53 protein-coding genes, 1 other RNA gene and 1 riboswitch (2 of these 55 only partly in view) are annotated in these 57,671 nt (G+C 48.2%); of the genes, 23 read left to right on the top strand and 31 right to left on the bottom strand.

Features of this window, described 5'->3' with window-relative positions; translation table 11 throughout:
* The 10 genes from dnaX to rpoE form a co-directional block, all read right to left on the bottom strand.
* Nucleotides 1–1,631, bottom strand: partial view of a DNA polymerase III subunit gamma/tau gene (dnaX, locus tag GCU39_RS23470; protein ID WP_152395680.1) — the 5' portion only. It extends 145 nt beyond the left edge of the window; only the first 1,631 of its 1,776 coding nucleotides appear in the window; its start codon is at nt 1,629–1,631; the stop codon falls past the left edge of the window.
* A gap of 162 nt (nt 1,632–1,793) precedes the next feature.
* Nucleotides 1,794–3,284, bottom strand: a complete 1,491-nt coding sequence (locus tag GCU39_RS23475; RefSeq protein WP_321575605.1) for an ATP-binding protein — start codon at nt 3,282–3,284, stop codon at nt 1,794–1,796.
* 144 nt (nt 3,285–3,428) lie between these two features.
* An RNA gene (gene ffs, locus GCU39_RS23480) (signal recognition particle sRNA large type) lies at nt 3,429–3,696 on the bottom strand.
* Between the two features lie 137 nt (nt 3,697–3,833).
* Complete coding sequence (gene rpmE / locus GCU39_RS23485; protein WP_152395681.1) at nt 3,834–4,031, bottom strand: 50S ribosomal protein L31; 198 nt, start codon at nt 4,029–4,031, stop codon at nt 3,834–3,836.
* A 129-nt stretch (nt 4,032–4,160) separates the two neighbouring features.
* Nucleotides 4,161–5,429 (bottom strand): radical SAM family protein, encoded by a 1,269-nt coding sequence (locus GCU39_RS23490; RefSeq protein ID WP_152395682.1) that lies wholly within the window; start codon nt 5,427–5,429, stop codon nt 4,161–4,163.
* Nucleotides 5,430–5,459: 30 nt separating this feature from the next.
* On the bottom strand, nt 5,460–6,809 hold the full coding sequence (gene rho / locus GCU39_RS23495; RefSeq protein WP_152395683.1) for a transcription termination factor Rho: 1,350 nt from the start codon (nt 6,807–6,809) through the stop codon (nt 5,460–5,462).
* Between the two features lie 110 nt (nt 6,810–6,919).
* A complete protein-coding gene (locus GCU39_RS23500) occupies nt 6,920–8,185 on the bottom strand; it encodes a UDP-N-acetylglucosamine 1-carboxyvinyltransferase (protein WP_152395684.1) in 1,266 nt (421 codons plus the stop codon).
* A 297-nt stretch (nt 8,186–8,482) separates the two neighbouring features.
* Nucleotides 8,483–8,863 carry a response regulator gene (locus tag GCU39_RS23505; RefSeq protein ID WP_321575606.1) on the bottom strand — a complete coding sequence of 127 codons (381 nt, stop codon included), beginning with the start codon at nt 8,861–8,863 and terminating at the stop codon, nt 8,483–8,485.
* A gap of 130 nt (nt 8,864–8,993) precedes the next feature.
* Nucleotides 8,994–10,595: a CTP synthase gene (locus GCU39_RS23510; protein ID WP_152395686.1), complete on the bottom strand. Its 1,602-nt coding sequence runs from the start codon at nt 10,593–10,595 to the stop codon at nt 8,994–8,996.
* A gap of 404 nt (nt 10,596–10,999) precedes the next feature.
* Entirely contained in the window at nt 11,000–11,569 is a 570-nt protein-coding gene (rpoE, locus tag GCU39_RS23515; protein ID WP_152395687.1) for a DNA-directed RNA polymerase subunit delta, read from the bottom strand.
* A 248-nt stretch (nt 11,570–11,817) separates the two neighbouring features.
* On the opposite strand from rpoE, the gene GCU39_RS31640 reads away from it, so the two are divergent.
* The 3 genes from GCU39_RS31640 to GCU39_RS23525 all read left to right on the top strand — a co-directional run bounded on the left by GCU39_RS31640 (nt 11,818) and on the right by GCU39_RS23525 (nt 13,785).
* On the top strand, nt 11,818–12,069 hold the full coding sequence (locus tag GCU39_RS31640) for a hypothetical protein (RefSeq protein ID WP_193726597.1): 252 nt from the start codon (nt 11,818–11,820) through the stop codon (nt 12,067–12,069).
* Nucleotides 12,063–12,296, top strand: a complete 234-nt coding sequence (locus GCU39_RS23520) for a hypothetical protein (RefSeq protein WP_152395688.1) — start codon at nt 12,063–12,065, stop codon at nt 12,294–12,296. Before GCU39_RS31640 ends, GCU39_RS23520 begins: the two co-directional genes overlap by 7 nt.
* A gap of 349 nt (nt 12,297–12,645) precedes the next feature.
* Entirely contained in the window at nt 12,646–13,785 is a 1,140-nt protein-coding gene (locus GCU39_RS23525) for a S8 family peptidase (protein WP_152395689.1), read from the top strand.
* Nucleotides 13,786–13,901: 116 nt separating this feature from the next.
* Here GCU39_RS23525 and argS read toward each other — a convergent pair whose 3' ends face one another.
* From argS to speE, 5 genes are all read right to left on the bottom strand, one after another.
* Nucleotides 13,902–15,587 carry an arginine--tRNA ligase gene (gene argS, locus GCU39_RS23530; protein WP_152395690.1) on the bottom strand — a complete coding sequence of 562 codons (1,686 nt, stop codon included), beginning with the start codon at nt 15,585–15,587 and terminating at the stop codon, nt 13,902–13,904.
* Nucleotides 15,574–16,020, bottom strand: a complete 447-nt coding sequence (locus GCU39_RS23535) for a YwiB family protein (protein WP_152395691.1) — start codon at nt 16,018–16,020, stop codon at nt 15,574–15,576. Before GCU39_RS23535 ends, argS begins: the two co-directional genes overlap by 14 nt.
* 157 nt (nt 16,021–16,177) lie before the next feature.
* Complete coding sequence (locus tag GCU39_RS23540) at nt 16,178–17,392, bottom strand: GGDEF domain-containing protein (RefSeq protein WP_152395692.1); 1,215 nt, start codon at nt 17,390–17,392, stop codon at nt 16,178–16,180.
* 108 nt (nt 17,393–17,500) lie between these two features.
* A complete protein-coding gene (gene speB, locus GCU39_RS23545) occupies nt 17,501–18,370 on the bottom strand; it encodes an agmatinase (protein WP_152395693.1) in 870 nt (289 codons plus the stop codon).
* A 16-nt stretch (nt 18,371–18,386) separates the two neighbouring features.
* Nucleotides 18,387–19,214 (bottom strand): polyamine aminopropyltransferase, encoded by an 828-nt coding sequence (gene speE / locus GCU39_RS23550; protein WP_152395694.1) that lies wholly within the window; start codon nt 19,212–19,214, stop codon nt 18,387–18,389.
* Nucleotides 19,215–19,527: 313 nt separating this feature from the next.
* Here speE and GCU39_RS23555 point away from each other — a divergent pair, with 313 nt between their 5' ends.
* The gene (locus GCU39_RS23555) at nt 19,528–21,618 is read left to right on the top strand and encodes a transglycosylase domain-containing protein (RefSeq protein ID WP_227793311.1); all 2,091 of its coding nucleotides are present in this window, start codon (nt 19,528–19,530) and stop codon (nt 21,616–21,618) included.
* Between the two features lie 94 nt (nt 21,619–21,712).
* Here GCU39_RS23555 and GCU39_RS23560 read toward each other — a convergent pair whose 3' ends face one another.
* A complete protein-coding gene (locus tag GCU39_RS23560) occupies nt 21,713–22,213 on the bottom strand; it encodes a YwhD family protein (RefSeq protein WP_152395695.1) in 501 nt (166 codons plus the stop codon).
* A 102-nt stretch (nt 22,214–22,315) separates the two neighbouring features.
* On the opposite strand from GCU39_RS23560, the gene GCU39_RS23565 reads away from it, so the two are divergent.
* The 5 genes from GCU39_RS23565 to gdhA all read left to right on the top strand — a co-directional run bounded on the left by GCU39_RS23565 (nt 22,316) and on the right by gdhA (nt 28,817).
* Nucleotides 22,316–24,304, top strand: a complete 1,989-nt coding sequence (locus tag GCU39_RS23565; protein WP_152395696.1) for a M1 family metallopeptidase — start codon at nt 22,316–22,318, stop codon at nt 24,302–24,304.
* Nucleotides 24,305–24,316: 12 nt separating this feature from the next.
* Nucleotides 24,317–25,120: a carbamoyl transferase gene (locus tag GCU39_RS23570; RefSeq protein ID WP_152395697.1), complete on the top strand. Its 804-nt coding sequence runs from the start codon at nt 24,317–24,319 to the stop codon at nt 25,118–25,120.
* Between the two features lie 253 nt (nt 25,121–25,373).
* A riboswitch (cyclic di-AMP (ydaO/yuaA leader) is annotated at nt 25,374–25,510 on the top strand.
* A gap of 5 nt (nt 25,511–25,515) precedes the next feature.
* Nucleotides 25,516–26,016, top strand: a complete 501-nt coding sequence (locus GCU39_RS23575; RefSeq protein ID WP_152395698.1) for a C40 family peptidase — start codon at nt 25,516–25,518, stop codon at nt 26,014–26,016.
* A 194-nt stretch (nt 26,017–26,210) separates the two neighbouring features.
* Complete coding sequence (locus tag GCU39_RS23580; RefSeq protein ID WP_152395699.1) at nt 26,211–27,188, top strand: diaminopimelate dehydrogenase; 978 nt, start codon at nt 26,211–26,213, stop codon at nt 27,186–27,188.
* A 255-nt stretch (nt 27,189–27,443) separates the two neighbouring features.
* A complete protein-coding gene (gdhA, locus tag GCU39_RS23585; RefSeq protein WP_152397402.1) occupies nt 27,444–28,817 on the top strand; it encodes an NADP-specific glutamate dehydrogenase in 1,374 nt (457 codons plus the stop codon).
* Nucleotides 28,818–28,893: 76 nt separating this feature from the next.
* Here gdhA and GCU39_RS23590 read toward each other — a convergent pair whose 3' ends face one another.
* On the bottom strand, nt 28,894–30,588 hold the full coding sequence (locus GCU39_RS23590; RefSeq protein WP_152395700.1) for a PucR family transcriptional regulator: 1,695 nt from the start codon (nt 30,586–30,588) through the stop codon (nt 28,894–28,896).
* Between the two features lie 201 nt (nt 30,589–30,789).
* Here GCU39_RS23590 and GCU39_RS23595 point away from each other — a divergent pair, with 201 nt between their 5' ends.
* From GCU39_RS23595 to arcC, 6 genes are all read left to right on the top strand, one after another.
* Complete coding sequence (locus GCU39_RS23595) at nt 30,790–31,398, top strand: ankyrin repeat domain-containing protein (RefSeq protein ID WP_152395701.1); 609 nt, start codon at nt 30,790–30,792, stop codon at nt 31,396–31,398.
* A gap of 85 nt (nt 31,399–31,483) precedes the next feature.
* The gene (locus tag GCU39_RS23600) at nt 31,484–32,389 is read left to right on the top strand and encodes an oxamate carbamoyltransferase subunit AllH family protein (RefSeq protein ID WP_152395702.1); all 906 of its coding nucleotides are present in this window, start codon (nt 31,484–31,486) and stop codon (nt 32,387–32,389) included.
* Nucleotides 32,371–33,915, top strand: a complete 1,545-nt coding sequence (gene fdrA / locus GCU39_RS23605; RefSeq protein ID WP_152395703.1) for an acyl-CoA synthetase FdrA — start codon at nt 32,371–32,373, stop codon at nt 33,913–33,915. Before GCU39_RS23600 ends, fdrA begins: the two co-directional genes overlap by 19 nt.
* A 6-nt stretch (nt 33,916–33,921) precedes the next feature.
* Nucleotides 33,922–35,346, top strand: a complete 1,425-nt coding sequence (locus tag GCU39_RS23610) for a YlbE family protein (protein WP_152395704.1) — start codon at nt 33,922–33,924, stop codon at nt 35,344–35,346.
* Between the two features lie 64 nt (nt 35,347–35,410).
* Nucleotides 35,411–36,889 (top strand): cytosine permease, encoded by a 1,479-nt coding sequence (locus GCU39_RS23615; protein ID WP_152395705.1) that lies wholly within the window; start codon nt 35,411–35,413, stop codon nt 36,887–36,889.
* Nucleotides 36,890–36,908: 19 nt separating this feature from the next.
* On the top strand, nt 36,909–37,859 hold the full coding sequence (gene arcC, locus GCU39_RS23620) for a carbamate kinase (RefSeq protein ID WP_152395706.1): 951 nt from the start codon (nt 36,909–36,911) through the stop codon (nt 37,857–37,859).
* Between the two features lie 135 nt (nt 37,860–37,994).
* Here the strand turns inward: arcC and murI are convergent, their stop codons facing one another.
* The gene (murI, locus tag GCU39_RS23625; protein ID WP_152395707.1) at nt 37,995–38,789 is read right to left on the bottom strand and encodes a glutamate racemase; all 795 of its coding nucleotides are present in this window, start codon (nt 38,787–38,789) and stop codon (nt 37,995–37,997) included.
* 167 nt (nt 38,790–38,956) lie between these two features.
* Between murI and GCU39_RS23630 the strand changes: the two genes are divergently transcribed.
* From GCU39_RS23630 to GCU39_RS23640, 3 genes are all read left to right on the top strand, one after another.
* Nucleotides 38,957–39,727, top strand: a complete 771-nt coding sequence (locus GCU39_RS23630) for an exodeoxyribonuclease III (protein WP_152395708.1) — start codon at nt 38,957–38,959, stop codon at nt 39,725–39,727.
* A gap of 22 nt (nt 39,728–39,749) precedes the next feature.
* Nucleotides 39,750–40,367, top strand: a complete 618-nt coding sequence (locus tag GCU39_RS23635) for a DUF2306 domain-containing protein (protein WP_152397403.1) — start codon at nt 39,750–39,752, stop codon at nt 40,365–40,367.
* A 183-nt stretch (nt 40,368–40,550) separates the two neighbouring features.
* Complete coding sequence (locus tag GCU39_RS23640; protein ID WP_152395709.1) at nt 40,551–42,074, top strand: flavocytochrome c; 1,524 nt, start codon at nt 40,551–40,553, stop codon at nt 42,072–42,074.
* A gap of 76 nt (nt 42,075–42,150) precedes the next feature.
* On the opposite strand, the gene GCU39_RS23645 is transcribed toward GCU39_RS23640, so the two are convergent.
* Entirely contained in the window at nt 42,151–42,738 is a 588-nt protein-coding gene (locus GCU39_RS23645) for a sugar O-acetyltransferase (RefSeq protein WP_152395710.1), read from the bottom strand.
* Between the two features lie 107 nt (nt 42,739–42,845).
* Here GCU39_RS23645 and GCU39_RS23650 point away from each other — a divergent pair, with 107 nt between their 5' ends.
* Nucleotides 42,846–43,610, top strand: a complete 765-nt coding sequence (locus tag GCU39_RS23650) for an SDR family oxidoreductase (RefSeq protein ID WP_152395711.1) — start codon at nt 42,846–42,848, stop codon at nt 43,608–43,610.
* A gap of 54 nt (nt 43,611–43,664) precedes the next feature.
* Here GCU39_RS23650 and GCU39_RS23655 read toward each other — a convergent pair whose 3' ends face one another.
* The 5 genes from GCU39_RS23655 to GCU39_RS23675 all read right to left on the bottom strand — a co-directional run bounded on the left by GCU39_RS23655 (nt 43,665) and on the right by GCU39_RS23675 (nt 49,228).
* Nucleotides 43,665–44,663 (bottom strand): ABC transporter substrate-binding protein, encoded by a 999-nt coding sequence (locus GCU39_RS23655; protein WP_227793312.1) that lies wholly within the window; start codon nt 44,661–44,663, stop codon nt 43,665–43,667.
* A 95-nt stretch (nt 44,664–44,758) separates the two neighbouring features.
* Nucleotides 44,759–46,381: an ABC transporter substrate-binding protein gene (locus GCU39_RS23660; RefSeq protein ID WP_152395712.1), complete on the bottom strand. Its 1,623-nt coding sequence runs from the start codon at nt 46,379–46,381 to the stop codon at nt 44,759–44,761.
* A 175-nt stretch (nt 46,382–46,556) separates the two neighbouring features.
* A complete protein-coding gene (locus tag GCU39_RS23665) occupies nt 46,557–46,892 on the bottom strand; it encodes an HAD hydrolase family protein (protein WP_227793313.1) in 336 nt (111 codons plus the stop codon).
* Between the two features lie 58 nt (nt 46,893–46,950).
* Nucleotides 46,951–47,919 carry an iron-hydroxamate ABC transporter substrate-binding protein gene (locus tag GCU39_RS23670; protein WP_152395713.1) on the bottom strand — a complete coding sequence of 323 codons (969 nt, stop codon included), beginning with the start codon at nt 47,917–47,919 and terminating at the stop codon, nt 46,951–46,953.
* 181 nt (nt 47,920–48,100) lie between these two features.
* Complete coding sequence (locus tag GCU39_RS23675; RefSeq protein WP_193726599.1) at nt 48,101–49,228, bottom strand: discoidin domain-containing protein; 1,128 nt, start codon at nt 49,226–49,228, stop codon at nt 48,101–48,103.
* A 305-nt stretch (nt 49,229–49,533) separates the two neighbouring features.
* Between GCU39_RS23675 and GCU39_RS23680 the strand changes: the two genes are divergently transcribed.
* Nucleotides 49,534–50,511 carry a helix-turn-helix transcriptional regulator gene (locus tag GCU39_RS23680; RefSeq protein WP_152395715.1) on the top strand — a complete coding sequence of 326 codons (978 nt, stop codon included), beginning with the start codon at nt 49,534–49,536 and terminating at the stop codon, nt 50,509–50,511.
* Between the two features lie 16 nt (nt 50,512–50,527).
* A complete protein-coding gene (locus tag GCU39_RS23685; protein ID WP_152395716.1) occupies nt 50,528–50,830 on the top strand; it encodes a putative quinol monooxygenase in 303 nt (100 codons plus the stop codon).
* Between the two features lie 72 nt (nt 50,831–50,902).
* Here GCU39_RS23685 and GCU39_RS23690 read toward each other — a convergent pair whose 3' ends face one another.
* From GCU39_RS23690 to GCU39_RS23720, 7 genes are all read right to left on the bottom strand, one after another.
* Nucleotides 50,903–51,286 (bottom strand): nuclear transport factor 2 family protein, encoded by a 384-nt coding sequence (locus GCU39_RS23690; RefSeq protein WP_152395717.1) that lies wholly within the window; start codon nt 51,284–51,286, stop codon nt 50,903–50,905.
* A 173-nt stretch (nt 51,287–51,459) separates the two neighbouring features.
* The gene (locus GCU39_RS23695) at nt 51,460–51,894 is read right to left on the bottom strand and encodes a VOC family protein (protein WP_152395718.1); all 435 of its coding nucleotides are present in this window, start codon (nt 51,892–51,894) and stop codon (nt 51,460–51,462) included.
* A gap of 166 nt (nt 51,895–52,060) precedes the next feature.
* Nucleotides 52,061–52,516 (bottom strand): GNAT family N-acetyltransferase, encoded by a 456-nt coding sequence (locus tag GCU39_RS23700; protein WP_152395719.1) that lies wholly within the window; start codon nt 52,514–52,516, stop codon nt 52,061–52,063.
* 92 nt (nt 52,517–52,608) lie between these two features.
* Nucleotides 52,609–53,193, bottom strand: a complete 585-nt coding sequence (locus GCU39_RS23705; protein ID WP_152395720.1) for a TetR/AcrR family transcriptional regulator — start codon at nt 53,191–53,193, stop codon at nt 52,609–52,611.
* Entirely contained in the window at nt 53,181–53,828 is a 648-nt protein-coding gene (locus tag GCU39_RS23710; RefSeq protein WP_227793661.1) for an alpha/beta hydrolase, read from the bottom strand. Before GCU39_RS23710 ends, GCU39_RS23705 begins: the two co-directional genes overlap by 13 nt.
* Before the next feature lie 315 nt (nt 53,829–54,143).
* On the bottom strand, nt 54,144–55,649 hold the full coding sequence (locus GCU39_RS23715) for an alpha/beta hydrolase family protein (protein WP_152395722.1): 1,506 nt from the start codon (nt 55,647–55,649) through the stop codon (nt 54,144–54,146).
* Nucleotides 55,650–55,867: 218 nt separating this feature from the next.
* Complete coding sequence (locus tag GCU39_RS23720; RefSeq protein ID WP_152395723.1) at nt 55,868–56,728, bottom strand: sulfurtransferase; 861 nt, start codon at nt 56,726–56,728, stop codon at nt 55,868–55,870.
* Between the two features lie 61 nt (nt 56,729–56,789).
* Between GCU39_RS23720 and GCU39_RS23725 the strand changes: the two genes are divergently transcribed.
* Together GCU39_RS23725 and GCU39_RS23730 are read left to right on the top strand one after the other, a co-directional pair.
* Nucleotides 56,790–57,296 carry a GNAT family N-acetyltransferase gene (locus GCU39_RS23725; RefSeq protein ID WP_152395724.1) on the top strand — a complete coding sequence of 169 codons (507 nt, stop codon included), beginning with the start codon at nt 56,790–56,792 and terminating at the stop codon, nt 57,294–57,296.
* A gap of 115 nt (nt 57,297–57,411) precedes the next feature.
* Nucleotides 57,412–57,671: the 5' portion of a c-type cytochrome gene (locus tag GCU39_RS23730; protein WP_152395725.1), read on the top strand. 100 nt of this gene lie beyond the right edge of the window; only the first 260 of its 360 coding nucleotides appear in the window; it begins with the start codon at nt 57,412–57,414; its stop codon lies off the right edge, out of view.

Below are 57,671 nucleotides of genomic sequence, written 5' to 3' on the forward strand. Positions count from 1 at the left end.
TCGGTGACAACGGAATTCCAGTCCTTCAGCATCATCGTAATTAACTTATACGGTGCGCCGAGCACTTCCTTCATCACACGCTCAATCACGTCGCGGTTGGCCTGTCTTTCTGTTGTCTCCCGATGGATCGTATTTTTAAAACCTACGAGTACAGCATCCTCGGTCGCAGAAACAGGCTCCCCATCCATGAACCAAGCATGTATGGTGACCTTCTCTTCTTTGACTCGTTGCAACACTCGACCCCACTGAGACCGAATCTGCACGAACGAGGCCGTGTCCTTCCCGGCAATGTACAGATCCATCTTGGGTGGTATCTTCGCAACAATCGATGTGCGATTCGCTGAACTCGCTCCCCCTCGTCCCGAATTGCCTCGGGAAGAAGAGCTCTCAGCATTCGTCGCAGCGGCACCTGCACCTGACTGCAACAGTTGCTCCACTCGTTTCTCGAGCGTTGCGACTTGTTGTTCTAACTGCTTGATTAATGCGACATCCGCAGTACTCATGGACGCAGCCGCCGATGATTTCACACCACCCGCAGGTGCTCCATCATGCATGGTGCAAATTTTAAGCATCGCCACTTCGAATAGTGTCTGCGGATTCGTGGCATATTTCATTTCCACTTGGTATTGATTCAAGATTTCGATCGTTCGAAATAGCTGCTCCGCTTGGAACGCTTCGGCAGTTACTCGGATCCGTTCTGAGTCCATCAAGCGTTCAGTCATACCATCTGCATGCGGGACCATCTTGACCATCAATAAATCGCGAAAATAATAAATAAGATTCTCTACACACTTGTCAGCACTCTTCCCATCTTGCATGAACCCCTCAATCGCCGTCAAGATATATGCAATATCATGTCGACGTATAGCTTCTGCCAGATCAGCAAATTGGTCGGAAGGAATACCGCCTGTAATATCCATCACTTGTTGGTAGGTAATCTGCCCATCCGTAAAAGATGCCGCCTGATCAAGCAAGCTTAGCGCGTCACGCATCCCGCCATCCGACAGCCTAGCAATATAAGATAGAGCATCTTCCTCAGCAGAGACACCTTCGCGCTCACATATCTTCTGCAAATGTTCGACTTGTTCCTGCAAAGATACACGACGAAAATCGAATCGCTGGCAGCGCGACAAAATTGTCGCTGGCAGTCGATGCGGCTCAGTCGTCGCTAGAATAAACATGACATGTGCCGGAGGTTCCTCTAGCGTCTTTAGCAGCGCATTAAACGCTTCTGTTGTTAGCATATGGACTTCATCGATAATATAAACCTTGCACCGCACTTCGGTAGGAGCATATTTGACCTTTTCCCTCAGGTCTCGAATTTCATCTACCCCACGATTCGATGCAGCATCGATTTCCACTACATCCATAACAGATCCAGCTGTAATGCGGATACAAGCATCACAGGTGTTACAAGGCTCTACATTCGGTCCATGCTCACAGTTGATCGCCTTCGCCAATATTTTTGCAGTACTCGTCTTACCTGTCCCGCGTGGGCCGCTGAACAAATAGGCATGGGAATACCGCTGTTCGCGCAGCGCGTTCTGAAGTGTCTGAATAATATGTTTCTGTCCCACCATGTCTTGGAACGACTGCGGTCGCCAAGCACGATATAACGCTATATGAGCCATCGCAGTTACCTCTTTCAACATGTCGCTGTACATTAGCTATATTACCACAACATTATCAATGTTTTCGAATACTTCGTCCTCAATAGGAGGATTGATCACATTATACTACATCAACTTCCGCAAAAAAATAGCCCTTCTCCTTGGAAAGGGCACCGTTTCATGCTAAGCTTCTAATTTTCTCGGTACAGTCTCGCCATGATAGGGAATAGACACGGTAAATGTCGTTCCGAATCCTTTGGAGGAGACACGAATAACGCCGCCGATATCATGGATGATACGTTGACAGATCGATAGTCCGAGTCCAGTGCCTTCTTGTTTGGTTGTAAAAAATGGATCGAAGATTTTGTCGATCATAAACGCCGGAATCCCTGGACCTGTATCATGAATCTCAATGCATATGCGTTGCGCCGAATCCGTCCGAACGGAGATGGATAGCAATCCGCCGTCCACCATCGCTTCGATCCCATTCTTACATATATTGAGAAATACCTGCTTCAAAAGTTCGCGGTCGGCAACAATCTGCGGTACGGGACCTGTGTCATCGAAGACGACGGCTACATCGTACAGAATGGCTTCATTACTAACGATTGGCAGCATTTCATTGATGATGGTATAGACATCAACAATGTCATACGACACGTGCTTAGGCTTGCTGAGTAGTAAAAACTCACTCACTAAATCATTAATTCGGTTCAGCTCATTCAGCATGATCTCCGTATACCCATGCTCCTTCTCCAAGCCTTTATCCTGCATCGTCTTCTTGAACATCTGCAGGAATCCCTTGATCGAAGTAAGTGGATTGCGAATCTCATGTGCTGTCCCCGCGGCGATCTGCCCAATCATCGCAAGACGATCACTTCGATTCACTTGCTCCTCTAAGGATCTAAGATTCGATACATCCTTGAAAATTACATAAGCTCCAACGATGTCGCCTTCCTCATCCCTTAGCACGTTCGAATCCATAAGTAGCTCGTACCGGTCCTGATTATTCATCCAAGACATCGCGTGATTACGTACAATGACGCCATCTAAGATGGCACGTTGAACCAATTGATGCTCTAACGGCATGCCATAAAAAATATCATGCATCGGTTTGTTCATGACATCTTCGCTCTGAATCCCTAGAATTCGGCATGCCATGTCGCTAATCTCGACCAGATTAAAATTGCGGTCCATAATAATAACGCCGAGGTTCACATCACGTATGAATGCGCCTGAAAACTGCTGCAGAAGACTTAATTCGCGCATATTCCGTGTATGACTCATAATAATCGAGTGCATGGACTCTCCGTCCAATTGCACGGACAGAATGGTCATATCCGCCTTGATGACATCGCCATTCTTCGCTTCGGCATGGATCCTGAAATACGATTGATGCTTATGCATCTGTTCATGAAAGCGAGTTACAAGCTCCCCGATCGAATAGGATTCTACAAAAAATGTCTGTACGGACTGGCCCAATACATCTTCAATGTCATAACCCAGAACCTTGGCAAAAAGTCCATTACAGCACCTTACCACGCCACCCTGATCAACAAGGAGAGCCAACATATGAGGGAGTCTGTCCACGTAATACTTATAGGTTTCCCTAGTAAAGTCTAACCCTGGCGCAATGAACTCTGACATCATACATTCACCCCGATACTTTAACATGACATATTAACCCTTTGTTTGTTTATATTCGGTTCGAATTACATTTTTCCTTCTTTTGTCAAAAAGAACCCCAAAACAACCCAAAAAACAAAAAAACACCATTCGTAACTTACGTTACGCTGGTGTTCTATTCGTTAAGGTGTACCGTGCACCTGTCTCCGATCGTTGCGATCCGAGTGGCACCCTTACATAACAACTCAGGTCAGGCTGCCCTCCGGCACATGGAACCTCCTACTTATGGCTGCTTCCTTCCGGACCTGACCAGGTTCATAGACATCCATTGCGGAGGACCCGACCGTCAACATCGCATGTAAAGACCAAACCTCACATCGACAAGACCTCGGACAGGAATTCAACCTCGCTGTAGCGGATTGCGAGTTACAGGGCACCGCTGCCTCCCCATCTAGCACGGTAAAAACAAGTATAGCTCATATCCGAATAAATCGCAACCTTTGCGAAAATTTAGCAAATACCGACGCTTGTTAAATAACAAAAAAACTCCCTGACTCAGAAAAGAGCCAGGGAGGTTCTTGATAAAACGACTGGAAATTAGATGCCGTATTTCTTTTTGAATTTATCGACACGACCACCAGCATCCACAAATTTCTGCTTGCCAGTGAAGTGCGGGTGACAGTTGGAACAAATCTCAACGCGAAGGTTTGGCTTCACGGAACCTGTTTCAAATTCATTACCGCATGCGCAAGTAACTGTGGTGATGTGATACGTCGGCTGAATCGCTTGTTTCATCGAATTCACCTCTTTCCGCCCTGGGCTCTTTGCGACCCCAGAGTATATTGACACAATAGAAGCATTATAGCATGTTGTCACATGGACTGCAATACAAAAAGAACTGGACGCATCGTCCTTATATTGGGCTTAATTCGCGGCCTGTTTGCGACGATATTGCACGGGTGGAACATGTGTATACGAACCAATCACGACGTCTGGAAGCTCTGCTTGGTAAATCTCAAGCATTTGCTTCATCCCGAGAATTTCACCTTGCGCCGGAGGAATTAATTCCAAATAACTCTCCGGGTCGATGTTCAAATTTCGCATCTGAATAAGACGCAAATTCGTACGACGAGCGAATTCGATCATCGCTTCGACTTCTTCTTCCCGATCCGTCACGCCTGGGAAAATCAAATAGTTAATCGATGTGTATACCCCTTGGTCTGAGGCGTACTTCAAAGATTTCTCGACATTCTTCAACGTATAGCCGCGCGGTTTGTAATATGCATTATAGTGATCGTCAAGCGCACTAATCGTACTCACGCGCATGAGATCCAGACCCGCATCAACAATGGCGCGAATATGGTCTGTTAGTCCAGCATTCGTATTAATGTTAATATAGCCCATCTGTGTCTGCTGTCTAACTTCCTTTATCGCTTCGACAATAATCTTCGCTTGTGTCGAAGGTTCCCCTTCGCACCCTTGTCCAAAGCTAATGATGGACTCCGGTGTTGTCAGGTGCGTCAGCATGACCTGCGAGACTTCTTCCACCGTTGGTTTGAAGTTCATCCGCGTCTGCGGCGCAGGGAATCCACTATCGTCCGGTTGCTCCGAGATACATCCATAACATCCTGCATTACAAGAGAAGGATACAGGAACGCCTCCTTCCCAACGGTTCAAGAACGTGTTCGAAGAGGTCAAGCATTCATACCCTAATGCACAATTGGATAAATGCTGGTATAACCGGTTCTCCGGATACTTCGTCGTAAGTCGATCCACTTGGATTTTCAGCTCATCACGGTCACAATTCATCGGATTCCACTGTTCTGGATCATCCGTCTTATGCGCCGTAACATAGAAGGCCCCGTCTTTCCAGACGACGGCCGAATAACCGAATAGCGGCAGCTTCTCTTCCTTATTCGTCTTCACGTAACTCGGAATACATAGACGGGTAAATCCTTGCGGTAGAAGTGCGCCCACGGCATTCACATTCTCTTGCAACGCGACCATCTCACCCGTATCCGGATCGAGCCCGATCGGACGCGTAAACGGCAGGCTAACGAGCGTAGCGCCATCCGGCAGCGGAATTAACTCATCCTCTAATATCTCAACGATCATGTCCGCACTACGCGCTAATGCGTGCAATTCGGGGTGATCATATACATTGCCTTGCTCATCTGCGTACACCAAATACATCGTGCTGCACTCCTATCTATTCAAACGAAATCACATCGATCTCCCACTACCGCTACCTACCGATGAGGAGGCAGTCGATGCTGTCCGAGCTGTTCGACGTGGCGCCGATGAACTGGACGAGCTGCTGCCCGCGGTTGGATTCAAATCCAAAGTAGCGAGGAATTCTTCATTCGTCTTCGTTTTACCGATTTTTCTCAAGAAATTATCTACAAACTCCATCGACTCGTTCATGTTCTTACGGATAGCCCATACTTTGTCGAGCGCATCCTTCGTCATGAGCATTTCCTCACGGCGTGTGCCTGAACGGCGAATATCAATGGCAGGGAAAATACGTCTCTCAGCCAATTTACGGTCCAAATGAAGCTCCATATTGCCTGTACTTTTAAATTCTTCATAAATGATATCATCCATACGTGAACCGGTCTCTACAAGCGCTGTAGCAATAATGGTCAAGCTTCCGCCTTCTTCCACATTACGAGCAGATCCGAAGAACCGCTTCGGTTTGTGGAAAGCAGCTGGGTCGATACCACCGCTAAGCGTACGGCCAGATGGCGGCACAACAAGATTATAAGCGCGCGCAAGACGCGTAATACTATCCATGAGGATGACGACATTTTTCTTATGCTCAACCAGACGCAGTGCGCGTTCTAACACAAGTTCCGACACTTTAATATGATTCTCAGGCAATTCGTCGAACGTCGATGCGACCACTTCACCTTTTACCGAACGCTGCATATCCGTAACTTCCTCTGGACGCTCATCAATCAACAGAACAAACAGTTCGATTTCGGGATAATTAGTAGAAATACTGTTGGCAATTTCTTTGAGGAGAAGTGTTTTACCTACTTTGGGAGGAGCTACGATCAAGCCACGTTGTCCAAGTCCTACAGGTGCCAAAATATCCATAATTCGAGTCGAGAGATGCGTTGGGGATGATTCAAGAACAACCTTCTCTTGCGGATAAAGTGGGGTTAACGCTGGAAAATGTAGTCTTTCTGCCGCCGTATCAGGACTCTCACCATTAACCGCATTCACTTGAAGCAGTCCGAAATAACGTTCGTTCTCCTTCGGCGGTCGACACTTACCGGATACTAAATCGCCCGTCCTTAGATCAAATTTGCGAATTTGTGAGGCGGAGATATAAATATCCTCCGCACTCGGCAAATAGTTAATCGGACGAAGGAAACCGAACCCTTCCGGTAAAATCTCGAGCACGCCTTGCATAAACATAAGTCCGCCCTTTTCAGCTTGTGCTCGCAAAATCGCAAAAATTAATTCTTTCTTCTTCATTTGCCCGTAATAAGGAATCTGGTACTGCTTCGCTAACTTATATAACTCCGTTAGCTTCATTTCTTCCAAATCAGAAATTTGAAGATCCATTCATTTAACCACCTATTCCATTAATAAGTCCGATATTAAAGTAGACTAGCTTATAAACTCTTAAATTGAAACAAAATCTATCTTATTAGTATTCCCGAGAAAGCAGCTGCTTATTCAGCAGGAACGAGCGTCTCGCGCCAGACTTCGGCCCCCAAATTTCGAAGATTCTCTACGAGATTGTCATAACCCCGATCGATGTATTCTACACCGGTAATCTCCGTCACACCCTCTTCAACCGTCAGCGCGGCAATCACGAGGGATGCACCTGCACGCAAATCGGTCGCCGTTACTTTGGCTGCATTCAGCTTGCTTCCTTCAATGATAGCCGAACGCCCTTCGACGCGGATTCTCGCACCCATCCGGAGCAGCTCAGGGACATTCTTATATCGATTGCTATATACGTAATCAGTCAACATGCTGACGCCGCTCGCTTGAGTGAGCAAGCTGATCATCGGTGATTGTAAATCCGTCGCAAGCCCCGGATAGACAAGGGCCTTCACGTCAATATTCGTGTAGTTCGACCCGCCAGTGACGCGAATGGATTCATCCATCTCCTCAATACCTACACCCATCTCTTGCAGCTTGGCTGTCAGTGCTTCCATATGCTTCGGAATCACGTTGTCGATTAACACATTGCCTCGTGTTGCCGCCGCTGCGATCATATAGGTCCCTGCTTGAATGCGATCGGGAATGATGGAGTGTCTGCATCCACGCATCGTCGGAACGCCTTCGATTCGGATTGTCTCCGTTCCCGCACCTTTGATCTTCGCACCCATTGCATTGAGCAATGTCGCTACATCAATAATTTCAGGCTCTTTGGCCGCATTCTCAATGACAGTAATGCCTTTGGCGCGCGATGCAGCCAGCATGATATTAATGGTTGCCCCCACACTCGCTACGTCTAGATAAATCTTCGCACCGCGAAGCTCTTTGGCGTATATATGAATCGAGCCATAATCGTTCGTCACCGTCGCACCTAGCGCCTCAAAACCTTTAATGTGCTGATCGATCGGGCGCGGCTCAAAGTTACATCCGCCAGGCATACCGATCGTTGCTTCACCAAACCGTCCCAACATGGCACCCATGAGATAATAGGAAGCACGCAATTTCTTAACCGGACCATTCGGCATAGGAATGGATTTCAACTCCGATGGGTCAATAGCCACTTGATTGCCTGAGAGTCTAACCTTCGCTCCAAGCCCTTCTAGAATTTCGGCATAGGTCGCTACATCGCTAATCAACGGCAAATTATCTAAAACAACTTCTGTCTCACCTAAAATTGCAGCAGGAATAAGCGCGACTGCACTATTCTTAGCCCCGCTTATTTGTACTGTTCCACGCAGCGGACGTCCGCCGCTTATCATTAACTTCTCCATAGAGTCAGAAATCCTCCTATGTATGTTCCAATTCATAGAAATGAGAGAAAAAAAGCTATAAACAAGAAGAAACGACTTCATCGTCCATCGAGGAGGATTAGCGTTTCTGCGAAATGTATAAGGAAGGACATCATTAAATGATGATTTTTTCACACGTATCTATGCCAGAGCATATCTCATAAATGATCGTTATCTCAATAAGAAATGATTTACTATTACCCGAGTATTATACCACAAACAGGAACGAAATAGTAAACATGCTTCCACACCAAATAAAAACAGGACCAAGCGGTCCTGTTAAGAAGCATGTATTCCGTCCCGAAGCTGCATATTTACTGCGATTCGGATCTCATCAATATCGAACGGTTTGGTGAAATGCATCAGCGCTCCGAGATCTGTCGCCTCTTTGACCATGTCTAATTCACCATAAGCTGTCATCATGATCACTTTAAGGAACGGTTTGATCTGCTTAATATGTTTCAAGATTTCAAGACCGTCCATTCCCGGAATCTTCATATCAAGCAATACCATATCCGGCTCTTCCTTGCTAACAATTTCTAGCGCGAGCTTCCCGTTCGCTGCCTGAAAGGTCTGATAGCCTTCGCTGCCGAAAACCTCCATGAGCAATACGCGGATCCCATTCTGATCATCAACAATTAATACCTTCTTCTTCTCCAAACGATTCCCTCCCAAGAGCAACCAGGCGAATATATGGATCATGGATACGGTCCTCTGAACTTGATACCCGTAACTATATTCGCGGAATATGTCCGAATTCCTTCCTACTCTTGGAAAAAACGTAAAAATATTAGCGTTGTACCTTCAGCGCTGCCTTCACAAACTCACGGAATAATGGCTGCGGACGGTTCGGACGTGAGATGAATTCCGGATGGAATTGCACCGCTAAGAACCAAGGATGGCTTGGCAGTTCCACGATCTCAACCAGACGTCCATCTGGCGAAGTACCCGAGATAACCAGACCTGCACGCTCGATCGCTTCACGGTACTCATTGTTGAACTCATACCGGTGGCGATGTCTCTCATACACCAACTCGTCGTTATAGCACTGATGTGCAAGGGTATTATCTTGCAATTTACAAGGGTATAATCCAAGGCGCATCGTGCCGCCCATATCTTCAATGTCTTTCTGTTCCGGAAGCAAGTCGATAACCGGATAATCCGTTGTCGGATTGATCTCCGAGCTGTTCGCGCCTTGCAATCCTGCCAGGTTACGAGCTACTTCGATCACAGCAACCTGCATCCCTAAGCAGATTCCGAAGAACGGAATTTGTTGTTCACGTGCATAACGGATCGCCGAGATTTTGCCTTCGATACCACGATCGCCAAATCCACCCGGAACCAAAATCCCTTGCACACCGCTCAGGTACTCGTCTACATTGCTCTCTGTCAATTCTTCTGCGTTCACCCAACGGATCTTCACATCGGAATTCGCATCGAAACCAGCGTGAGACAAGGATTCTACAATACTGAGGTATGCATCATGAAGCGCGACATATTTACCAACAATGGCAATTTCAACATTATGTTGAAGCTGCTTCACGCGTTCAACCAACTTCTCCCAATCCGTCATATCCGGAGGCGTAGTCGTTAATTTCAAATGATTCACAACGATATCGTCCAGACCTTCGTTGCGAAGGTTAAGAGGTACTTCATACAATGTTGACGCATCGCGGCACTCAACAACCGCATTCGCATCGATATCGCAGAACAACGCAATTTTACGTTTCGTATCTTCGGAAAGCTCATACTCTGTACGGCATACGATCACGTTCGGTTGAATACCGATACTGCGCAATTCTTTGACGCTATGTTGTGTTGGCTTGGTTTTAATCTCACCCGCAGCCTTAATATATGGAATCAATGTACAGTGGATGTACATCACGTTATCACGGCCAATATCGCTCTTGATTTGACGAATCGCTTCAAGGAACGGCAAACTCTCGATATCCCCCACAGTACCGCCGATCTCTGTAATAACTACATCAGATCCAGCTTCACGGCCAGCACGGAATACGCGGTCTTTAATTTCATTCGTAATGTGCGGAATAACTTGAACTGTTCCGCCTAAGTATTCCCCACGACGCTCTTTGGAAATAACGGAAGAATACACTTTACCTGTTGTCACATTGCTGTTCTTCGACAAGTTAATATCGATGAAACGCTCATAGTGTCCAAGGTCTAGATCTGTCTCTGCGCCGTCATCCGTAACGAATACCTCACCATGCTGATAAGGGCTCATGGTTCCTGGATCCACGTTGATGTACGGATCAAATTTCTGAATTGTTACTTTTAACCCTCTGTTCTTAAGCAATCTGCCAAGAGATGCCGCGGTAATCCCTTTTCCTAAAGAAGATACAACCCCGCCCGTCACGAAAATATATTTTGTCACAATCCATACCCTCCTAAACATTTAAAACAGAGCCTAAGCTCTGTCTGACACTGCTACAAAAAAAGAAAAATCCCCTGCGAATCGTTAGTATTAGACTAACCTAATTCACCAAAAAACTTGATAAAAAAAACAAAAAAGTGACTCCCGTAGCCACGGGGCACTTTTCATTCAATCATATATAAATTGCAAAATAAATCTTAAGCCCGAAAAATAGTTTACTCTGTCCCAAGTCCCATGTCAAGTGACGTCACAGACTTTCTAAGAAGTGGATCTTTCGTTCCAAAATCCCCGTTCTTCGTTGCCCAATTTGGAGTCATACAATGGGGTGACAAAAGAAGAGGCCCGCTGTACAGCGAGCCCACTTGTCCGCGAAGACACAAAATTCAATCTACAGCTGTAGACTGTTATTTGTCATCCTCTTCATCTTCTTCGAAGTCGTCAAATTCATCTTCTTCGTCACTGTCTTCCTCGGATTCCTCTTCACCAACGAGTTCCTCGTCATCCATGACAGCTTCATCATCCACTTCGGCGTCTTCTTCTTCATCACCGTACATCTCATCTTGATCTTCATCAATACGATCGAAGTCTTCTTCGTCCGAAGCATATGAATCTTCTTCGTCCGCAAACAGTTCATCGTCATCCATCATGTCATCGTCATCATCATTGATGATACGCGGACGTTTGGAGTTCGTTACTGGATCTTCCGAACGTTCGATTGGGTACCAACGCTTCAGGCCCCATAGATTCGTTCCAACGCATGCAAACCGACCATCGATGTTAATCTCCGTGTACAGTTGCGCGATAACTTCCTTGATCTCATCTTCCGATAGACCTCTTAATTTAGCAACTTCATTCATCAGATCCCGGTAATAAAATGGGTTGTTCGCAGCTTTTAAGATTTCAAAAGCAAGATCCACCATCGGAATCTCGTGCACTTTCTCAGGATCAATTTTTAATTGAAACGGGGTGCTCATTGAAGGACACTTCCTCTCTCACAATGTTCACAACATATAAACATTCTTCTATAACATATCCATATCAAACATAAGTAAAACCTATTTAGGATAAAAATGCAAGCTTGGCGAGGGGAGGAGTTTCTGGGAGGAAAAAGATTGAGAGATGAACGATAGATGAACGGCGGAAGAAGAAGGGCAGATGACAAGGGGGGATGCATGAGGGAAGATGCAATGAGGGAAGATGAACGAGGGCTGCTGGACTGGGGGTGTCGGCTTTCGTCGCTGTTGTCTCCCGGAAAACTTGGATTGGACGAGGCGGTCGATGTTTTCCGGGAGACAAAGGCGAACGTTGCACTCTGCAGCCGACACCCCTCATTCCATTCGCTGCGTTCATCTCCCTCTGGCGCCCCCTCGCCTTCGCTTGTGGGGCGGCGCAAGGAGATGCTCATGCGCTTCGCGCGCATGAGCGCTCTGGGGAAGGGCCTCGCTGGACTGGCTTGACGCCATCCCAATGGTGAGGAACAGATTAAACTACAGCGGTGCGATACAAGAAGGTCCTCCCGTGCTCAGGGAGGACCTTCTTGTGGTGCTGATATGTACTGTCGATTATGGGTCGGTTAGATCCATCGCGCAGTTTCAAGCTTTTTTGGGGTTAAAGGTTGTAAAAGTTAAACCGAAGGTAAAAAATGAGCTTTCAGCACCGAGAAAATTGAGTGAAGGCGAAGAAGGAGGATACGGAGTGTAGGCGAAACCTACATGAGTACCGGACTTCGAGTCTGAACTCAAGGTTCGATGCCGAAATACCTCCAGTCAATCATCGTGATCAAAATCCGATTATTTACTGTCGTTGAAGAGGATTGCGAAGGGGGGGTGCCCTTCGCAGTGACTGTATCCGCCTGAAGAAACAAGGGGTTTCTCCACAGGCCTTGTATCTCATAAAGAACCCTGTTAGGCTCTCCCTTCATACTATGTCCCCGGGAACGCTTTGACACGAAAGATGGCCTATTTCTTTTAAAAAAGGCATGTTACCCAGTCCCTCTTTTCTAGCCAATCATACAATACTGCAACATGGTTAGTCAGGAGGGGACTCCAAATTGGACTACTCAACATTTCTACAACTGCTGCACGACGAAATTGCACGGGGGGGCGGCTCCCAGAAGAAACAAATCATCCGCTTTGTCCATGTCCGCGACTTCAGAAAATGCCTGACACTTTTCAAGAAAATGAAATCCTCTCTTGCCATGCTGAGCGCGGTTCAACCGTCAAGAATTATTCAGGCGATGATCTGTCCTGCCATCTCAGAATCGAAACTGAGCCTGTTCAAAAACGACATCTTCATCGAAGAAGATATGCGAGTCATGAAAGTCCACGCAACCGCACACAAAAGCGTGCAGTGGGATCATGGCATCCCTTGGGGCGTCCAGCATATCCGCGCCCCGCAAACTTGGTCTACCACTACAGGGCACCGCATCCGCATCGGTGTCATTGATACCGGCGTCGATTATCGGCACCCGGATCTTCGTCATTCCGTCATGCGTGGCATTAACCTGCTCAACCGCAACATGCTGCCGCATGACGATAACGGCCATGGTACCCACATCGCCGGAACGATCGCTGCCGCCAACCAACTGAAAGGGATCATTGGGGTGGCGCCTCGTGCATTAATTCATCCCGTCAAAGCCTTCGATCACAACGGTTCAGCCTATGTGTCCGATATCATTCTCGGGATTGATTGGTGTGTTCGAAATCGAATGCATGTCATCAACATGAGCTTCGGTATGAAATCCAGCAGTAAAGCGCTGCTGAATGCGGTCGTCAATGCCTACAACGCAGGCGTCGTGATCGTTGCCTCCTCTGGCAACGACGCCAAACGCAAAACAGTCGATTATCCTGCGCGGTATCCGCAGACGATCGCGGTAGGCGCCACGAATCGGCAGCACCGTGTCGCCAAATTCAGCAATCGCGGCCAATATATCGATATCTACGCGCCTGGCGACAAGATCGTCTCCTCGTGGCTCCGCGGGAATTACAATGAGATGAGCGGCACCTCGATGGCGACATCGCATGTCAGCGGCGCGATTGCGCTCCTGCTCGCGCAGAGACCAGGTCTCTCGCCGAGCGAGATCAAGGCGCTGCTGCGCCGCTCGGCGACAACCATTCGCGGGCGCCGTCCGCACAGCAAGGCGCCCGGCGAAGTCGACGCGCTGCGCCTGCTGCGCGAGGCGGAGCGCTAGACGCGAAGCAGCCCCACCGCAAGCGAACGTTCTCGCTTGCGGTGGGGCTGCTCGTGCTGCTCGCGCACGCGGCCACAGGCCGTGCGCGTTACAGCTGCGCCAGAGCGCGCATGTGCCTACATGCGCTCCGGCGCGGACACGCCAACGAGGCGAAGCGCGTTGGCAATAACCGTGCGCACCGCGCCCAGCAGGGCAAGGCGCGCTTGCGTAACAGACGCGTCTTCGACGATGACGCGTTCTGCTTTGTAATAACTGTGGAACAGCGAAGCCAGTTCATACACGTAACGAATGATCCGGTGCGGTGCATACCCTTGCGCTGCTACCGCGATCTCTTCTGGAAGCTCGCCCATCTTGCGCAGCAAATCATATTCATGCTCTGCTGTAAGCTTCGTAAGGTCTACTTCAGACAACGGCAACACGGCAATCCCCTGCTCTTCCGCTTGACGGAAAATACTGCACACGCGTGCATAAGCGTATTGTACATAGAATACCGGATTTTCGTTCGAAGTCGAAATCGCGAGATCCATGTCGAAGTCCAGATGCGAATCCATCGAGCGCATCGTGAAGAAGTAACGGATCGCGTCTACGCCAACTTCATCCATCAAATCTTCCATCGTCACGGCTTTACCCGTACGCTTCGACATCTTCACCTTCTCGCCATTCTGGAACAAGCTAACCATCTGAGCAATCAATACCGTCAGCTTCGCAGGATCGTTACCTAGCGCTTCCATCGCTGCTTTGACGCGTGGAATATAACCATGGTGGTCCGCTCCCCAAATGTTGATCATTTGGTCATATCCACGAGCATATTTATTCCGGTGATAAGCAATATCCGGTGTCAAATACGTATACGTACCGTCGTTTTTCACCAAGACGCGGTCTTTATCATCGCCGTATGGCGTTGTACGAAGCCAAGTTGCACCCTCTTCTTCGAACACTTGGCCTTTTTCTTTCAATTCCTCTAGCGACTCAATTACAGCACCGGTCTCATACAGGGAAGTCTCACTGAACCACTCATCGAAATGGACTTTGAAGCGACCTAAGTCGCGTTTGATCTTATTCAATTCCTTCTCAAGTCCGTACGCACGGAAAAATTTCGTACGCTCCTCATCGGATAACGACAACAAGCTGTCGCCTTTCTCCGCAACCAACTCTTTTGCAAATCCTTTGATATCCTCGCCGTAGTAGCCATCCTCAGGCATTTCGGCATCCACGCCAAGCTCCTGCTTGTAACGAACTTCAATCGATTTGCAGAGATTCACGACTTGGTTCCCTGCATCATTGATATAGTACTCGCGCGTGACGTTATAGCCAGCGAAATCAAGCACATTGCATAACGCATCACCTACAGCCGCGCCGCGTGCATGGCCAAGGTGCAAGCTGCCTGTTGGGTTCGCACTGACGAACTCCACCTGTACCTTCTTGCCTGCTCCTGCGTTGACACGACCGAAGCCGTCACCTTGCGCCGCAACTTCGGCAATGACCGGGTACAAATAATTTTTGTTCAGACGGAAGTTAATGAACCCTGGTCCTGCAATCTCCGCACTCTCGATGGATGCGGTGTTCTTATCCAGATTCGCGATAATCGCTTCAGCGATTTGACGCGGGTTCTTCTTCGCAATTTTCGTTAATTGCATGGCAGCATTCGTCGCAAGATCCCCATGGGTCTTGTCCTTCGGCACTTCGATGACGAAGGCTGGCAGTTCTTCTCTCGTTACGAGACCTGCAACGATAACCGCTTCACCAACCGCGTGCTTCACGGCATTATTTAACTTTTCCAATACACTTTCATTCTGACTCATGATCCGGATCCTCCTGTATCGTTAAACTCACTTTGAATTGTCCTGTGCTCTCTTCATGGGCGAACAGTTCATATTCCCACTCCACCGTTCCTGCAACGTCCTGCATGTCGATGCTCAGACGTGAAGTCATTTGCGATAATTGCAATTGAACGAATGGCGAACGATAGAACCCTGGCAACCTATTCCCCATCTGAAAAGATTGCTCCGACTGCACGGCCCCGTGCCTGATCAGCTTAATCGTATCGCCGCCAAGCTTCAAGGTCGTCATCGTCTTCGCAGCCTCGCCTGTAAGCGGCGTATCCGTCAGGATCTCCTCATAGCGAATATAGACATAGCTATCTTTATCAATCCGCTCACCTCGGAACTCCTGGATCGTCTGCTCTTGCTCTTGATCGCTTACGATACGTATGCGCACACGATGTTTCTTCGGCATGACCCACGCTCTCCTGTCACGATGAATTCTATCTCACTACTATACCCAGTTCGTCCCATGAATTCAAACAGTTCCTGACGATTCTGAGCAAAATAACCCAATGCCATAGAAACAAAAACCGCCGAAAGGCTCTCTGCCTCACAGCGGTTCGAATGATTCAATTCCAGCCCATGCGCCGAGGGCGATGGCCAGCGTCCCTAGCCTGCATCACCGTAACGCGATTCCGCCCAGCTGTCTTCGCGGCATACAGCGCTTGATCTGCTTCATCCATCACTTCGTGCATATCTTCAATCGTGTGCACACGATCCCGATTACAGCTTGCAAGCCCGAAGGACACGGTAATGAACGCACTTTGCTGCGTAGGCAGCGAGAAGAGGTGACCCGCGACGGCTTCCCGAATCTGATTCGCGAGCTTCTCCGACTCCTCGAGCCCACCCGACAAGATCAGGCAGAACTCCTCGCCTCCCATTCGTGCGAGAATATCCTTCTTCGGACAATATTCGGTCAGCAGCTGCGAGAATTGCCTCAGCACTTCATCGCCAGCGGCATGTCCATACGTATCGTTGATGGACTTGAAGTGGTCGATATCCGCGATCATAACCGTATAATCCTGGCTCGTATTCTGCATGCGCTTCACCAGCCGCGCAATCTTCATATGCAGCGATCGCAGATTGTCCAATTTGGTCAGATAATCCTGCATGGCATTGCGCTGAAAATAAACATACATCTCCAATGATCGAATGACATAATGCATGATGAAATACACCACAATCGCTACAACCAGCATTGACCCCATGAACAGCAGCAGCTCCTCGAGCCCCATGCCCTTTAGCATAAAGAACCCGGATTGCAGCAGAATCGTCGTTGTACTGATTAACGCCCACCGCCATTTGCGATCCAAATCAAGCCGCAACCCGATCCATGTAATCGCGAAGACAAACAGGTCAATGCAGGTTAACTCTTCCGCGATGCGGAGGTTCGGATCTACCAGCCAGCGAACCACCGTGATGCATGCCAGTGTGGTCCACCCTGCGACAGCTCCCCCTCCGTACAGAGAGATAAAAATAAAATAAGTTCGAAGCCCGATCGTCAACGCGTCGATAAAATGGAAATCATCGAAATCCGTAGTCGTAAGAACACTGAGCAGCACCGTAACGCTGGCTAGCACCCCGCCAATGAATCCGAATAAGACGCGATAGCGCCTCGGGGGACGCGAGATGTACACCGCCGATATTTTTTTGAATAATAGACTATATATCACAATAAAAGCTGCGAGCAGTAAAATGAAGTTAAGCACAATGCTTGCTGAGTTCACAAGAATGAATTTCCTCACTGGATCAATGTCCACGATTGGAAAATCGACTACGTACACGTGTCACCCTCCTCTAAGATGTGATCTCAGTATACCGTATGGAGAATGATGGTGTAATACAAGAAGGCCAGGTAATAGTTGTAAATTCACTATCCCTGGCCTTTATCCTTATTTTACGAAACCGAGCAGCATTTCACGAATGACTTTGGCTGCAACGATCTGTGTCTGTTCTGTTGGATCATAGGCTGGAGCGACCTCCACCAAATCACAACCTACGACATTTACGTTAGAGCGAGCGATGGCATGCACAGCATCCAGCAATTCCTTGGACGTGATGCCTCCTGCTTCTGCTGTACCTGTTCCTGGCGCAGCCGAAGGATCGAGCACGTCGATATCAATTGTTACATAGACAGGACGTCCTGCAAGCTCTGGCAATACTTTTTTGAGCGGCTCAAGCACTTCGAACGGGTGGAAATTGATGTTCTCGCGTGCATATTGGAACTCTTCACGGGACCCGGAACGGATACCGAATTGGTAAATGTTCTTACCGCCGATCAGACCTGCTGCTTTGCGAAGCGGTGTCGAGTGCGACAATGGCTCGCCTTCGTAGGATTCGCGAAGGTCAGCGTGCGCATCGAAATGGATGATCGCAAGGTCTGGATATTTCTTGAAGACTTCTTGGAAAATCGGCCAAGAAACCAAGTGCTCTCCACCCATGCCAATCGGGAATTTGTCGTCAGCAAGTAACTTTCCAACATACTCACCAATGATATCTAAGCTGCGCGCTGCATTACCGAAAGGCAAGAGCAAGTCGCCAGCATCAAAATACGTCATGTCTGTAATGCTCTTATCGAGATAAGGGCTATATTCTTCTAATCCAATCGATACTTCACGAATACGGGCCGGGCCAAAGCGCGAACCTGGGCGGAAACTAACGGTGAAATCCATTGGCATGCCGTAAATGACAGCCTTTGAGTTCTCGTAATCATCCGAACTGCAAATAAATACATTACCGGAGTAAGCTTGATCTAGACGCATCGCTTCTGTCTCCTCCTTATTTGCACAGGTCTTCTACAAATTTCGGCAATGCAAACGCCGCTTTGTGTAAGCGTGGGCTGTAGTATTTGGTGTCGATTTCTGGAATTTGTGTCTCATCCACTTCAAGCGGATCGTATTTCTTGCTTCCCATCGTAAATGTCCACAGACCGCTTGGGTATGTCGGCACGTTCGCAGCAAAAACGCGAACAATTGGGAAAATTTCTTTCACATCTTTGTTGACCTTCTGGATCAAATCAGCTTTGAACCAAGGGTTGTCCGTCTGAGCAACGAAGATTCCATCTTCCTTGAGCGCTTCGAAAATACCTTGGTAGAATCCGCGCTCGAACAATGGCGCTGCAGGGCCTACCGGCTCTGTGGAGTCAACCATAACTACATCATATTTATCCTTCGCTTCATGGATGTGCATGAAACCGTCGCCTACGATAACTTCTACGCGAGGATTGTCCAGTTCTCCGGCGATCTCCGGCAAATATTTTTTCGAATATTCAATGACTTTACCGTCGATCTCAACCAAAACAGCTTTCTCCACTTGCGGGTGCTTCAATACTTCACGAATCACGCCACCGTCTCCGCCGCCAACAACTAGCACATGCTTCGGATTCGGATGCGTATACAACGCCGGATGAGCGACCATCTCATGATAGACAAACTCGTCTTTAATCGTTGTCATGACCATGCCGTCCAAGACAAGCATGCGTCCGAATTCTTCCGTATCGATCATCGCCAAGTCTTGAAAATCCGTTTTTTCTGTTACAAACGTTTGTTTCACTTTCGCTGTAATCCCGTAGGATTCCGTTTGTTTCTCCGTGTACCACAATTCCATCGTAGTTAGCCTTCTTTCTTCTCGTAGATTAATCGTTTAGGGACGATTACGTATCACGCTCTTTCCCATGTTTTTTTGAAATATAAGAAAGGATTCTTATACTTCGCGAAGAAACGCTCCTCCCTGACGGGTTGAAATCGCTTCTTCTTAGGACAAGAAGTATTATAATAAAACTTACCAAAAAAGCAACAGTAACCTCGCCAGAATCTAAAATTTAATATTTCGGACACGAATGAATACGACTTTCTAACTTTTTCCATACTAAGGATTAGGTGGAATTCACCCAAGATTGGAACAAGAAAGGATGGAAGGTATGTCGCGACATCAGGCGAGAAAATCACAGTCCCGTGCGGCCCATGCCAAATCAAAGCCATCGCGTCCGATTCGTCTATTGAAACGTCTCGGAGCGGCTGCATTATTCCTATTCCTGCTCCTCCTCATTGGCATCGGTGGCTTGCTCATCTATCTGCGCGCCGATTCCCTACCAGTCTCCTCAATGGGACTCGCCTCCAAGCTTGTGGATCGCGAAGGGCAAATCATCGGTTATTTTCAACCCCAGACTGGAATATCCCGGCGTCCGGTTGGTCCCTCCGATATTGCGTCAGATCTCGTCCACGCCACGTTATCTGTCGAAGATCGTAATTTCTATCATCATATTGGATTCGACATCAAGGGGATGGCTCGCGCGCTGCTTGTCAATATTGAGCATTTGGAGACGAAACAAGGCGCCAGCACATTAACACAGCAATTAGCCCGCAATTTGTATTTGAGTCATGAGCGCACATGGACGCGTAAAGCGAAGGAAGCCATGTACACGATTCAGCTCGAAATGAACTTTAGTAAAGATGAGATTCTGAATCAATATTTGAACAATATCTATTATGGACATGGCGCGTACGGAATTGAACCCGCAGCAGAGCTGTATTATGGCAAGCCTGCCAAGCTACTTACGCTCGCGGAGAGTGCGATGCTCGCCGGCATTCCGAAGGGACCTAAATATTATTCCCCATTTCGCGATATGAAAAATGCCAAAGATCGGCAGCGCACGGTTCTCCTCGCCATGGTCGATTGCGGATACATTACGAAGCAGCAGGCAGACGCAGCATATCATGAGATGCTGAAATTCAAGCCGCTGGAGACGCCGCAAGAAGGCGAGATTGCGCCTTATTTTCGAGATTATATCCGTAATGTCGTAACTGATAAACTTGGATTCGAAGAGTCGCTGCTGGCCGAGGGAGGCATTACGGTCTATACCACGCTCGATCTGCATGCGCAGCAAGCGGCAGAACAAGCCATCGCGAAGCAAATCCCGGCGGATTCGGATCTACAAGCCGCTCTAGTCTCCATTGATCCGCGCAGCGGCTATGTCAAAGCGATGGTCGGCGGAACACGCTATAAGACCAATCAATACAATCGTGTATTCGCGAATACACGGCAGCCTGGCTCGGCCTTTAAGCCGATTATGTATCTGGCCGCGCTTGAAACCAATCAAATGACCAGCATGTCCCGGTTCAAGAGCGAGCCGACGCTGTTCCATTACGATGAGAATCGTAAAACGTACGAGCCGAGCAATTACGGCGGCAAATATTTCGGTGAAATTGATATGCGTCGGGCGATTGCCGTATCTGACAACATCTATGCCGTCAATACGATTATGAAGATCGATCCGCTCAATGTCGTCGAAATGGCAAGGAAGATGGGTATTGATAGTGCGCTGAAGCCTCTACCGTCACTCGCACTCGGCACTTTCCCAGTTAGTCCGTTCGAGATGGCTTCCGCTTACGCGGTCATTAGTAATCAAGGCGAACGGGTTGAACCCATCGCCGTCCTGCGAATTACCGATGCCAAAGGAAATTCCATCTATGAAGCGCCTGCTCCTCAGCGCACGCAGGTCACGGATGCCGCGCATACGTATGTCTTAACGAATCTGCTCGAGAGTGTCTTCGACAGCGGAGGAACTGGAAATCGGGTCTCGTCGCTGATGAAGCGCCCCGTTGCGGGCAAGACGGGTACAACGGATACGGATGCATGGCTCGTTGGTTATACGCCTGAGCTCTCCACTGCGGTCTGGGTTGGTTATGATCGCGGGAAAATGATTCATGCCGTTGATGCCCATAAAGCAGCCCCGATCTTCGCGCAATTCACAGAAGAAGCGCTGCGTAATGTGCCGCCGAAGATCTTCCCGATCCCTGAAGGCATCGTCAACGTGTATATCGACCCGCAGACAGGCCAGCTTGCGACCACCGCATGTCCGGACAAGCGGCTGGAAGCCTTCGTTGCAGGCACGGAACCAACTGAATCCTGCAGCGCGCATCACGGAGAAGAGACGAAGCAAGAAGGAACAGAGTCTTCACCGCAGCACCGCTCCTGGTGGCAGGACGTCAAACGTTGGTGGACAGGGTAAAATAACCGCCTGATGTAGCATTCGGCGGTTCAAGAATATAAAAAGAGACAGCAAAATCCATTTCGGATTGCTGTCTCTTCTTCTATATATAGCCTTAAGCCAATGCTTCCTTCACGCTCTCGCTGGTACGTTCCCACCATTCTTGGTTATGCTGCATCAGTAGGTCGCGAAGGAGCTTCTTCTCCTCTGCATCGAGCCCTTCCAGCATCACACGGCGTTTCAGCGCATAGTCCAGCTTGTTCACATGCTCCGCAAGGATCTTCCACCCGCGCTTGATCTCCGGGTCAACAGACATTTCGCATGCCGTCATTCCGCCGTATAGCTGACCTTCCTCATTGCGGTCCACCGCAACCCAGACAATCCAGCATTTGCGACCATTCGGCACCTCATCCCGATTCGGGAGAAATTTAATTCCGCGCTCGATCTTACTCTTCGCGTGCATCGCACCAATATCAATATAAGCTTCTCCTTGATCGATAATGACCGGGGAGACGTTATTCAAGTCGATTGAACCTGCGCCAAATCCCTTATGTTCCTTCTTGCTAACAACGTTCAGGGCTAGCTGTTTCTTCGGTTTTTGCTCTTCAGAACTCATCCGCATTATACCTCCAAGTGATTTAATTTTATTTTAGCTAATATTATTGAAATTGCAAACATATACATGCTGTACATGCTTGTCAACGGGAGGTAAACGTGTATGACCCCACGCCTAACAAAACGCATTCTAACGATCTCGCTCATCGTTTGTCTGCTCGGCTATGCCATCTGGTTCAGCAGAAACCAGGCAGATCATCTCACCACCATGTCGAAGCTTCCAGAACAGCGTACGGCCGCAAGCGAACCGGCAGAACCGAAGCAGACCATCGAGGCGCCGACCTCGAAAGTGTATAGCAAACGCATCGTTGAATATCACACGAATGTGAAGCTCGAAGATTCCCAGGTCGGCAAGACGCTGCAGGGCAGCCAATCCGTCACGTGGACCAACCCCGGCAAAAATATCGTAAATGAGCTGTATTTCCACCTCTATCCCAATGCATTTTCGTCCAAGCAATCGACCTTTATTCAAGAATCTGGCGGAAAACTGCGCGGGGATGTCATGAAGGAAGGCAGCTACGGGTCCATGGAAATCACCGACATGCAAACCGAAGAAGGTATGTCGCTCATGAAACGCATGCAGTATGTACAGCCGGATGACAACAATCCGAATGATCGCACTTTAATGAAGGTTCGGCTCTCTCAGCCGGTCAAGCCCGGCCAGTCCATTACGCTTAATATGAAGTTCAATGTCAAAATGCCGGACGTCTTCGCACGCATGGGTGTCGCAGGCAACTTCGTCATGGCGGGACAATGGTTCCCGAAGCTGGCCGTGTATGAACCCGCAGGTACGCGCGGGCGAACGACCGAAGGATGGAATATCCATCAATACCACGGGAACTCCGAATTCTACTCCGACTTCGGTACCTACAACGTGCGCATCCAAGTCCCTGAAGCCTATAAAGTGGCAGCCTCCGGCTTCCCAACCAAAAGCGCAACCACCCAAGCCGGATACAAAACTTATCAATTTTATGCCGAAGATGTGCATGACTTCGCATGGGCCGCATCGCCGGACTTCATCTATGCTGAACAGCCTTTCTCTGCGCCGAACGTTCCTGGCGTACGAATCAAGCTCTACCTTGATCCGGCGCATAAGGATCTGCAAGAGCGGTACTTCCACGCCGCTAAGGTGTCACTTGCTCGCTATAGCGAATGGTACGGAGAATACCCTTATTCTACACTCTCGATCGTCGTACCGCCTAAAGAAGGCAATGGGGCTGGCGGAATGGAGTACCCAACCCTTATTACGGCATTCGGGGCGATGGATGATAACCCAGGGTATGATCTAGAGCGTACTGTCGTTCATGAAATCGGACATCAATATTTCTACGGCATGCTTGCGAGCAATGAATTTGAAGAAGCTTGGCTGGACGAAGGGTTCACCTCCTACGCTGAGGACCGCGTCATGGAGACGGAGTACGGTATTGTACCGAATCTGCCGATCGAGTCGAGCTATATGACCAGCCCAGCTCCACTGTCTCTCTACGCATGGAAATACAAAGACTCCGACCAATATGCCGAAAATGTGTACACGCGCGGTAAACTGGTGCTCGTTGCCTTGGAAAAGCAAGTGGGAGCCAAGACGATGGCTAAAATTATGAAGACCTACACGAATAAATGGGCCTTCCGCCACCCGACGACGTCGGATTTCCAGCGTGTCGTCGAGCAAGTCACGAAGAAGAATTGGACTGAGTTTTTCAATCAATACGTCTATAAAGGATTCATGACGGATTATGCCGTGGAGAGCATTACAGCGGAGAAGATAGAATCTAAAGGGGCGACGGCCTATGAGTCCAAAGTCATTCTCCGCAAAAAAGGCGGCGATTACCCGCAAGTTCCTGTCGTGTTCATGTTCAAGGACGGTACGTCCGTGAAGCGGATGTGGGACGGCGCATCGGCAACGATTCAGTATACACTCACCCATAAGACACCGCTGGATTGGGTGATGATCGACCCGCAAGATACGATGGTGCTTGAGAATAAACGCATCAATAACTACATGAAGGCCCAGATTGATGAAGCCGTCAAAACGCGAATTAACTTCAGTACAGCAAAACTGATCGAGAGTATCTTGAACGCACTCGGATGGTGAGGTGAACCCGGCATGAAATATATCAAAGAAAGCTTTAGTATTGTTAGGCATCATTTCTATATTGTTATTATTCTATTCTTGTACCAGCTGATCTGGGGCTTCTTCCTCTATCGATTTATCGACGCCATCGTGGTCCCCCTTCTAGAACGCTACCCGGATCCTCACCCTACTGAGACGAGTATGCAGATGTTCTTAATCGAGAGCCAGTTCCAACTCATGAAGACCGATATCATCGATTATTACCTGTGGATGCTGGCTGGCTTATTCCTCATACGCATGATCATCACACCGTTCATCAACGCCGGACTCTACTATTCTATTCACCATCAAGATGATAAAGGACTCTTATTCTTCAAAGGCATGAAATACGCGTGGAAACCGGCCTGTCTGTTCTATTGGCTGGAGAACCTGTTGATCCTCGCCCCAGCGTACTGGATCGTTCCTTACTTCTATCAGGAATGGAAGTTCTACAACCTGGAGCAACTAGGGGTTGCCTTCCTACCGATCATCTTCGGATGGATTGTATTCGCATGGATCATGCATCAATTGTTCTTATTCATGCAGTTTGGTCAGGTGAGCAAGACGGGGATCTTCCGCGGACTGCTCCTCTCCCTCAAAAACCTGCCTATGATTCTAGGCATCACCCTTCTACTGCTCGCATTCCTGCTTGTGATCAGCAGTATTTTTACAGCTGCCGCTTGGATCTGGACAGGGCTCATCGCTATTATTCTGCATCAGACCTACCATCTCGTCCGCTCTATCGTCAAAGTGTGGGGCATTGCAGCACAATATCAACTGTGGCAAAGCAAATGTTAAAATATCCCCACAAAGTGATGTGCCCAAAAAATAGAAACACGATACTCGTCCAATAAAATAAAGAAGTAACGAATAAACCCGATTTTCGCCTAGCGAAGGTCGGGTTATTCGTTGTTTTTCGCAAAAAATGGAGTAAAAACGTAAAAAAAGGTTTGTCAAAGAGAGTAGCGTCTGTTAGAATAGCAATTAGTTAAGATTTTGTAATAAGTTTGTAATCAATTTTGTCATTATTGTGATTCGTATCCGGTGCACCAAATTATTGAAGCCGAGTTCCTGCGCACCAGGAAACGGGGGAACCATCTTTGGGTGAATTGATCTTGCAAGTAAGGGATCATAGGGAGCCTTCAACCGAACCCTTAGCTAACCTCGTAGGCGTTGGAAGGAGTATTACCCTCTTGAAAAAGTTATTTAAATCTATGATCGTCACACTTGCATTAACGATGACAGTCTCTGTTGGTAGCGCTTTCGCCGCAGACTCCAAACTTGACAAAGAAGTTAACGAAGTTATTGGCACTCGCTATCAAAGCGGTGGCACATCGACAAGTGGATTTGATTGCTCCGGATTTACGATGTACATCTTCAAGCAGTTCGACATCAAACTTCCGCACCAATCGAGATCACAGTACAAAATGGGCCAAAAAGTTGCAAAATCAGATCTTCAATCCGGAGATCTCGTATTCTTCAACACAACCGGTAAAGGCATCTCGCATGTCGGTATCTATGTAGGCGACAATAAATTTGCACATGCATCCAGTAAAAAAGGGATTACAATTTCCAGCTTAAGTGATTCGTATTATGTGAAACGTTATGTTGGTGCAACAAGAGTGACGAATTCGGACATTTTTGATGAAACCAATGACAATGACGGCAATCAAGATCACGATGATGTAGAATAATAAGAAGGAGCCCGCGAAGTCCATCCACTGGACACATTCGCGGGTTTCTTTTTACCAAAGCCGTATTAATAAAAGTAAGAACCACGATAGAGGTTTTTTCTCACGAATAACGTTTACATTTAATGTAATATTTCTATATACTTTAAAGGGTGGACAAGCAGAATATTGGAATACCCTAGAGGAGGACTTTATCAATGCAAAAGATTAAAGTAGGTATTGTTGGTTATGGTAACTTGGGGAAAGGCGTGGAGAAAGCCATTCGCCAGAACCAAGACTTGGAGCTCGTAGCGGTATTCACTCGCAGACAGCCAGACCAAATCGCTACAGCAGGTATCAAATTCGAGCATATCTCAGCTGCAGAGCAATATAAAGGTATCATTGACGTGATGATTCTGTGCGGAGGTTCCGCGACAGACCTTCCAGAGCAGACGCCAGTGATCGCCAAAATGTTCAATACGATCGACAGCTTCGACACGCATGCGAAGATTCCCGAATTTTTCAATACCGTGGATGCAGCTGCGAAAGAAGGTGGCAACCTCAGCGTAATTTCGACAGGCTGGGATCCGGGATTATTCTCGCTTAATCGACTGCTTGCGGAGTCTATCCTGCCAGAAGGCAAAGACTATACGTTCTGGGGCAAAGGCGTTAGCCAAGGCCACTCTGATGCGATCCGTCGTGTGCCAGGCGTAAAAGCTGGCGTACAGTACACTGTTCCAGTTGAAGAAGTGATCGACCGCATTCGTTCGGGTGAGACACCAGAGCTCGCTACACGTGAGAAACATTTGCGTGAGTGCTATGTAGTCGCTGAAGAAGGCGCAAACCAAGATCAAATTCGTGAGACGATCGTAAATATGCCGAACTATTTCTCTGATTATGACACAACCGTGACATTCATCTCCGAGGAACAGCTTCAGGCTGAGCATCAAGGCATGCCGCATGGCGGATTCGTTATTCGCAGCGGTGTAACAGGTGAGAACACGAAGCAAATTATCGAGTTCGGATTGAAGCTTGAGAGCAACCCTGAGTTCACGGCAAGCGTGCTCGTAGCTTACGCGAGAGCAGCTCACCGCCTTAGCCAAGAAGGAGCAACTGGTGCGAAGACGGTATTCGATATTCCACTCGGCTACTTGTCCCCGAAATCGGCTGAAGAACTTCGTCGCGAATTGCTGTAATCCTTATATTTTGCGCAAACCTGGTCATCTTAACGATGATCAGGTTTTTTGGTTTTCCCTTGGGAACGTTTACATCATTTGTGCAACAACAATGTAAACGTTTTTACCATTTATCGCTTTAGTGCGATAGCGCTATTTAATCGCTTTGTTAAATAATTTCTATTGGAGAAATGCTTCCATTTTGTATAGTATAAAATGCAAATCATCGTACACAAAGTGTAAATCAAACTTTTATAAAGGAGTGTTTGAACAGTGATCACGGCCATCCCAGAACAAAATCAAGCGGCAGCAAAAGAATATGTACAATCGGTATATGAATTGGTAATCAAACGCAATCCGCACGAGAGCGAGTTCCACCAAGCAGTCAAAGAAATCCTCGATTCCCTCGTGCCTGTATTCGCAAAGCATCCTAAATACAAGGAGCACGGCATTCTTGAGCGCATCGTTGAGCCTGAGCGGATGGTATCGTTCCGCGTGCCTTGGGTAGATGACAACGGCAAAGTTCAAGTCAACCGCGGATTCCGTGTGCAGTTCAACAGCGCGATCGGACCTTACAAGGGCGGTCTTCGCTTCCACCCATCCGTTAATGCCAGCATCATCAAGTTCCTCGGATTCGAGCAAATCTTGAAGAACTCCCTGACCGGACAACCTATTGGCGGCGGTAAAGGCGGATCCGACTTCGATCCGAAGGGCAAATCCGACAACGAAATTATGCGCTTTACGCAAAGCTTCATGACCGAATTGTCGAAATATATCGGACCGGACGTTGACGTTCCTGCGGGAGACATCGGCGTTGGCGGAAGAGAAATCGGTTATATGTTCGGACAATACAAGCGCCTGCGTGGCGGTTACGAAGCTGGCGTATTGACAGGCAAAGGTATCATCTATGGCGGAAGCTTAGCAAGAACAGAAGCAACAGGCTATGGCTGCGTATACTTCGCGAACGAAATGCTGACAGCAAAAGGCTTAAGCTTCGAAGGCAGCACGGTTGTTGTCTCCGGATCGGGTAACGTGTCGATCTATGCGATCGAGAAAGCTCACCAGCTTGGCGCGAAAGTTGTCGCATGCAGCGACTCGAACGGTTATGTGTACGATCCGAACGGAATTAACCTCGATACGGTGAAGCGTCTTAAAGAAGTTGAACGCAAACGGATTAAAGAATATGTAACAGAGCATCCAGGCGCTGTCTACACGGAAGGATGCGATGGCATCTGGTCCATCCCTTGCGATATCGCGCTTCCTTGCGCAACACAGAACGAGATCAATGAAGAGTCCGCGAAATTGCTTGTTGCGAACGGCGTAAAAGCAATTAGCGAAGGCGCGAATATGCCATCGACACTCGAAGCGATCGACGTGTTCTTGAACAATCAAGTATTGTTCGGACCTGCGAAAGCGGCAAATGCTGGCGGCGTAGCCGTATCAGCTCTTGAGATGGCGCAAAACGGCATGCGTCTGCAATGGACGTTCGAAGAAGTGGATGCGAAGCTTCACAGCATCATGAAGAACATCTACCAGAACAGCGTACGTGCAGCAGAAGAATACGGCTATGCAGGCAACCTCGTTGTCGGTGCGAATATCGCTGGATTCTTGCGCGTAGCTGATGCAATGATCGCACAAGGCGTTGTATAATATCGCGAGATCATCGAACGAATCAACATAGAACAAGAGCCGGGCATACCGCATTAGCGGTAGTCCGGCTCTCTTTTTATACTTTATTCAACAATCGGAAGATTTTCAGAGCAAGCTGAATTTGCAGCAGCTCCTCCGAGTTCTTCAAATCCGTTCCGAGCATTTCTTTGATCTTATCGATGCGATAGATAAAGGTATTGCGGTGAATGAACATCGCTTTGGCTGCTTCACTCACATTATGATTGTGGATGAAGTAATTCTCCAACGTGATCATAAAGCTTGTCCCATGCGTATGATCATGGTCATAGAGCTTGCCGAGCCGCTTCAGGAAGAAATCCTCGAGCTCCATCTCCTTAATATTCGAATCCAAGAAATGGTAAACGGAATAGTCTTCGAAGTGTGATACTTCGCCTTGGCTGCCGAATTTCTGCATCAGCCGAATCGCCTCATGCGCTTCTGAGAAGCTCTTATGCAGCGAGCTGATCGACTTATATTGTCTACCGATACCAATGGTGAAGGTTGTCTTCTTGATCTGATGCCGCAGCTTCTCATGCAGCTCAATCGCATAATTCTTCGTCTCGGAGATGGTAACGTTCGGCCGGAATTCACTCTGACCAACCATGATAATAATCCGTTGGTTTCGGAAGAAGCAGGTAATCTCCCCATTCGCCTCACTCGAATATTCATATACCAGTTCCACGCATTTTTTCGCCAGATTATCCATTTCATATTTACGGGCAACGATATCCTCGAACCGTTCGAGCTCCATCGGTTCGATGTTGATCACAATGCAATAATACATATAACTCGAGTTCAAACCATGCAAATCGCATAACGTCTGGATGGTATCCGATGAGGTAATCTTCCCCGTGAGCAAATCGTCGAAAAAATCTTGGCGGATCTGCAGCTTCACTTCCTCAATTTCCTTAGCCTTAATCCGTTCCAGCGCCATAATGGTCGAGGACTGCTCCAAGACGATATAGTCGAATTCCGTCAGCTCCCGTACCGTCTGCCAGACGACAATGTAGCCATAAATATAATGGTTAACAGCAACCGGCAGGATTCGGCACTTGATCTCCTGTCCCTTCGTATGATAGATCCGCTTCACCGACTTCTTCATCTCGCTAATATTGCTTGGAATCGAATCGCGGAAATCCCTCGTGAACACAGGCCGGTTCGGTACGAGATGCAGACTTCCTTCGAGTGGAACTGGATTCTCTTCCAACTCAGCATAGTGCAGCAGATTCCAATCCCGATCCAAGAACACAATGGGATTATGGATCGTCTCCGCAAGCTCCATCGCAATCCGCTCAATCCCCCCGCCCTCCAGCGCAATACGAAACAATATATTATGCATATCCAACGTTCGTCGATTCAACAGGTCATATCTGCCTGATGCCTTCTCGTTGATGATTGCGATCACTTTGGATAACGGATACGTGAACGGCATCTCAAGCAGCGGCAATCCGTACTTGTTCGCCATATCAATCATATTCTGCGGCAGCTTGTCGAAATACCGCTTCATCTTAATGCAGAGCCCCGCGCAGTTGATCTCCGCAAGCTCACGAATAATCCGATTCTGGAGCTCTTCATTACCCTTAAAAATATACCCCGTCGATAAGAGCAATTCATTCGAAGATAACCAGTCAAATGCATCCGGATTTTCCATAATATTGACAATCGATATCACATTATTGATTCCCTGCTCACCAGCAACGACCTTAATGCCTTCGATTGATTTGATGTGGAGTAAATCTTTTACTGTAAGCATTTTCCTCACCCCTTTATTTTTGCCAGTTCGATGGTATGTTTGTGCACCCTGCACAATGAACTTGGACTTTTTTTAGTGTTGTTAACCAATGCTCAATTCATGTATCCGCTTTACAATAATCGTGTCAGATGAAGGTTGTGTAACGTTTCACATCCTCAGATGATGTTCTGCAACGACAATTCACGATGTGGAGGTATTCAGATGTCAGACAACAACTTGGTACAACAATTTCTTGAAGCAGCAGCTCAAGGGGATGTCGCAACTTTGAAGAAATGCCTAGAACAAGGTATCGACATCAATGTAAGAAACAAGCAAAAAAGAACAGCGGTTCTGATTGCGGCAATGAACGATCATTTGAAGGCCGTATCCTTCCTGGTCGAAGCTGGAGCAAATGTGGATTTGCAAGATGAGACTTGCTTCAACCCATTCTTGTTCGGCTGCATTAACGGGAAGCTCGAGCTCGTTAAGCTCATGATCAAAGCGAATACGAACATCGAATTATTGACTCGCTTCGGTGGCGTCGGCATTACCCCTGCCAGTGAGAAAGGCCATGTTGAAGTCGTTCGCGAGCTCCTCACAACGACAGACATCAATGTGAATCATACGAATATTTGCGGTTGGACACCTCTGATCGAAGCAATCATCTTGAATGATGGTGGAGAAAAACAGCAGACCATTATTAAGCTCTTAATCGAACATGGCGCAAATGTGCACATGGTTGATAAGTACGGTGTTACACCACTTGAGCTGGCAAGAAAGAAAGGTTTCGTCGAAATTGAGCAAATCTTGTTAGCAGCAGGCGCGAAGTAACATCATCACGATGCGGTGACCATCATCCAGCCGCCTGTGCTTGGACCGCAATCACCTTAGATTTACAGGAAGGGAAGTGCTAACCATGCACGAGCATCATGCACGATCTGGTGATCTGGACTGGATGAATCAACTGCAACATACGAAATTTCATGGTTATGTGCATAGTGTATTCGACAGAACGATAAATGTCGAATCCATCAAAAATGGCGAATTATATACCTTTGCATGCCAGCACTTGGATAATGCACCCAATACAATGCTAATCGACATTGATCGATTCAGCGAACTTGCGATAGAAGTTAACGACATTGTATATGCTGACCAGCGAATTGTACACATTGGAGACCAATTGTCGATCGCCATGGATCAAGTTACAACGTGGGAATGTCAGCTTCCTCGTTTCCCAAGCGATATCGAATCTGTAATCAACAATCTCGTCATAACAAAAGACATGGCCTTGCAACGCGGGAAATGCGGTGGCATGAAACCTGATTTAACAAGCGGCAGCCTATTTGAACAAGAGACATCGAGGTTGCTCAGCGTTCGTTCCCTGATGCTTCAAGAAGCACTGCTTCACCACCAAGTCTCGGACGCATGTCGTCATGCGGCTGGGATCATCGGCCTTGGGCCAGGGTTAACCCCTTCGGGAGATGACTTTCTCGTTGGCCTACTCTCTACATTTCACATGGAGAATAGCCCAGGCCGCATCTATCAAGGATTCGGCGAGAAAATCGTGGACGTCGCAAGAACATTGACCAATGAGATTAGTTATATGGCACTCAAGCAAGCATCCAAGGGTCGAGTGAGGGAATCTATCACCCGTTTGCTTCATTCCATTACATGCGGTAAACAAGAAGAGTTGATTCTCTCTTTAGATAAGGTATTAACAATCGGATCTTCATCGGGCACTGATATCGTCTACGGGATGATCAGCGGACTCGAGATCAACATTCAAGCAGGAGGTACAGTATGTCTACCAAAGTTGTAATTAAACAAAGCACGTATTTCGATTCTGTGTCCTTGATGTCCCTATCCACCAAAGCGAACCAAATAGAAGGTGTAGAGCAAGCGGTGATCGCGATGGGTACGGAAATGAATAAAGAGGTTCTACGCAATGTTGGACTACTCACACCTGAACTGGAAGAAGCCAAGACAAGCGATCTGATGATCGTCGTCAAAGCGGCTACTGATGAGCTTTGTGAAAGCGCATTCTTGCAAATTGAAGAGCTCTTCAAGAACAAGGGCGCAGCGAAAGGTACAAGCGACATCAAGTATCCAACGATCGATTCCGCAGCGAAAAGCATTCCAGACGCGAACCTAGCTGTAATCTCCGTGAACGGTGCATATGCAGCGAGAGAAGCTAGAAAAGCACTCGATAACGATCTGAACGTCATGCTCTTCAGCGACAACGTAAGCATCGAAGATGAGATCGCATTAAAACAATATGCACATGAAAAAGGCTTGCTCCTGATGGGCCCTGACTGCGGAACAGCAATTATCGGGGGCGTCGCGCTCTGCTTCGGTAACTCGGTTAGACGCGGCAACATCGGTATCGTTGGCGCATCCGGCACAGGCAGCCAAGAAGTCAGCGTTCGTATTCATGATTTCGGCGGCGGCATTACGCAGCTGATCGGTACAGGCGGGCGTGACCTGAGCGAGCAAGTCGGCGGCATCATGATGCTCGATGGCATGAAAGCGCTGGACGAAGATGAAGCGACGAAAGTGATCGTCTTGATCTCCAAACCGCCAGCACCAAGCGTTGAGAAAAAAGTGCTCGACCAAATCAAGCAATGCAAGAAGCCTGTCGTGGTCTACTTCATCGGCGGCACCGAAGAATCGGTGGTTGCTGCAGGCGGACATTTCGCGAAGACATCCAAGGAAGCAGCGCTTAAAGCGGTTGTCCTTGCTGGTGCAGATGAGAGCACGATCAACAAGCGCGCACTCAACATTCCACTTGTTGAAGAAGTACGTGCGAAACTTACTCCAGAGCAAAAATATATTCGCGGATTGTTCTGTGGCGGTACACTGTGTGACGAATCCATGTATATCGCAATGGAGAAATTCGACAATGTATACAGCAACATTCAGAAGAACCCTGACTACAAGCTGAAGGATCTGCATGTGAGCAAAGAGCACACCTTCCTCGATCTCGGTGACGATGACTTCACGAACGGCAAGCCGCACCCGATGATCGACCCTTCGACACGGATCGCGCGTTTCTTGCAAGAAGCGAAGGACCCTGAGGTTGGCGTAATCGTCATGGACTTCATTCTTGGCTTCGGCTCCCACGAAGATCCGGTTGGCGTGATGCTTCCTGCGATCATCGAAGCGAAGGAACTCGCTGCGAAGGAAGGCAGACATCTTGAAATTCTCGGCTATGTGCTCGGCACAGACCTCGACAGTCCGAAAATTGAAGACCAAGTGAACAAGTTGATGGAAGCTGGCGTAACGATCGCAAGCAGCAGCACGAATGCAGGTCTGCTATCCAGAGAATTTGTCGTGAAAGGGGCTTAATGAACCATGAGCAAAATTAATGAACTTTTTAATAGCAAATTAAATGTCATCAACGTGGGTATCGAATTTTTCAAGGATGATATCTTGAAGCAAAATGCAACGGCAACACACCTCGAGTGGAAACCGCCGGGTGGCGGCAAGCCGGAATTGATCAAAGCGCTCGACAAGCTCGAGGATCCAGCATTGATTGAGAAAATCGAAGCAGCGAACAAACTTGCGGTTGAGCGTATTGTGAACTCCCAGCCGATCTTAATCGGCTTCGACCAAGCGATCAATTGCGTACCAGGCATGACGAAGACAACCATCTTGCACTCCGGTCCTCCAATTACGTGGGATCGCATGAACGGTGCCATGAGAGGCGCGGTAACAGGCGCGATCGTATTCGAAGGCTTAGCGAAGGATCTGGAAGAAGCTGCGGAAGTGGCTGCATCCGGCAAAATTACTTTCGCACCATGTCATGAGCACAACTGTGTAGGATCCATGGCCGGCGTCACTTCCGCATCCATGTTCATGCACATCGTTGAGAATAAAACGTACGGCAATATCGCTTACACGAACCTCAGTGAGCAAATGTCCAAAATCCTTCGCATGGGCGCGAATGACGAGACGGTTATCGCTCGTCTGAACTGGATGCGCGACGTACTCGGACCGATGCTTCGTGACGCAATGAAATTGTCGAATGGTATCGATCTTCGTCTTATGCTGGCGCAAGCGCTTCATATGGGCGACGAGTGCCACAACCGTAACAATGCGGGTACAAGCTTATTAATCCAAGCCCTGACACCATTCATTCTAGAGACGAACTTCACGACAGAGCAAAAACGCGAAGTCTTCGATTTCGTAGCAAGCAGCGACTACTTCTCCGGACCGACCTGGATGGCGCTCTGCAAATGTGCGCTTGATGCAGCGCATGGTATTGAGAACAGCACCATTGTTACAACCATGGCGCGCAACGGGGTTGAATTCGGGATTCGCGTCAGCGGTATGCCGGGCAACACGTGGTTCACAGGCCCAGCTCAGAAAGTTATCGGACCGATGTTCGCAGGCTACAAGCCAGAGGATTCCGGCCTTGATATCGGTGACAGCGCGATTACAGAGACGTACGGGATTGGTGGATTCGCGATGGCAGCGGCGCCAGCGATTGTCGCTCTTGTCGGCGGTACGGTAGAAGAAGCGCTTGGCTTCTCGACGAAAATGAAGGAAATTACGACAACAGAAAATCCGAACGTGACGATTCCTCTGCTGAACTTCAGCGGGATTGCAACGGGGATCGATGTTCGCAATGTTATTCAGACAGGTATTCTTCCCGTCATCAACACCGCGATTGCACATAAGGAGCCAGGTATTGGCATGATTGGTGCGGGCATTACGTACCCACCAACGGAAGCGTTCGAGAAAGCACTGCTCGCTTTAAGTGACAAAATCAGCTAACTCCTTATCTTGTAACAAGCCGCAGTAGATCTTTGTCAACTTAATAAGAGATAGGAGAATTACGATGGAACAGGTCAACAATCGTAGCATTGAAGAGTTCAAATCTTACGGGTATGCAGAGGATATTCTACCGAAATCCACTGAGAAGCGTGATTGGAGCACTTTCAACTACATTACAGTTTGGATGGGCGCTGTGCATAACTTGATGTCGTACATGACCGTTGCGGGATTTTTCGTACTCGGTTTGTCTGTCCCGCAAGTACTGTGGGCGGTCATGACAGCGGCAATTATCGTATCGATCGGTTATGTGTTGAATGGCTACGCAGGATCCAAATACGGCATTGGATATTCGATGTTACTACGAAGCTCCTTTGGCGTAAAAGGTTCGGTTATTCCTGCATTATGCCGCGGGCTAATAGCAGGGGTCGTATTCTTCGGAACGAAGACGATTATTGGTGCACAATCCTTTAACGTCATCTTCACGAAAATCTTCCCAGGCTATATGGACATGGTTCCCGGTTTTAATTTCCTAGGACTCGATTTCCCGACGATAGTATCCTATATCATTTTGTGGGTCATCACGGTGGGATTATTCCTAGGCGGCATGAAAATTCTTAGTTTGTTCAGTAAATGGTCTTCACCAATCATTTATATCTTTATCGTAGGCGCCGCTATCTGGGCGATCAGCGTGGCTGGCGGATTCGGACCGATCTTCGACTACACGCCAAGCAATCCAACATCTAGCCCGCTTATCTTCATCGCTTGCGTCAGTGCCCTTGTATCGAACTGGGGGGGTCCAATCGTGAACATCGCGGACCTTACGCAGCGCGCGAAGACAGACAAAGCACCAATGATCGGTCTGCCGCTCGGCATGATCGCATCGTATATCTTATTTGGCATCACTTGTGTAGGACTGCTTGTAGGTACACAAATCGCATTCGGCATCAAAGGATTCAATATCGTTGCGGCGATCGACCAAATCGGCAATCCGTTCATCGTGATCGTGTTATTGCTCACCTTGAATATTGCTTCGACAAGTTATGTTGTATTCGGCAACCTGCTTCCTTCCGGCTTACAAATGACTGCGCTTCTACCAAAAGTGTTCAATGTGAAGACAGCGGCGATTCTAACAGCCATCATCGGAACAGCGATCTTGCCTTGGAAGCTCGTCAACGGCACGCAAGCACTCTATTTATTCTATAGCTTCATCGGTTCGATGTATGGTCCGATTACGGGCATCATGCTCGCAAGCTTCTTCCTTGAACGGAAGAGAACGCTGAACCTGTCTGCGATCTACCTGAAGCAAGGCGATAACGGCGAGTATAAGAGCGGATACAATGTCATTGCTTGTACCATATTTATCATCAGCTTCTTGATCGTATTATCCGGCGCATTCTTCAAAGATGTTGCCTTCCTTGCTGCAATCAGCAAATCGGCATTCCTGAGCGGACTCATTATCTCAGGCGTGCTCTACGCGATATTCTATCGATTCAACAAACAGACGACTGTCTTAGATCGTGAGACAGGAGTGAAAGCATCTTAATTTTCTAGGAGGAATCCCCATGAGTAAACTCGTGATTGTAGCCATCGGTGGCAATTCATTAGTACGTGATAACGGCCGCGATTCAATTCAAGATCAATATGAAGCGGTTCGCGAGACCGTCGTCAATATCGCAGATATGGTTCAGGAAGGTTATAAGGTTGTCGTGACCCACGGGAACGGCCCTCAGGTTGGATTTGCCATGCAGCGTGTCGAGATTGCTAGCGAAGTAAGCGGCATGCCAACGATTCCACTCGTGAACTGTGTCGCAGATACTCAAGGGGGGATTGGCTACCAAATCCAGCAAGCATTAACCAACGAATTCGCCAAACGCGGCATCAATAAAAAAGTAGCGAGCGTCATTACGCAAGTGGAAGTCAGCAAGGATGATCCGAACTTCCAGAACCCAACGAAGCCGGTTGGCTCCTTCTTCACCCTAGAGCAGGCTGAGGCGATGAAGAAAGATCATCCGGACTGGGTGATGATCGAAGATTCAGGCCGGGGTTATCGCCGCGTTGTACCTTCGCCGAAGCCGATCGATATCGTGGAGAAGGACGCGATCAAGTCTCTGATCGATGCCGATTACGTGGTTATCGCTGTTGGCGGCGGCGGCATCCCTGTCGTTCGGACAGGCGACAACACGTACGACGGCGTTGATGCGGTCATCGACAAGGACTTCGCAACAAGCCTGCTCGCAGAGCAAGTGAATGCAGAGACGCTCATCATCACAACCGGCGTATCCCGCGTGTGCATCAACTTCGGCAAACCGAACCAGAAGGCACTGGAGAAGATTACGGTTGAGGAGACGAAGCAATACGTCGCGGAGAACCACTTCGCTCCTGGCAGCATGCTGCCGAAGATCGAAGCCAGCCTTAGCTTCCTAGAGCATAATGGATCTCGTGTTATTATTACGAATCCAGAGAGCTTAAAGAATGCCATCAATGAGCAAGCAGGAACGCATATTGTGAAGTAGAAAGAATCAGCCAAATTGATCAAAAGAACCCTTCAAGCCCCGCTTGGAGGGTTCTTCGCATATTTTCACACGAATAGGCCGGAAGCTCACAACGGTGAACAACCGACCTATACCTATACCAATCGATCCAAATCTCTACACAACGTGCTGCGTTACATATCCATCCTCACGAATTAATGCGAGCGCAGTCTCCAGTTTATCCAAATAGACGGGATCATTGCCTGAACACATGAAGCGGACGCTCCCCTTCCCGCTGCCTACCGGAATGCCATAACGATTCAGCAGTGCGGACAGCCGCTTAATCGTCCCTGCATTGCCATCGATCATCTCGATATGTGGCGGCAGGACGTCCCTTAGGATGGCTTTGTAATAAGGATAATGCGTACAGCCAAGCACAATCATACCATAATCATCTAAGTTATAGGCTGCTAGCTTCGACCGGAAATAATCACCCATCAATTTACGATCGAACTGCATCGCCTCACAATATTCCACAAGCTCCGGCAGCGGAAGAGAATCGACGATTCCCCCCTCATCCACGCGATGAACAAGCGAATAATATTTCGGTTGTTGCAGCGTTAATGGTGTAGCGAAGACGAGCACCCGCTTCCCTGTCGCATGATTCATCTCCACGGCTGGCTTCACCGCGGGCTCCATACCGACGATCGGAAAAGAGTATCGTTCTCTAAGCTCGTTAATCGCAATACTCGTCGCTGTATTACATGCGATAACCAGTGCATCGATGCCCACACTTACCATCTGTTCTACGCCCTCTAGAATGAATGATCTTACGTCATTCTCCGGCTTCGTTCCGTAAGGGACATGTAGGGTATCTGCCATGAAGAGATAGTTCTCTGTTGGCAGCCGGCGCAGTGATTCAGCTAATACCGTAAGGCCGCCGACCCCCGAATCGAAAAACCCGATTGTCATGTGTCATCAATTCCTATCGTAAAAATTTATAGTTATGTGGTGGTATTCCTAGCTAATTCTAGAATATCGCGGGTCGCCGATGATCGCAAGTTGATTCTTCGAACGGCAGTCCCTTCTATGGTACACTAGAGAAAATAAACTATAGCAATTATACAAGGAGATTTGTCATGGTCAAGTTCGTATCTTGGAATGTTAACGGCCTCCGTGCCTGTGTGAACAAAGGATTCTATGATTACTTCAAAGACATCGATGCAGATATATTTTGTGTGCAGGAAACGAAACTGCAGGAAGGTCAGATTGAACTCGAAATCGGCGAGGAATATATGCAATTCTGGAACTATGCTGAGAAGAAAGGCTATTCGGGGACTGCCATCTTTACCCGGCTGAAGCCATTATCTGTCCGTTATGGGATAGAGGAAGATTACGAGCCCGAAGGACGTATTATCACGCTCGAATTCGAAGACTTCTACTTCATCACCGTCTATACGCCAAATGCCAAACGCGACCTCTCCCGTCTGGACGAGCGCATGACATGGGAAGATCGATTCCGGGGTTATCTGCAAGAGCTGGACAAGCATAAACCAGTCATTGTCTGTGGAGACTTGAATGTCGCCCATCAAGAGATCGACCTGAAGCATCCGAAGCCCAACTTAGGCAACGCCGGCTTCACCCTCGAGGAACGGGATAAAATGACAACACTACTCGGCTCCGGATTCACGGATACATTCCGCCATCTCTATCCGGATCAGACAGACATCTACTCATGGTGGTCCTACATGCCGAAGGTGCGTGAGCGGAACGTGGGCTGGCGGATTGACTATTTCCTCGTCTCGTCGCAATTGAACGATGCGATTTCGGACGCAAAAATCGATTGCCACATCATGGGCAGCGACCATTGCCCCGTCATTTTGGAGATGAATCTAGCATCCCAATCCTAAAGGCTCGATACGTTTGAAGACGATTCGAAAAAGACGGTTATATAGGGGGATGTTCGGCGTGGCTGTCGTGTACATCCTCTACGTCACCTTTATGAACTTCATCCATGATCCACAGGCAGCTGCATTTCTCAGCCATAAGGTAGGACTGAAGCGCACGGTCAACACCTCGATTTGGCTGCCTGTGATGATGGTCCACATCGTTGCTGCTTGCATTGCTATGCTCGCAGGGGCCGTGAATTTCTCGAACCTTATTCTGACACGGTATCGTTCCTTCCACCGCGCGAACGGTTATCTCTATGTCATAGCCGTTATTCTCGTCGACATCACATCCGGCTATATGGCCCCCTATGCGACTGGCGGGAAAATGAACAGCATGGCATTTAACTTCATCAATTTCATTTGGCTTATCATGACCATCGCTGCCGTTGTATTCATTAAGCGGAAGCAGCTAGCGAAGCATCGCAAATGGATGATTCGAAGCTATGTATTCTGCTATACCAACCTTTTCATTCATCTCATCAGCTTCCTTGCGAGCAAAGGTGTAGGACTACCTTATGTGACGAGCTATACGATAGGTGTCTACGGCGCAATTGTGATTAACATCCTACTCGCGGAATGGATCATTCGCCGCGTCATATGAAGAATCAGGAGAGAGGGGGACGGTTCACCTCCGTCCTCCTTCCATCATTCATATTCCTCCCTCCATATCTTGGAAATGAATAAAAATCCATAAGATTGTGAAATTAATCACAATATTTCGACAGATGATATATTAAAATTGGAGCGAACCAAAAAGAAAGATAGAAAAGTGGAGGGGTACATCATGAAAAAGAAAGTATCAGCTATGCTTGTTCTCGTTCTCTCTTTCGCGCTCATCATCACAGGATGCGGTAACGGAAGCCAGAGTCAAAGCCAGGACAACCCGAAAAAAGAAGAGACAAAAGAAACAGAAGCCGTATCTGGAGCTACGCAAGCTGGCTATACGCCAGTTGATCAGCTTAAAGATAAATATGACATTATCATTGTCGGGGCAGGTGGCGCAGGGATGTCCGCTGCACTTGAAGCCAAAGCAAAAGGCATGAACCCTGTAATCTTCGAAAAAATGCCGATTGCCGGAGGAAATACGCTGAAATCATCTTCAGGTATGAATGCTTCCGAGACGAAGTTCCAAAAAGAACAAGGCATCAAAGACAGCAATGATCTATTCTATGAAGAAACGCTAAAAGGCGGTCATGATACGAACGACAAAGATATGCTTCGTTTCTTCGTTGATAATTCCGCAAGCGCAATCGATTGGCTCGACTCCATCGGCATTCGATTGAATAATATCACGATTACAGGCGGTATGAACGAGAAACGTACCCACCGTCCGGAAGACGGCTCGGCCGTAGGGCAATTTCTTGTAAGTGGACTCCTAAAAAATGTTCAGGAGAAAGAAATTCCACTATTCGTTAAAGCCGATGTTAAAGAAATTACAGAAAAAGACGGCAAAGTGAACGGCGTCAAAGTCGTGATCGATGGGAATGAGGAAAAAGAAATCGCAGCGAACGCTGTTGTTGTGACAACTGGCGGTTTTGGCGCGAACATGGATATGATCAGCGATGTTCGCTCCGACTTGAAAGGTCTTGTCACGACGAACCAAATCGGCAGTACAGGCGATGGCATTAAGATGATTGAGAAGCTCGGCGGCGTGACCGTGGATATGGATCAAATTCAAGTTCACCCTACGGTACAGCAAGAGAAGTCTTATCTTATCGGGGAAGCGGTCCGCGGTGAGGGTGCGATTCTCGTATCCAGTGAGGGCAAGCGATTCACCAATGAGCTGGATACACGCGACAATGTAACTGCTGCTATCAATAAACTTCCAGAGAAATCAGCTTATCTTGTATTTGATTCCGGTGTGAAATCCCGTGCCAAAGCCATTCAGCAATATGAAAAAATGGGCTTTGTCATTCAAGGAGAATCGGTCGAAGCTCTGGCCAATGCAATCAACGTTCCTGGAGATCAGTTAAAAACGACGGTAGATACATGGAACAGTGCGGTTAAGAATAAAAAGGATGCCGAGTTCGGCAGAACGACAGGAATGGACAACGACTTGTCTGGCGCACCTTATTACGCAATCAAGATCGCTCCAGGGATCCATTACACCATGGGCGGTGTCAAAATCAACACAAATACGGAAGTACTCAATAAAGACGGAAAAGCGATTCCAGGTCTGTTCGCAGCAGGTGAGCTGACAGGCGGTCTGCACGGCCAGAATCGGATTGGCGGTAACTCCGTTGCGGAGATCATCATTTTTGGTCGCCAAGCAGGCATCAAATCGGCTGAATTCGTAAAAGCACCTTAAAAGTGACGCCATTACTGGGTGTACACCTCACAAAGACCCTCATCATAGAGGGTCTTTGTGCTATCTGTATGCAATATTAGTCCCGATGGTACTTCCTCTTATCCTCATCTGTAATGAGCCTGATCACACGACATGGATTGCCCGCAGCAATAACGCCTGACGGGATATCCTTCGTCACGACGCTTCCTGCGCCAATCACACTATTGTCTCCAATGGTTACGCCCGGCAGGATGCTGACCCCTCCGCCAATCCATACGTTGTTGCCTACCGTAATCGGATACGCGATTTCTAGCCCCTCATTCCGCTGTTCGACATCGAGCGGATGCCCAGCCGTATAGAAGCCGCAATTCGGCGCGATGAACACATTGTCACCGAAGGTGATTTTGGCACAGTCCAACATGATGCAATTGTGATTCGCATAGAAATTCTTCCCGATCTCGATATTATAGCCGTAGTCGCAGTAAAAAGGCTGTTCGATGTGGAACGTCTCCGCTGTCTTGCCGAGCAGCTTCTTCAGGACTGCCGCCCGCTCCTCCAGCTTCTGCGGATGCAACTGATTATGCTCGTAACATAATCCTTTCGCATATGTTCGCTCATCGATGAGCTCCTGATCGTAGTTCGCGTTATACAGATAGCCTAGTGCCGCTTTTTCTTTCTCTGTCATGAGGTCCACTCCTTCTCCTATTCATATTCTAGTGAATGAGAGCGCAACATTTCAATAATACCTCTATGATACAACTAAAATATCAAAATGATGGAGGGATTGAGCAAATGAACACACTACAGGGAAAAGTCGCGCTGGTAACAGGAGCTAGTCGGGGAATCGGTAGAGGAATCGCGTTACGATTGTCACAAGAAGGTGCATTGGTAGCGGTACATTATGGGACCAACCGGGACGCTGCGGAAGAAGTCGTTCGTGAGATTCAGGATAGCGGAGGTGCCGCGTTGACTGTCGGCGCCAACCTGTCCACGCTAGATGGCATCCATCAACTATTCACTAGCCTGGATGAACAACTCATCGAACACACAGGCTACCATCGATTCGATATTCTGGTGAACAACGCAGGGTGGGGGCATGCTGCGACCATCGAGCATGTGAAGGAAGAATCCTATGATGCCATCATGAACACCAATGTTAAGGCACCACTATTTATCATTCAGCAAGCCTTATCTCGACTACGAGACGGAGGGCGTATTATCAATATGGCTTCGATGGCAACACGGTATGCTCTGCCCCACCTGCTAGAGTACAGCATCTCGAAAGGCGCTGTGAACACGCTCACCCTCGTGTTGGCTCAGCAGCTTGGAAACCGTCAGATCACCGTAAATGCTATCTCGCCAGGGTTTATCGATACGGATATGAATGCAGAAACCTTGGCTACGCAAGAAGGCCAGCAGTTCGCCGCTGGACTCTCAGCCTTCGGCCGATGGGGGCAGCCTGGTGATGTCGCTGATATTGCTGCTTTCCTCGCTTCGGATGACAGTCGGTGGATCACAGGTCAGATTATCGATGCGAGCGGCGGTTCGCGGCTATAATCCTATAGCGAAAAAGCCACCGATTCTTGAACCTGGTGGCTTCTTCTATTTTTACTACTTGCTCTGCTGTCCCGACAGCCACGCCGTCAACTCTTCGGTCTGAGCCATGACGGCAAGCGGATCGTAATACCATGAACGTTCCTCTGGCCATACGTACATCTTATTATTTTTGACAGCGGGAATGTTCTTCCAGATCGGATCCTTCTGGAAGTCCTCTAATGTGCGATGATTGGACGTCATGATGATATAATCGCCGGCATACTTATCTAGCAGCTCGGATGAAATTTCAGCCCACTGCTTCTCCATAATTTCTTTGCCTATTCCTTCGGGTGGTTTGCGCCCCAGCGCCTGATAAACGGGCTGTCCACCACGTCCGAAGTTATCCCCGTACACCCACGTTGATTTCTCCCCATCCTCCATAATTGTAAATGAAGCATTCGCAGGAATGGATGTATCCACTTTCGCCTTCGCTGCCGCAATTCGTTGATCAAATCCCTCAAGCCAGGCCTTGGCTTCGTCCTCTTTGTCGAACAGCTTACCGAAGTAGGTCAACTCTTCGTGCGCGTTTTTGAGATCGCCATACGGGATGACAACGGTTGGAGCAATTTGACTCAGCTGCGTGTAACTGTCTCCGTTCGCTGTAATAATAAGGTCCGGCTGAAGGCTCATAATTTTCTCAGGAGACGGCTTGCCATAAACCCCTGTATCTGCAACGCCAACAAGCGATTTCTTAAAGTAGTAATTCTGAATCGTCAACCCTGGCGCGCCCACAGGAATCACATCTAATGCAATCAAGCTTCCCAAATATTCTTCAGCTACGATTCGCTTCGGCTGCGTCGGAATGACAATATCCCCATGGACCGTGGAGATCGTCTTGGTTGCAGGTTCCTGCGATGCGCTTGACACCTGATTTTCTGCCTTTGTGTTTGATATAGCCGTGACAGCTTCCTGATCGGCCTTCGCAGCGCTACATGCCGACATAAAGACAAGCAGGAACATCATCACGATAAGCGGCAGACGGCGATGTCTTCGAAGATGATGAAATGTAATCAATGGAATATCCCCCTTTTTAACGATAACGATAATCATTCTCATATAAACTCTATCGTCTCGCCGCCCAAATGACCATACACGAAAGTGATCTCACGTCATGCATATTTGTGATCTTTCGTTAATGCATGCATCAGCTCGTGCAATTGGGCATACGTGGAGATGGGGTCGAACCCGTAAAACAACTCGGGCTGATTCAACAGGTATACCCGTTTATGCCGAACCGCATCAAGCTGAAGCCACTTCGGTGATCGGAAGAATCGATTCGCATGCTGCTGTCCTTCCGGTAAAGAAGGCAGTGAAGTAATAAATATATAGTCCGCCGGATAATCCGCGATCGATTCGATTGCTGCTTCAAGATAACCATGCATGGCAATATTCTGCGCAAGAAGTTGCGGCGGCAGCTGAAAGCCGAGATCCTCGTAGAGGATTTGACTCCCTCTCCCAAAGCTGCTGCTGAAGCAATACGCACTGCGCTGACAGATTTCCCAGACAATCGCTGTGCCTCGCTTACCAACCTCCTGATCAAGCCGGCCATTGCACTCGTCAACGAGCTGGTTATATTGGAATAACCAGTTCTCAGCGACTGACTCTCGCTGGATCATGCCCGCAATTAACCGGAACTGCTCCCGCCAGTTCATGGTCATAAAAGGGATCTCCACGAGCGGGGCAATCGGGAGCAGGCGTTGATTCTCTTTCGCTGGGTGATAGCCGATAATGAGGTCGGGGCCATGAGCAGCAATAGCTCCATAATAAGAATTTGGTGCATGATCATACGGGTTGAACTTCGCTCCGATAGGCTTGCCCTGCATCCTGCATGCCTGTTCTAACCAGGGTGTGTAGACGCCTAACGCCGGAACGGCATCAAGGGCCATCAACATGGCCGTATAATTTTCGTTTAAGGCTGCGATCCGTTTAGGCTTACGTTGATACAACGTCGGAGACATACCTACCCATTCTTTGAACTTTCGGCTTAAATATAATCCTTCCTTATAACCAACTTCCTGTGCCACGGTATGAAGGTCCTCTGATCCGATCAACATCCGCGTCTGGGCACTGCGAATTCGGAGCAGGCTCAGATAGGCATTGAATGTACGCCCCGTATGTTTACGGAAAGCACGGGAGAAGTGTTCTGGACTCACATTGGCCATGCCCGCAAGCTGTTCTCGAGTCAAATCTGTATCATAATTGGCTTCAATGTAATGCAGTGCTTGCTCCATCCAGCTTCCTCGATCCTCCTGCCTTGACTCTATCTCGCGATAGATCCCTAGCAATAGGTCAATGAATAGCTGTTGCACGCGGAATGGTCCCCCAAGTTGAGGCGCTCTCCAACATTGCTCGAGTTCACTTGCGATCCGTAGGATGTCCGCCGGGAACCCATGCAGCGCAGCCGGATACTCCAACCCCGTCGGCGTCGATCCATCCGTAGACATACTTCGGTATGTCAGACAAATACCGCGTAAAGAAACCAAATTCTTCGTCTCAATATCCAATGGGATAGAAGCATCTACTAGAAAAACACTCCCTCTTCCCATCCCATGGGGCTGCTCATCGACAACCAGCATACCTTCTCCATCGCTTATGATTACAATACGGTATGTGGGTATATCATCTACGCACACGATCGGAATGTCCTCATCAAATCTGTATACGCCTAAAGGGATATGAACATGATTACGCGCAGCGGATATTCGCTCAAAATGTGAAACGGATATGGTCATCGTTCATCCTCCCCGAATATGTTCAATCGATGAAGGACGCCATGCACGCCCTTCTTTCAATGATAGAGATTATCATTCTCATTCATAGGTGTCAATCTATTAGCATACCTGATTCCGACATATGAAAAATAGCTGCAGGGGAGTCTCTCGACATACGTTGCAGCCCTATTCCTACTTATCTATACATATGTGCAGCAAGTGCTTGAAGCTTCTCCACGATCTGATCCTCTACCTCATCCCCCAAGGCAATCGACTCGGTGGCGTAACTCGCGAGTTCATCGTGATGACCGATCATCACCGAATGCGCCGCATGCATGAACATCGAGATATCATTCGCATCATTACCGAAAGCGACATACCCCCCCTGCTCGATACCAATCTTACGAAGCGCTCCCCACTTATGGATATTATTCGGGCTCATGTCCAGCACATGCTCGCTCTTATGCCGATGAACGACCACATCGAGCTCTATGATTCTATTTCTATCTTCCCCTCCTACCATATATCTCATGTTGTAAAATGCAAAAAAAGAGCACCTAAGCACTTACGCTCAGATGCTCTATTTACATTTATTCACCAAGGAAGCTCTTGATGAAGAATTCAAGCTGAAACTCCATGCTCAGTGGGTCATTGAAGTAGAACGCCTTCGCATTCGCTTCATACACACGATTGTTCTTCACCGCAGGAATGTTCTTATAGGTCTCTGTATTTTGGAATGAGTTATCTTCTTCTGCATTTTTACTGAAAATCACGTAGTCGCCGAAGTAGTCTCCAAGCACTTCTTGGGACACTGCAAAGTAACCGTCTTTCTTCGTTGCTTCGCTGACTTTATCAGGCTTTTTGAGACCGAATCCGCCATCATAGAGAATCTCCGTCCCGCGCCCGAAATTATCGCCATAGACATAGAGTTGTTTGTTGAATGTCTCAATAACCGATACGGTCGCATTGTCGCCAATCTTCGCTTTGATCTTTTCTCCAGCCTCTTTGACTTTCGTCTTGAAGCTGTCGACCCATGCCTGGGCTTCTTTCTCTTTATTCAACAGTTTCCCGATTTCAAGCTGCTGCGTTAAATAATCGACCTTGCCGTACGTATACGTTACTGTTGGCGCAATCTGCTTGAATTTATCGACGTTCTTGATATCCGATAGCCCGATAATCAGATCCGGATTCAGCTCGATGATCTTCTCAACGCTCTCATCCGAGACCGCTTCAACATCTTTAAGCTGCTCTTCAAATCTTGGATTTTCTTTGGACATCTCATCCACGCCGACGACCGGTACACCGAGTGCCATCACGTTACCAGTTAAGAAACGCGTAATCACGACAACACGCTGCGGATTCTTCGGAACTTCAACAGGACCCGCTTCCGACTGGTACGTAAATGTGCCGGATTCCTCGGATGCGGAGGATGCCGGAGCCTCCGTCTTCGTGTCTGAAGACGTCGTGTTTGCTTTGTCTGCCGTATCTGCAGTCTTGCCACCACAAGCACTTAACAGAAGGACTAAGACCAATGTTAATGATAAGAACAATTTTTTCATTTGAATGACTCCCCTTCTATATCTCTTAATCATCTCACGGATGAGAATGATTATCATCATCACCAGACCATTCTATCGGGTCGTTGTTCAACTGTCAACCAATTTCATGGAAAAAATCACCGTACGCTAATAAACCGTGTCCTCCTTGTGAAAGGAGAAACACGGTTCTGCGGATCTATTTTCAATACCAGGCCACTTCAGATACACACGTATCCTCATACTTCGAGCCCGGGGTGACCTCTAGAATCTTGAACGTAATGGACCTCGTGATGATCTTCTGATCGCTCAAGTCAAATACCGAACCCTTCGTAAAGTCAGCGATATAGGAGCTCCCGTCCGAAAAAGTCAATTTCGCTTTTCGCACACTACCATTCTCAAGAAAAGCAGCTACCGATTTCCCATACCCCGGAAGGATCAAAATCCCGTTCAATGCCGTCTTCTGCGCGAGGGTAATCGTGAAGCTCTGACCGACTCCCTTTCCCTTCGTACCTTCACACCAGCAGGTTGCCGTATCGCCATCCACGACCTGTGACGGTTGATACGAAGTTGATTTCGATTTCGGGAGTGTCGAGGATGCCGTCACTAGCGATGCGCGGACATCGCTTCGATGTTGATACATGTTGGACCAAGCATCTTTCAATTTCTCAGCCGTACGCTTATGGAGGTCCACTCTATATTCGGTCAGGAAATGACCCCGTACATCCACCGAGATATACCGGACCCATGGTTTGATCCCTTCATTATCTGCGACCGGAAACTGGAACTTCACCAGACTGGATTCCTTACACTGGCAGGCCTTCGATAGAATCGCGATGGCGTCATCTGTACGATAGGTTTGGTTCCCATAGGGATCACGAATAAAGTTCCGTGACGGACGGAACTGGGACTTCACCTCCGATGGCAAGACATCCATCTGCAGCACAACTGCACCAGATGTCAATTGAACGCTAGCTTGTCCTTGTCGTGTATGCATGATACCGCTTTGGTCGTATTCATCGAATTCATAGGTGAAGGTTCCCGAATGATCCCCATCCAGCGTCAATGTTGTAAGCGGCCTAAAAGTATAGCTCTCTCCTGAGAACCATGCATCATACGTGACGTTCAGGGCATCATTCTTCTTATCGTATTCTATGCGAAGGGAACCATCCTCATCTTCCTGTTCAACGAGTGCCTGATCCACCCATAACCCTGCCCACGAAGATATCCCCTTACCGCTCAGCGGTTGCGAATTCGCGTTCACCATTGTGGTCGGCGTCACGGTTGCGATTAGCAGCATGAAGGCCAAAAGAGTAGTTATTGTATAACGCATTCCCATCATCCTCGTTCCTCTCATTAAGATCATGCATACCTATTCGATGCTTGGCCCTGTATCCCTTTAATTCGTTCTTTTAGTACCTTCTTTTACGCCAAAATCGCCGCAATAGAATCTTTACGATCGAAACTACACGGCGATTGAAGTCTATGTTAATCTATCTCTATCCACTTGGACAAAATAGGGATTTATTGAATATCAACAAGAGACCCTGTCACAAGATACTTACATAATCACTGACTGATTCTGTCAGGGATTGTACAGTATACTTCATGTACAGGTCGTGAAAGTGAGCTGTATGCATGTCCAAAGCTGATAATATGCTATCCATTCTGTGGATGCTCCGTTCAGGCAGACGGGTGACGGCCTTACAACTGGCCGAGAAGCTGGAGGTTCATGTACGAACCATCTATCGATGCATCGACGCCTTATGTGCCAGTGGTGTCCCGATCGTCGCCGAATCGGGGCCGAACGGAGGCTACTACATTATAGGGGAATTCTTCGAATCTCCACTGTTCTTCGATTCAGACGAACAGAAGGGACTCATCCATGCCTCTACCTTTGCCCAAGAAGCAGGCTATCCGCATTCGGATGCCCTGACCCGGGCGATGGACAAACTCAAGCGATACACAAATGATGAGCAGTTAGAGCAGTTGGAACGCCATGGCGAAGGCTTATCGGTGATCTATCCGAAGATGGAAGACAAGCACCGCACATTTCTACAAACGCTGGAGGAATCAACCGGTGAAGGACGGACACTGGAGATGGCCTATGATCGCGGCAAGGGTGAAGCATCTCCGCCACGGCGATTCGACCCTTACGGTATCGTCTATTGGAAGGGTAATTGGTATACGATCGGATACTGCGGATATCGTGAGGAAATACGAAGCTTCCGAGTAGACCGCATCCACTGGCTGCGAGCGACCGAATCTCGGTTCGATCGTCCCATGGGATTCTCCGCGAAGAACTTCCTGCTCGGACAGCTGCTACCGCATCCTGATCAAGCGGCAGCACTGGAGACGGTGCGAATCCGCGGGCATGAGCAAGTATTGAACGAGCTGTGCCGACACTGGCTCTTCGGGCACGCACGAGTAGAGCGGCAGCCGGAAGAAGCGGTATTCCAACTGGAACGCTCCATGATCGAGACCTATGTGCCTTATTTCCTAATGCCGTACGGGACGACGCTCACCATCGATTCCAAGCTGCTCGTCGAGAAGCTAGTCGAAGCCAGCTCCAAGCTCACAACGCATTACCAGACGATGTTATCCAATCTCAAATAAAGAAAGGAAGATCAAGATGAGCAAGCATGTTTTATTCGGACAATTGAAGGCGAATCCAGGGCAGCGCGATGAGCTCGCGCAGACGATGCTCGCGAACGTGGAGACACTGAGGAACATGGAAGGCTGCATTTACTATATCTTGAACGAATCCATCGATGACCCAGATTTACTCTGGATTATGGAGATGTGGGAAAATGCAGATGCGCATGCCGCATCGCTGAAGAATGAGAATGTCCGTGCACTCATTGAGCGCTGCCGGCCTCTGATTGCAGGGGGTAGCGCTATCCCTGTACGTCCGATTGGCGGCAAAGGGCTATAACGTCCATACTGAAAAACAGCCTGGAGCTTCGTTGCTCCAGGCTGTTGTCTTCGCGTATCGTCTATTGAATCCTTAACTGTAATCTTCGATCAATGAAATCAAACCATCCGTGAACCGAAAAACAGACTTCCCTGCCATTTGCAGCTGATCCCCTGTCTTAAGGCCATTCGGCAAATCTTCAGCAATCGTGCCTTCATAATCGATTTGTACTTCGATTTGATTCCTTGCATCATGGTAATCCACAATGGTCTGACGACGGCTAGAGAAGATTTGCGTGGATTGTTCTGCTAAAGCTTTGAACGCTTCTACCCCTTTGGTTTCCGTGTTCAATTCCCCGTTCGCATAATTACGGAAGATGACATCCTGGTGCAATAGTCGAACCATGCCCGCCACATCAAATGCATTATAAGCTTCAATATAGTGGTTGATCATTTCTCTGTTCCCTTTACTCGTCATCGTCATGAACCTCCTTCTACGTGATCACCCGTCCCCTATCCCCTCGGAGAATCGAGCCAAGTCCTGTTCCGGTCCGTCATCTAATATTTGTATCTGCAGAACAACTAACCCCACGCAGGCAAATACGTAGGGTTGTCCTCTAGCAAACCAGATTTTTGTACGTCGAGCCCTCTTTATCGTTCGGCTAACTCCGCCAAGACCGGCTGCTGCCACACTTGAAATTTATTTCCGTCCAGATCCTTGAAATTTAATTGCAGCCCGCATCCACCTTCGTCACGCACTGCTCGCTCCACCCACACACCGGATTCGCGCAAGGCCGCATCTAAAGTATGGATGTCGTCCGTCTCGAAGCAAATCGGAAACATTTCGAACGGTTCTCTATCTGCCGTCCACCCCGTCGTCATGAAATGAAGCGGATGCCCTCCAGGGCACGGCAGCAGGAACAACCATTGTCCGCTGTCCATTACCATAATCGCTCCACTCCCCGGCTCCACTGGCGAACGTAAGGTGAGTCCTAATACCCGCTCATACCAAGCCGCTGATGCAGCAACGTCGATCACCGGCAAATATGCGCATTCAATGCGTTTAAGCAGTGCTTTCTTTTCCATTTACAAGGCTCCTCCTCGCAAATCATTGTTCTACTCTCGTATCAGTATAATGGAATATATTGATAATAGATACATAAAAATGAAACGTCATTCCAATGTTGCGCACCATGCGAAAAAGCCCGGAACAAATGTCCCAGGCATGAAATAAAACAAAATTCCCTGCAGTTTATAATTCCTTGGTCATAAAAGCACTGTACGGATCTTCGACATAGTCGGCGAAGGGCTCACAGTATTGGAACCCTGCATGCTCATAGAGCTTTCGCGCAGGAATGAACGAGTCCATCGATCCCGTCTCCAAGCTGAGCCTCTTATACCCACGCTGCGTGGCTTCCGCAATAATGTGATCCAGCATCCGCTTGGCCACGCCTTTGCGAAGATGTGCAGAGGCGGTCCGCATGGACTTGATCTCCGCATGCGTTCCGTCGAGTTCTTTGAGTGCTCCGCAGCCTAGCAGCTCATCTTGCTCCCATACCGTCCAGAACGTAATTTCGGGCTTCCTCAGTCCGTCAAGATTCAGCGCATGCACGCTCTCTGGTGGCGAACTCTCGTACATGCCGTTCAGATGCTCCATAATCAACGCTTTCACTTGATCGCCCGTCAGATCGTCTACGCGAATCTCCATCTCGATCACTCCCATTTTCTCACAGTCTACCGTACGAAGGCAGACTTGTCCAGAACGTCATGGTCGAGCGATACAGTGCCATCCGTGATGAGCTAAGCTTTGGTTATCGTCCGCATGACAAAATCATGTTCAGGAATTCGGTAGCCTTCACCCAATACCATAATACCCGAGAGGATAGTGAAATAATTTCCAACAAGCTCCTCGAGATCACCCTCCACAATGTCACCCGCTTGCTGTCCATCCCTAAATATTGGGATTATCCGATCTATATAAGCTTGCAATGGGTATTGCAGGAGAAGTTGCTTGGTTTCCTCCGGTACGCCGTCCGAATGGTTAGCCTGATAGATCAGCATGAAATACGGCGTATTTTCTTTATCCAGGATATGTTTCGTCAATAGTTGTATCTTCTCCAAAGACGATCCTGGGAGTTGAGAAAGTCCTTCGATTGATGAAATCGATGTTTGGACAGCTTCTTGAATAAGCATCGTGAACAGTTCGTTCTTCGTTTTAAAATAGTGGTAAACCAGGCCATGACTGACCCCGGCTTCGGCAGCGATCATACTCATCTTCGTTCCGATAATCCCCCGCCTGGAAAATACTTTAACGGCTGCTTGAATAATTTGTTCTCTGCGCTCATCGCGTATTTGATGCAACTGCTCTCCGCTTAATGGTGACAATCATCTTCATTCCTTTTTTCAGTTTTTGTTAATAAAAACTCCTTAACAGGCTGTGCCACTTGAATGGGCGAATAACCGTTCTCTGGAGATAGATGGTGCAATCTTGGAATCGTCAACATTTGTGACCCCTTTATCGTCTGATTCAATTCACGGATCATTTGATGCACGGATTCCGAGCTCTTATAGCCAGACATTAAGAGTACGTCCGCTTGAACTGCCGCGTATTTACGGTAAGTGGACGCCAGGCGTTGTACTTCCCTATGCTCATTTAGATTTTCAGGTAAAAGGTGCAAAATCCGATTCCAATGCTCCCCGCGTATCCCTATGCGTAAATTAAGTTTAGCAAACCATTTGGGTACTCGCGATAGGAATGTTTGACTCGCTCCTTGTACGAATGTCGTAAACGCCCCTCTGAAGTCTTTCCGATTTATGTCTTCTTCATATTCGGTTATCCAATTCCAATCGACCGGTACGGAGTGAATAACGACTCCGGGCTCATAAAGTGCTATCTTTACAAATGTCAGATTTGCTAAAGAAGCCTCCAATGCCGCAAGTCCCCCATAGCTGTGGCCGAAAATATAGCAGGCTCCCGTAGCCTCTTGTACTGCATTAATATCTTCGCATTCCTTGAGAATTGAATATTCCGGCCCTTGCGGCCCGCTCCCCCCGCGCCCCCGGCGGTCATAAGCCCTGGGCCACGGCCAATACTCTGGTAACCAATCTTTGTCCCGTCACGCGAAATAACTGTCGAACGAGTAAATGAATCCTTATGATCCTCTTTCATTGGTCTGACCATATCGCAATTCCCCTTTTGAGTGCACTTTGATAACTTTTTTGATTGACTAAGTCAGTCAATTTTAGAATAAAATGATTTTCATTCATTGTCAACGGGCGGGTACGATAGTTCATAGAGAACAGGCTGCCGCAAAATCGGCAGCCTGCTCCGTAATTTATAATAGCGAGGTTACGAACTTTACCTCCGGAAAGCGGCTATCCGGTCCTTTCATTAAGATTCCTCCTTGATTTTTCAGATACATATCGAAGAAATCCAGCATATAGGCATTGATAACGGAGTTCGCTCTTTCTGGAGCAATCTTTCCTGTAACGCCCAGCATTTTGAAAATCGGAGAAATGAACTGTACGTCGGTAAAATTCAAATGCTCCGTATTGTCGATATAGAGGAATTGTCCCCCTGCGGCAACCGTTTCGCGCATCCGTTCAAGCTCCAACTTTTTGTCTTTCGTTACTTGATCCATCCACTCTCGTGTGTTATCCATACGGCTAAGCTCTGAATCCGTGTAGACCCGGTTATCCATCACCATTTTTAATTTTACGAATTCGCTTTCCGAGTTCATGAACAAAAACGGCTTTCGCAGACCCTCTCTGTCACGCAGTCGATAAAGCCCTCCATCTAAGTCTATTCCAACCGCGATTCGCGGATCGTAAGAAGCGTCATAGGCCGTCGCTCCACCGATGGAATGACCAAAAACCCCGACATGGCTGAGATCAATCCTCCCTTTTAGATGACTTGGAATCTGCCCTGATTGGATGAGCTCAAATTCGTCAAGCGCAAACGCCACATCGTCGGTTAACACTTTTCCCAACTTGTCGCGGTTTCCGCTTTCCGTTCGGTAATCATTGTCGGGCGAGAATAAGTCGTTGGTTGTGCTGGTCGTGATTCGACCATCAGGAAACTCGGTAGCAAATGTGTTGTAGGTGTGGTCGATCACTGCCACGATATATCCGTGACTCGCGAGATTTTCGGCTTGCGCCGTGTGGAGGAACCTGGAAGAGCCGAAGCCGGGATTCGTAAGGATCAGCGGGTATGAAGTCTGTGCCGAAGAGACTTCGGCCCCCGAATAAGCATGACTGGATACGAACTTCAGGTGTTGAAAAGTAAATCCGGGTAGGCCATAGTTCGCGGCCATATAACGTAAAATCTGGGTATCGGGAATAAAGGGGGCGTACTTGCCGGTGCCAGCTTGAGCCGGATACCATACTTGAACCATCAATTCTCTCTTACCTGTCGCGGCTTTGCCAAATGTCTCCTCCCGGTTTGGATCGACGAAACGAAAGACTTGCGTGCCTACCTTCATCTCGCCGGTTGGCGCCGGAAGGTCGAATACGGGAAACACATAGAGGAAGCACGCCGTTACGGTTAACCCAATCATGATAAAAAGGCGGCCCAGCACCCTACGGATTCGCGAGGCAGTCCGAACGGGTTTCTGCGTTATGAAAACGTCTCTAAGCGAAAGCATAAGCATCAGGATCGTAAATCCGTATAAAAATAAAAACTGAACCCTGTATCCTTCGACAAGCAAATGTATGACTAACAAAATGGAGCCAGCTCCGCTTGTCAGGAGTAAAGCTGATCTTCGGATACGTTGATTGAAAATGAACAGGAAGGCCAACAAACAAGCACTTGAAAAGAATAGCAGCATTTCAAAAAGCCTCACGCCAACTCCCCCTAAAAACGAATCCCATCGATGGATAAAATTAGCATACAGGAGCAAATAGGTTGATACTATTGATCTAGATGACAATTGTCTTACACTCTTTTAAGGTTGCGCTACGATGACTGTTGAACAAGAAAGCCCAAAAAGGGCTGCAACAGGTCACTTACTTACCACCTGTCACAGCCCTCCGGCCTGCGTCCGACGCGGCCTTTCAGCTCTTACTCTTCTCCCGTCGCAATCGGATTCCCCTCATACGAAATCCAATCGCTCCAGCTTCCCGCATACAATCTTACGTTTTTATATCCCGCTTCCTGCAGTGCGATCACATTTGGGCAGGCCGACACGCCCGATCCGCAGTAGACGATGATGGTCTCCGCTTGATCCGCGCCTAACTTGACGAACCGAACCTTCTGCTCATCCGCCGAACGCCATAATCCTTGCCCGTCCAGCGACTCCTTCCAGAATGCGTTCAGCGCACCCGGAATATGCCCGGCCACAGCGTCGATCGGCTCTACCTCACCGCGATATCGTGGGGCTTCCCGCGAGTCAATGAGGAGGACGCCGGACTTCGTCATTTCTTGACGCAACTCGTCGATATGGATGATGGATCGATTGTCGATCTGCGGCACATAAGTTGCAGAACTTGTCGGTTCCGGTATCTCGGTTGTTGTCGGATATCCCCGCTCAGCCCAAGTCGTGAAGCCGTCATCCATGATCGAAGCACCGCCAGTATGTCCCGTGTACTGCAAGAGCCACCATAGTCGACTCGCCATCATGCCGCCTTGATCGTCATAAGCAACCACATGCTTGGACGCATCGATACCGATGCTGCTGAACTTCGATGCAAGTGTATCGATATCCGGCAGAGGGTGTCTCCCGCCATGTTCACCCACGGAAGAGGACAAGTCCCGATCCAAATCCAAATAATAAGCACCTGGCAAATGTCCCGCTTCATATTGTTGCTGTCCCACGTTCGGTGCAGCCCCACCCATCATGAACCGACAATCCACCAAAATCACGTTCGAATCCCCTAAATGCTCATGCACCCAAGTCATAGATACGATGTTGCCTTGTCCCATGTTCTACCGCCTCCTTTTTGCTATAATATAACAATATCGATTTGAGTAGAGGAGGTCAACGATGGACGCATTCCAACACAACCTGCCTGCCATGCAGATCGTCCTAATGACAGAAGCGCATGCCGCAGCCGTCTGCAGCTGGGAGTTCGAACCGCCCTATAATATTTATGGATTCCTACCTTGGGAGGACATGCAGAAGATTGGAATCGAGTTCGGAGACCCTGAGCTTCGTCAGGAGCAATACCGTGCGATTGAATCACCGAACGGCGAGTTGATCGGATTCGCGCAATTTTTCCCTATGGTTGGTGTGACACGGCTCGGCGTCTGCATGCGACCGGATTTATGCGGACAAGGATTAGGAAGCCGATTTATGGAAACCATTGTACAAGAAGCTATCCGTCGTTCGCCGCAAGATGAAATTGATCTTGAAGTACATAGTTGGAATAAGCGAGCCATTCGCACCTATCAAAAGGTAGGTTTTGTAATTACCGACACATATGACAGACGCACCCCAACAGGCATCGGCGAATTCCATTGCATGGTCTGGCAAGGACATTCATCACGATAAGCGGTCGATTTGAGCGTTAGTCACAAAATTGTCATTTACACCTTTTGGAATATAGTGTTACGATGGTGTATAGCTGTGGTAAATTTAAGAAGTAGCATGCAAAGGGGGCGAACATATGCAAAAGTGGATTATGAGCACATTATTTTTCGGGGCTTGTACCTTAGCCATTGTATTGATGTTTACGTTGAACGTTGGTCCTAAAGGCGAACAGAAGCAAGAAGCGAAGATGCCTGAAGTTACGCTTGATGCAGCGGCAGCAGAAGCAACCGTAAAAGCAAACTGCATCTCTTGTCATGGTAACTCGCTGGAAGGCGGCGTTGGGCCGAATTTGCAGAAAATCGGAGCAGAGCTGGACGAACAAAAGCTTTTCAAGAC

It is taken from the genome of Paenibacillus guangzhouensis (assembly GCF_009363075.1).
GTDB lineage: Bacteria > Bacillota > Bacilli > Paenibacillales > Paenibacillaceae > Paenibacillus_K > Paenibacillus_K guangzhouensis.

Coding starts and splice junctions, on each gene's coding strand:
- argS (WP_152395690.1), bottom strand. CDS start 15,587: ATGAGTCAGAATGAAAGTGTATTGGAAAAGTTAAATAATGCCGTGAAG.
- rpoE (WP_152395687.1), bottom strand. CDS start 11,569: ATGAGCACCCCGTTTCAATTAAAAATTGATCCTGAGAAAGTGCACGAG.
- GCU39_RS23665 (WP_227793313.1), bottom strand. CDS start 46,892: ATGAGATATATGGTAGGAGGGGAAGATAGAAATAGAATCATAGAGCTC.
- murI (WP_152395707.1), bottom strand. CDS start 38,789: ATGACAATCGGGTTTTTCGATTCGGGGGTCGGCGGCCTTACGGTATTA.
- GCU39_RS23500 (WP_152395684.1), bottom strand. CDS start 8,185: ATGGAGAAGTTAATGATAAGCGGCGGACGTCCGCTGCGTGGAACAGTA.
- fdrA (WP_152395703.1), top strand. CDS start 32,371: ATGTCTACCAAAGTTGTAATTAAACAAAGCACGTATTTCGATTCTGTG.
- GCU39_RS23680 (WP_152395715.1), top strand. CDS start 49,534: ATGTCCAAAGCTGATAATATGCTATCCATTCTGTGGATGCTCCGTTCA.
- GCU39_RS23650 (WP_152395711.1), top strand. CDS start 42,846: ATGAACACACTACAGGGAAAAGTCGCGCTGGTAACAGGAGCTAGTCGG.
- GCU39_RS23645 (WP_152395710.1), bottom strand. CDS start 42,738: ATGACAGAGAAAGAAAAAGCGGCACTAGGCTATCTGTATAACGCGAAC.
- GCU39_RS23670 (WP_152395713.1), bottom strand. CDS start 47,919: ATGAAAAAATTGTTCTTATCATTAACATTGGTCTTAGTCCTTCTGTTA.
- GCU39_RS23600 (WP_152395702.1), top strand. CDS start 31,484: ATGCACGAGCATCATGCACGATCTGGTGATCTGGACTGGATGAATCAA.
- GCU39_RS23690 (WP_152395717.1), bottom strand. CDS start 51,286: ATGACGAGTAAAGGGAACAGAGAAATGATCAACCACTATATTGAAGCT.
- rho (WP_152395683.1), bottom strand. CDS start 6,809: ATGGATCTTCAAATTTCTGATTTGGAAGAAATGAAGCTAACGGAGTTA.
- GCU39_RS23520 (WP_152395688.1), top strand. CDS start 12,063: ATGGTGAGGAACAGATTAAACTACAGCGGTGCGATACAAGAAGGTCCT.
- GCU39_RS23615 (WP_152395705.1), top strand. CDS start 35,411: ATGGAACAGGTCAACAATCGTAGCATTGAAGAGTTCAAATCTTACGGG.
- GCU39_RS23720 (WP_152395723.1), bottom strand. CDS start 56,728: ATGGGACAAGGCAACATCGTATCTATGACTTGGGTGCATGAGCATTTA.
- GCU39_RS23675 (WP_193726599.1), bottom strand. CDS start 49,228: ATGCGTTATACAATAACTACTCTTTTGGCCTTCATGCTGCTAATCGCA.
- GCU39_RS23475 (WP_321575605.1), bottom strand. CDS start 3,284: ATGTTAAAGTATCGGGGTGAATGTATGATGTCAGAGTTCATTGCGCCA.
- GCU39_RS23595 (WP_152395701.1), top strand. CDS start 30,790: ATGTCAGACAACAACTTGGTACAACAATTTCTTGAAGCAGCAGCTCAA.
- GCU39_RS23590 (WP_152395700.1), bottom strand. CDS start 30,588: ATGCTTACAGTAAAAGATTTACTCCACATCAAATCAATCGAAGGCATT.
- GCU39_RS23570 (WP_152395697.1), top strand. CDS start 24,317: ATGAAATATATCAAAGAAAGCTTTAGTATTGTTAGGCATCATTTCTAT.
- GCU39_RS23490 (WP_152395682.1), bottom strand. CDS start 5,429: ATGTATTTGGTGTACGCAGATGAGCAAGGCAATGTATATGATCACCCC.
- GCU39_RS23580 (WP_152395699.1), top strand. CDS start 26,211: ATGCAAAAGATTAAAGTAGGTATTGTTGGTTATGGTAACTTGGGGAAA.
- GCU39_RS23685 (WP_152395716.1), top strand. CDS start 50,528: ATGAGCAAGCATGTTTTATTCGGACAATTGAAGGCGAATCCAGGGCAG.
- GCU39_RS23660 (WP_152395712.1), bottom strand. CDS start 46,381: ATGACCATATCCGTTTCACATTTTGAGCGAATATCCGCTGCGCGTAAT.
- arcC (WP_152395706.1), top strand. CDS start 36,909: ATGAGTAAACTCGTGATTGTAGCCATCGGTGGCAATTCATTAGTACGT.
- speE (WP_152395694.1), bottom strand. CDS start 19,214: ATGGAATTGTGGTACACGGAGAAACAAACGGAATCCTACGGGATTACA.
- GCU39_RS23725 (WP_152395724.1), top strand. CDS start 56,790: ATGGACGCATTCCAACACAACCTGCCTGCCATGCAGATCGTCCTAATG.
- GCU39_RS23640 (WP_152395709.1), top strand. CDS start 40,551: ATGAAAAAGAAAGTATCAGCTATGCTTGTTCTCGTTCTCTCTTTCGCG.
- speB (WP_152395693.1), bottom strand. CDS start 18,370: ATGCGTCTAGATCAAGCTTACTCCGGTAATGTATTTATTTGCAGTTCG.
- rpmE (WP_152395681.1), bottom strand. CDS start 4,031: ATGAAACAAGCGATTCAGCCGACGTATCACATCACCACAGTTACTTGC.
- GCU39_RS23560 (WP_152395695.1), bottom strand. CDS start 22,213: ATGAGTTCTGAAGAGCAAAAACCGAAGAAACAGCTAGCCCTGAACGTT.
- GCU39_RS23695 (WP_152395718.1), bottom strand. CDS start 51,894: ATGGAAAAGAAAGCACTGCTTAAACGCATTGAATGCGCATATTTGCCG.
- GCU39_RS23610 (WP_152395704.1), top strand. CDS start 33,922: ATGAGCAAAATTAATGAACTTTTTAATAGCAAATTAAATGTCATCAAC.
- GCU39_RS23565 (WP_152395696.1), top strand. CDS start 22,316: ATGACCCCACGCCTAACAAAACGCATTCTAACGATCTCGCTCATCGTT.
- GCU39_RS23700 (WP_152395719.1), bottom strand. CDS start 52,516: ATGGAGATTCGCGTAGACGATCTGACGGGCGATCAAGTGAAAGCGTTG.
- GCU39_RS23535 (WP_152395691.1), bottom strand. CDS start 16,020: ATGCCGAAGAAACATCGTGTGCGCATACGTATCGTAAGCGATCAAGAG.
- GCU39_RS23630 (WP_152395708.1), top strand. CDS start 38,957: ATGGTCAAGTTCGTATCTTGGAATGTTAACGGCCTCCGTGCCTGTGTG.
- GCU39_RS23555 (WP_227793311.1), top strand. CDS start 19,528: ATGTCGCGACATCAGGCGAGAAAATCACAGTCCCGTGCGGCCCATGCC.